This is a genomic window from Brasilonema bromeliae SPC951, assembly GCF_012912135.1.
In the GTDB taxonomy this organism is placed as follows: domain Bacteria; phylum Cyanobacteriota; class Cyanobacteriia; order Cyanobacteriales; family Nostocaceae; genus Brasilonema; species Brasilonema bromeliae.
Genome location: NZ_QMEB01000009.1, coordinates 1 through 49332 on the forward strand (window position 1 = coordinate 1; position 49332 = coordinate 49332).

A 49332-nucleotide genomic window follows, 5' to 3' on the forward strand; every position below is an offset into this window, starting at 1 on the left:
ACAGAGCGGGAATGCATAACTGTGGGCTGCTGCCTCAATATAATTATTGGGAGGCAGAGCCTCCTTTGATAGCATTCCCATGCTGAGCATGGGAACGAGAGGAACGAGAGGAACTACAGAAAAAGTGAATAACCTCAAGCCAGTAGCGGCTACATGTTCAGTAGAACAAAAACTGGAGCAAATCAAAGATGAGTTTCAATCTGACAGCTCATTCATACGTATCACCTCACCCCGCCCTGACGGGCACCCCTCTCCTTACCAAGGAGAGGGGCGAGGATAACAACAAAACTTTCCAAGAAAATTTAGAAGCTTTAGACTTGGAACCAATTGCCCAAAGATTGATGTATCCTGAACACGGTTTAGGATGGAGTTGTGAAGAAGTAGAGCAGGCGATCGCCCACTACAAAATGTTTCTCAATTTGCTCTACCTCTACCCCAATAGCGCAATTGTCCCTACCCGCGAAATTGATATTGTCTGGCATTACCACATTCTCGACACTCGCAAGTATGCTTTTGATTGTGAATGGTTATTTGGTTACTTTGTACATCACAATCCCAACTTTGATTTTGGCAGTGAGCCAGACAGACTAGCTTTAGAAAGGGCGTTTTTTGACACCAAAACATTGTTTGCAGAACATTTTGGCATCAGCTTAAATAAACTACAGCAAGCAAGTGCGTGTGCAGATTTGTAACCACGCTTACACCTCACCCCGCATTTGAGTATCGCAAACGCTCCCCTCTCCAAAACATCGGAGAGGGGCAGGGGGTGAGGTTCTTTTGTAATGACTGCATTACCTATCCTCAATAGCTTGGAGCAAGGTTCTCATTTCTCTTGCTTCCGGTATCATTTTCAAGCTCTCAAAACTAAGGGCGGCTTCTTGCGCCCAGGTGCGAGCTTGTTCCAAATTTCCTTGTCGCTGCAACAAGTAAGCAAAGGAACGCTGGTGAAAGGCGATAGAATGCTTATCTTTGTTACACTCCGCCACAGGGAAACCCTGCTCCAAAATTTGTTGAGCGACTTCTAAATTTCCTTCCTCAATTGCGACATCAGCTAACCAGTTTTGGATGGCAATCTCCGCCCGCTCCCATCCTATATCCTTTGCTTGTTTCAGTGCTCGTTGGTAAAGTTTCTTGGCTTGCACATAATCCTTAGTTAGGAAGAGGATTTTAGCTTGATAATAATGGGTTTGAATCTGCTGTCGCTGGCGTTCTAACTCTTCTACACCAGACTGTTTCAGCATATTTTGCTTGATTTTAATCCACTCATGTGCTAATTCAAATTTCTGTTGATGGATGCACAAAACAACCATCCTAGCTGCTAATTCCACTTGGAAGGTGATGTCTTTATGGTTCCGTAAATCCCAAGCATGTTCCAAAAGTGTGCTGGCTTCTTCCAGACATTCTGGTTGTCTTGTCAAAGTGAGTGTCCAACCTTTGTCATACAAAATCTCTGCCAGTGTTGACCAATCGCCGCGCCTTTCAGTAGCCCCTTGCAACCAATCCGTCCACATAAGGCGGTCATCCCAATACCCACGCACATGAGCATATCCTTTGATTTGTCTCCATAAAGTTAGGATATCTTCATATCTTTCCTTTTCCCTTTCCCTGCACCATTTCATGACCTCCTGAAGATTCTCCCACTCCAAATCTATATGACTGTATTCGGGATACCATTTCTTTTCATCTATATTTCCGTATTTCTGCGAGAAGTCGAGATACCACTCAACCCAGCGCGATCGCACTTTCTCCTCAAATTCTAGATTGGCTGTGAGTTCAGCACGCGCATACTCACGAGTCAGCGGGTGTAACCTATACCTTGCGTCCTGCTGGCGAACTAGCGAAAGTTGTTGCAGTTTGGCTAATCCATCACCAGTATTCATCGAGTCTTCCTCAGCAATTTCAGCAATGGTTTCTCTCTCAACTGGTTCGGGGAATAGCGATAGCGTCATGAGTATTCGGTGGGACGGTTTTCCTCGCATACGTTCCACAGAAGCCTCGAAACAGAAGCGAGCCACATCACCTGTAGCACTTTGTAATTTTGTCAGCACATCTTGGAGCGAATATCCTGCCGCTAACTGACCAACAGTATAAACTATTGCTGCTGGGATGGCGTGGGTATTCTGGCACAGTACTTTTGCATCAATTGGCTGTAACTCGACTCCTTTTTCTTCGGCTTGGTGTGTGATTAGGCTTAGAGCATCTTCTTCGTGTAGCGATTCCAAACGGATTGGTACAAACAAAGCTTGTTCGCGTGTCGTCAGGATAACTTTAACTGTACGTGGTAAATCATACACAAAGCTTAATAATTCCTGTTTATCTTCGATAGTTTCCAAATTGTCCACAATTAGCAAAGTTCGCTGGCGCTTGAGGCTATCTCGAATCAAATCAAGCTGATCGTCTGGCGACCTGTAGCTAATTTCAGGGCGTTCTAGGGTATGGGCGATCGTCCGGTAAATGTCTCGTAAACTACGTTCGCGCTTGAGGCGAGGCAAAATCCGCAAAGCTTTGAGATACTGCTGTTTAGCTGATGTAAAAATAATTGCCTCAAAAGTCGGTACGGTCATTCCCTCAAAGGACTGCACTACTGAACCTGGCTGACTAGCTTCGAGACAACGATGTGCAGTTTCTAGGACTAGTGTTGTCTTTCCTACACCCCCAACACCATCAACACTGATTAAATGAGCCGAATGCTCAGAGGAAAGCAGCTCCAACAAGCGAGCTAATTCCTGACGGCGACCGATAAAAGTGGTACATTCTCGCTTGGGTAAGTTTTCGTAGATAGGCGGTGATGCAGTTCCGGTGTTTGTTACTGGCTTGATTATAACTTTGGGAGAAACTGTACTCTCACCCTGCAGTTCTTTAGGAGTTTTTGCGGGAACAGTTGACTCTGAAGTCTTTTGTGTTACACCTTGTTGTAATTGCTCAGTGAGAAAAATTCGCAGTCGGTTCTCCTTACCTCGACTGCTACCACTAACTTTAAATTTGTTGTACACCTGTCCCATTCGCTTCAAACAGGCTCCCTCAGATGTATTTAGCTTCTTAGCGATGTCGTAATAATTCAGTTCCTCGCCATAGCGAAGCAGAAAAACTTCCTCCTGGTCTTTGGACAGTTCATAGTTACGAGCCATCTGCGCTAAAAAGTCGCGTGGGAGCATTCTGCCTTTCCTCATATCATCCGTATACTCAGATTTTGCACCTAGCCCTAGCGATTAGAAATCGCGGCTATACAAACCAAGTCCGCCTGCGCGGACTAACAGAAAATCAGCGGTTTCAAACCCGCGTAGGCGGGTTTTGTCTGTGTAGCCGCGACTTCCAGTCGCTTGGTGCAAGATGTAAGTATACCCAGTTTACTTATTCCGAAGTTTCCGGAGAAATACAGAGGCTCATTTGAAATTCTTATAAATCAGGTAGTTGTCAGAACAAAATTTATAGTGTAATTTCTTAGATTATAGTTTCAGAGGTTACATATTTTTTAAGAGTTTTTCCTACCCTCAGAATTAAATTTCCAGTCACAGCAACGGTCACCAGTTCCAAATTTAGGAGGACATCATGAAAAGATTGTTGTTAACAGTACTAGGCTTGTTCACGTTTATTGTATGTACTGCACTGACGATACAACTATCCAAAGCAGCTCCAGCAACTGCAGGGTGGTCCGATTATACGACAGCAACAGCAGGAGCTTATTGCCTAGCGAAACACCCTTATCTAACGAGTTACTCAGGCACGACGTTCACACCAGACGGCTTTGAGATTGCTACAGCTCCTGGACTCGTCGGCGCTGTTCGTCGTAATTTTGTATATGACAGAAGCTCAAGCACGACGGATCAAGGAAATGGGCAGACCTGCGCTCAGGCTTGCGGGGAATTTGGAAAATTTTACTCCCCTTCTTACAAAGGAAAATCTTTGACACAAAAGGTTGGTCAAACAACAATTGCAAGTGGTCTAGGAGACATTGCTTCATTGGCTGTCCAAGACAAGGATTTTTATTTGGATAAAACAGTAGTTGCGGGCATATGGGCGAGACCGAGTACCTATCAGGAAGCTGATGTTGCTCAGGCAGATTTCTGTTGCTGCCAAATCAGTAACTGATTAGTTTTATCGTAGTAATACCAATTCAAAAAATGATTGCTACACATGTAGGTTGGGTTGAGGCACGAAACCCAACGCCTACAATGCCTGTAAATGTTGGGTTTCGCTCCGCTCTAACGGACACTTTCTTCAACGGGGGGAACCCCCGCACAGAAGTGTCCTCCCCAACCTACACATCTGTCGCATTCTGTCCTCAAATTGGTATAAGTTTGGTTGTTTTGTGGCGATCTGCGCTCCGCGCAGCAGCGTTTGCGCAGCGCCCCCTTAGGGGCTAGCGATCGCTCAAGGGGTACTACACTCCCGCAGGGAACCGTCCAAAGGGCATTAGCGCAAAGCTTCTGTAAATTCATCTGCGTCCATCGGCGTGCATCTGCGGTTAAATAGTTATTTTTTTAGACTTTTGCAACAAGTCTAGTCAACTCGCACCAGGAGAAAGTGATGCCAGAAGAGCAGACTTTGGTTATTGACCATTTGCAGAAAGATTCTACTTTACCAGTTATGCCAAATCCGCCTCTTTTGACCAGTCAGAAATCAGGATGGAGCAGTATTCATCTAGGACATTTTCGCCAGCCAGCTTGGGAATTACCTAAATTCTCTAGCCTCCAACATATCATCAGCATTCCAATCGCGCTGCATCACACAGTAAGCGTAGAATTTGTTTTGGAAGGTCATCTACATAGAATCCAATATCATCCGAGCGATCGTATAGATGGCTGCGTTGAAATATTCCCTGCAGGTCCATGTTCTAAAATCTCCTGGGATAAAGAGATTGACTTTACTCATTTCTATCTTGAGCCTACATTTGTTTCTCAAGTAGCTCATGAAGCAATCGATCCGGATCATGTTGAGCTTCTGTTTGAACCGAAGAAAGTCGATTTACTAGTTTATCAGATTTGTCTAGCACTCAAAGCAGATTTAGATGTTGATGGAAGTGGAAACGGCTTCTATGCAGATTCGATGGCAACTGCACTATCGGCACACTTGCTACGCCACTACGCAACCCGTAAACATACTTTGCAAGAGTATGAAGATGGTCTACCCAAACACAAATTACAACAAGCTTTTGACTATATCAATGAGCATTTAGGTGAGGATTTATTATTGACAGAAATTGCTGCCCAATTGCATATGAGCCAGTACTATTTCTGTCGTCTGTTCAAACAGTCTACGGGAATGACTCCCCATCGATACTTGATTCAACAGCGGGTAGAACGGGCAAAGCAGTTGTTGAGGCAACCAGAACTAACGGTTACGGATGTGGCGATGGCGTGCGGATTTGCAAATCAGAGTCATCTTGCCAAGCACTTTCGCCAACATACAGGGGTGACACCCAAACAATTTCGCAAGATGTAGCAAGATTGTGTTCAAAATAGCAATAAAATATTCGACTTCAATTGGCAATGTTAGCTAAGGTTATCTCATTATTTTTCCTTTCCCATTACTAGAGCAAGTAGGCTTATAGATAACCTGACACACGGTATTAACACTTAAAAATGACTGATGAATTAGGGTGCGTCATTCCTTTTCCAAAGCACTATCAGAGGAAAGAAGATGATTGATAGCTGGGCGAATGCACCAAACGGTAGCATCAGAAGTTATGGCGAGATGACGCTCTCAATTTCAGGCGATAAGCCGGAGGCTTGACGCTACGCGTATCGCATGAGAAAAATCTCAGGCGGGGAAATTTTCGGTGGTAGCGCGTGGAGTCGTTAAGCAGGTGTTTTGCAGGGCGATCGCTCTTTCTAAATTTAGGTAGTCCTGGGCAGAAATCGGGGTAGCAAAGCATTGGCTCAGGTGAAGGAAAGTATTGCGATAGGTCGGTTGTGAAATAGCAGCCGTAGAAAATCTTTAAAAAAAGCCTAAAGAAGCCTTTAGAGGCTCAGGTTGCAGATGGGAATTGTTTACCTTTCAATAAGGTAGTTAAAGTATGAAAAGAATTCGCGCAGTTTTTGTCTTTTTAGTGGTTTTAGTTGCAGGTTTGAGAAGAAAACGAGTAGCCGTGCAGAAACTTATGTTAAGGCTAAAACTCAATAAGGGCAGGCACTTCATTAGAGGCTTTACAGTTATTACAGCTACGCTGCTGCTGATAGGGTTACTATTGACAACCGAATCGGTTTTAGCTTTCAAGCCAAATGAAAAGGGACACCTCGGTATTACGTCTGATGCAGTAAGACCTATTGAAAGAGTTGTGGGTGGTGTGAGACTCAGGTTTTCTCCACAAGCTTTAGAAGAGATTCGCAAAGCCAATGAATCTACTGACGACCTGAGCAGTGGCGATTTCTTTAGATCCGAAAAGCATTTTGACAATGAGGAATTTTTCGCTGGAACAACGCGCTTATTGGAGCTTAAAGGTTACATCATTAGTCAAATTACAAGTTTTTCACCTAATGGCAAAAATGCGCGAACTGCTCTGGGCGGCGCGTTGCATACAATTCAGGATTTTTATGCTCATACCAACTGGGTAGAGTTAGGTCACACCAGTATCGACACTCAGCTTGGTCGTACTACGATTCCAAAACCCCCTATAACCACTCCAACATCTCCCGCAAATGACCAAAGTACCCTTCTCCCTGGTCTTACTGTACTAACTTCTGGCTACTTTGTCACGCCGCCATATTGCAGTGCACCTCCAGGTAAAACTCGTCATGGTGTATCTGGCTTGTGTACTAATGGTCTCAATAAGGATGAACCGGGCAGACCTGGGTATCCTCAAGCACGCGGACTAGCAGTTATAGCTAGCCAAGACTTTATTAATCAAATTCTCGACACCCCAGGTGTTGCAGGTAATGACAGGGCGATTAGAACCCTAATGGGAATTTAGAAGCACCTTGTAGAGTTCTGCTTTCAAGGATGTCCATACCTTATAAGGTTCGGTACAAGAGATAACAAAGTTTTGGTTTCTTCGGGAGTCACTGTCACCCTTGTAGGAGAAGACTTTCACCTCTATCCCAAGATCAGCTATGAAATTTTCGCTTGTTCGATTCCTTAGCGTTTTTATCCTAAGTTATTTATTGGTTTAGAAACGAGTTACACATGTGGTTTGCCCTGCACCACGACTAAAAATATACATACTTCAGGCAATAACTATGGAATCTCTTCAACAACTCCGTTTCGCTGATGTCATACATTCCATTCTAGAAGGAACCTCAGAGACGAAACTTATTGAAGCTAGCAGAGTTGCATTCGGCGATCGCATTGAGTTAAACCGGCTCAATGATTTAGTTCAACAATGGAAAATAGGAGATTTTTCAGCGTTACCCGAAATTACGATTCTCCCTGGTAATAATTTAAATGGGGCACGAGGAGCATATTCTGCTCAAACTAATACCATATACCTATCGCAGGAATTTATCACGAATGCGAGTAATCCGGCAGATGTTAACGATGTTTTGCTAGAAGAAGTTGGGCACTTCATCGACAGTGTTATCAATCCGGTTGATGCACCAGGGGATGAGGGGGAAATTTTTGCAAACCTGATTCAAGGGAAAACTCTGACTAGCCAGCAACTTGAGAATCTCAGAAATCAAAACGATGCCATCACGATTCAGATAAATGGACAAGTGCTGCAAGCAGAAGCAGCTGATACCAAGCCAGAGGATAATTTAGGGATTATTGCCACAGCTATCAAACCGTACTTGGAGAAAGTCAGAAGTGCAATTGATACGTTGGTTTTGGATAACATACCTCTTTTGAATACGTTTTCACTCAAAGATTATGCGAACAAAATCATCTCGGATGAAGTTGAAAACAAACTGATTAGTGCATTTGAGAAAACAGAGAATAAATCTGTTGAAAGCATTAAACAGGCACTTTTTGATGCACTTGGTCCGAGTGGCTTGAATTTGCTGCTTGATTTGGACGCTGATGGAAAGGTTCAGTTGAGCGATATTCAAGCTCCAAAAGATGCTAACAGCCTTGAGTTCAAATTTAAGCTGGGCAAAAACTTTAACCCTGATTTACCGTTAAATAGCAATTCATTAGGGCTGAATTTAAAAGGTAACCTAACTCCAGAGCTAACTTTGGGAGTCATGCTAGGGTTTGGAGTCGATGACACATCCCTGCTTGACGGTAAACCAAGTGCTGATGCCTTTTTTGTTGATGTTGGAACAACAAACGAAATTGACGGCAAGTTGAATGTTAAGTTCACCGATAAAGAAAATAAACCACTGAGTTTTACAGGTGATTTGGGGTTTGTCAAATTAAATGCAACAGATAATGGTAGTAATCTCACGAGTAACTTCTCGATTGACATAAAAAATCCAGAAGCCGATGGAAAAGGAAGAGTCAAATCAACAGCAATACCGAGTATATCAACGGATAAACCCAAACTAGATGCCAATGCTAGCCTCAATCTGAGACTAGATACAGGATTGCTGAACGGAATTTTACCCTCGCTCAAATCAGATTTTAGTCTGTCGGGTTTGAATTATCAATCTGGCGATTCTACACAATCTACTCCAGTCGCAGAACTTAAAAACGTAACTATAGATTCAGGTTCACTGGTATCAGGCTTGTTGGGTAAAGTTCTCGAACCAGTTCAGTCAGTAACTGGAGCTTTTCAAAAGCCGATAGATATTATTACAAGCCCACTACCACTTATTAAAAAGTCGCTTGTTTATTTAGCACAAGAATTTCCTAAAGGTGGTGGATTTGATTCAGTTGATCCATTCCTCAAAGGGTTAAAAACTTTTACTGATGCTGCTACAGCAATTAATAGTTTGAAACCCAGTTCTTCAACTATCGACTTAGGTGATTACAAGCTAGATAAAAGTGGTTTTTCTACAATTAGAGAAACGGCTCCAATTATTAACCAACTCAAGGGAAATGCTCTTGTACCTCAAAGTGTTGTACCACAATTTGCCGCATTAGCTCCGACTCTTGCCTCAAGCCCAAACTCTGATAATCTTTTAAGTACTTTATTTCCCGTACTCAATAACTCATCACAATTTGTTAATTTACTACTAGGAGGTCAAGACACTAACTTATTTGAGTACACTACTCCAACCCTTGGTTTTAAGTTTGAATTAGCTCCCGAACCTATAGTTCCGGTATTTGGTCCTGTGGTGCTGAAATTTGGAGCATCAGCGGGAGCAGGAGCACAACTGACATTAGGACTAGATAGCAAAGGATTTAAAGAATATAAAGAAGAGGGATTCAAAGACCCCTCAAAGATTTTGAATGGGCTATATGTCGGTAAAGCCGAGCCTCGTAATCTCAATGGTAAAACAACAGAAAACAGTTTTGAGGTCTTTGGTGGGATAAATGCAAGGGCTGCCGTTGATGTTGGAATTGCTGAATTTGCAGCAGGTGGAGGGGTTTTTCTCACGGCTGGGCTTGAAGTCAAAGGAAGTCAAGAAGATGAAAACAAATCCTACATAAAACAACAGAGTAATCCTCTGTGTTTGTTTGACAAGACAGGAGCTTTATCACTGGTTGTATTTGCATCCCTCAGACTCAACTTTGGATTTTTTAAAGTTACAAAACGCCTGAATTTGGCAAACGTTGACCTAATTGACTATAGAGGCAAGACGTGTGGAGACGAAAAATATAAAGTACAAAATCCCCCTCTAACTTCTGAAATTCGCGCTCAATTGGCAGGACAGGGAATCATTGAGCGCGAAGGTACTGAGCAAAATGACGTAATAACTTTAGAAGGAACAGAACTATTTCTCGTTAACGCACCCAAAAAACTTAAAGATAGCAATACTGTCGTTAACGGTAAGGTCAATTTACTCGGATTAGATTCCAAACCTCAAGAATATACTGATGTTCAACTTATTGTCATCAACGGGGGTAAGGGAAATGATCGCATCGAATTTAAAGACCAAGAGGAAACAAACTTACCAATTGTGAACGTTCAACAAAGTAAAGATATTGTTGCCAGCGGACAATTAGACGGCGGAGAAGGGGACGATACACTGATTGGAGGACGTGGCGATGATTACCTTACAGGAGGTTCTGGACAAGATACCCTCAATGGTGGAACAGGTGGACGGAATACAGCAGTATACTCTAACGCGCCGGAAGGGAAAGGGGTTAAGGTTGATTTAGTTCAAAACTTTGCATTGGATGATGGCTTCGGTACAACCGATACTTTAATTAATATCCAAAACATTGAAGGTTCAAGCGGCAATGACATTTTAATTGGACGTGCTTCTGGTGATCCAAAAGACAACAACTTTGGTAGTTTACTTGATGGTGGTGCTGGTAATGACACCTTAATTGGAGGTGAGGGTGAAGATGTTTTGTTAGGGGGTGCGGGAGCGGATTTTATCGATGGCAAAGGAGGCTTGGATACTACAACTTACCTAGATTCCACTGCTCCGGTTTATGTCAATCTGTCTAGCGGTAGGGTTCGCATCACATCGCCAATCAATCTCGGAACATCAATCCAACTCAACGCAAATGCAGGTGTAGGTGGGGATGCTGAGGGTGACAAAATTTTCAATGTCGAGAATGTTCAAGGCTCTGTTTACGACGATATTTTAGTCGCCAATGGTAAAGACTCTCGCGTTGATGGGTTATTGGGTAATGACATAATCATTGCTGCACCAGAAGCTCAAATCCTTGATGGTGGTCCTGGAATCGATTGGGTAACATATCAACTGTCGGACTCTGGCGTTAACGTTAGCCTCAAAAGTGGATTAGGCAAAGCTCTCACCATAACTCAGCCTAATATATTACCAGGTTTTCCACCAATTGAAATTGAAATAGGCAGTGGTGGCTACGGTAAAGACGATACACTTGAATTTGCTAAAGATGCCAATAATAATGTAATAAAAGACCAAAGCTCGTTTGAAAACCTCGAAGGCTCGAACTTTGACGACATCTTAGAGGGCGATCTACAAGACAATATTTTGCGAGGATTGGCAGGGAACGATAAAATTTCGGGTGGTGATGGTAATGATACCCTTATTGGTGGTGCAGGCGCAGATGTATTGGATGGCGGAAATGGTATTGACTGGGCTGATTACAGCGAATCATTTGCGGGCGTAATTGTAAATTTAAAAACTAACTCTGGTTTAGGTGGCGATGCTCAAGGAGACACATTTGCCCGCTTGTCACCAACAATATCAACTATTGAGAACTTATTAGGTTCCAAGTTTAGCGATACATTGACAGGCGACGATGGGAACAATGAGATAAAACCGGGCTATGGGCAGGATACGGTTTATGGTGAAGGAGGAAACGATCGCCTGTCCATCAACTATTCCAATTCAGTTGATTTCTTTGAGCCAGGTAGCGGTGTTACAGGTGGATATTATCCTGCTACCAATCCTAGCTATTCCTATAGCTCAAGTGGCATAACATATAATCCTGGCAGTGTTGGCAGTGTTGAAAATGGTTTCATCTCTAGAAGAACCAGCGATGGTGCAAAAGTACTAGATAGCGTCGCATTTTTCGGGATTGAAAATCTGACGCTGATTGGTACATCCTTTGCAGATAGCATTTTTAGTGCTTCCGGTAATGATTTCTTGAATATGGGTGATGGAGACGACATTATCACTAGTGGACAAGGAAGCGATCGCGTTTTTGCTGGTAGTGGTAATGATATTGTAGTGTCGCAGAATGACCTTTTTGGACGAATTGGTGGAATTATCGATAATGCCAAAGCAGTAATTGAGTTAGACGGTGGCGCTGGAATTGATACGTTATCAGTCAACCTATCAGGCAAAAAGGATTCAATCTCTCTATTTAGTTTTAGTTCAACCCAAGAAAATCCTTATCAATCGTTTTCTATAGCGGATGGAACAGTTTCAATTAAGAACTTTGAAATTTTCAAAGACATCATTACAGGCAATGGTGATGATTTCCTGACGCAACTTGGTCGCGTTGATAATATCTTTGCAACTGGTGGCGGTAACGATACAGTCGATGCTGGATTAGGGTTTGATAATGTTGATGGTGGCGATTTGAACGACTTGTTGTATATCAACTACTCTCTTAGCGATACAGGAAGTGGTATGAGTATGACTGTCGATCCACTCAAGCTGGTTGGCAGTGCTTCTAGAACAAAAGGCGGTACCAGCAGTGAGTTATTAGACAAGATTAACTTCAGCAATTTTGAGCGGTTTAATATTACAGGCACCAGCAAAGCCGATACTATTATGGGTGGCGATGGCGCAGATATACTGCGCGGTTCGGGTGGTGATGATACCCTCATTGGAAATCGAGGTAATGACCAGCTGTTTGGTGGCGATGGCAATGACATTTTACAAGGTACTAACTATATTAGCTACCTCATCGGCGGTGGGGGAGAGTTTAAAAATTATGATTATCCAAAGGATATAGATACCTTAACTGGAGGAACGGGTGCAGATACCTTCGTTCTAGGTAACAGTCCTTATGACAAATACTATTTTGGTAATCTTTTCCAAGATTACGCAATTATCTCTGACTTCAAATCTAGCGAAGGTGACAAAATTACACTATCTGGTAGTGATGATCAATATACATTTGAGGTCAATGCGGGTAGCACTTCTATTCTTCGCACTTATGAGTCATACGGACCAGATCTAATTGCGGTTGTGCAAGGAGTGACTGACCTTGAGAAGAATGCAAATTATATTACTTACTTACCGCCACCACCACCAGTAGTTAAATAATTTTCTAGCAGTATTACTTCGCAAGTTGCTTTCCTTAATTTGTATCAAAAGGGAAGCAATTACAAGACTTACATCGCTTCATTCCCCAACTACAAGACTAAAACCATGACTTTTAACATTACTTCCTTAGATTCTCAATTTCTCAAACAGTTGCTTGGCGATACCACAGGGCTAAGTAATTTCACAACTACACTCACAGGCGATCGCGCTGCATTTGGCAAATTTCAAGATGACCCTTTTAACTTAAAATCTGGGGTAGTTCTCAGCACTGGTAAAGCTTCAGAATTAGCAGGTAGAAATATTTCTGATGGTGGCTTGTCTCCAGGTACAAATGTCAAACTGAAGTTTGAGAAACTCGATGGAACAACAGGTAGTCCTAGTAATGCAAAAACAGCTATCTACCGTGCAGATTTGTCTGAGTTAGGATTTGACTTAAAATCTTTGACAATCGATGATGGTGGTGTAATTGGTGGTAGCGATGGTCGCTTTACTGGGTTTGATTTAGATGGAATTAAACTCAGCAATACTAAGATTACTAACGCTGCAGATATTCAAACCTTACCAAGTTTGAATGTCTTTGATTTTAGTCCAGCAAACACTATTTTTACACCAGGTAATCAGCGTCCACCTAGCGATGCTACCAACCCAGATTTATTTGGCACTATTAACGGCACTATTAATAATAGTGTTGCAAATTTAGCTAATTTTGATGGTGTTTCTAGTACTGGCAATGACGCGAATGGTTTTGTTAGTTTAGGAAATCTCGGTAAAGTCGGTTTTAACTTTAAATCAACAGTTACTTCACAACTGCCACTTTATCTATATATTGGTGAAGTTGGTGATAATGGGGAGGTTGCAGCCGGAAAAATTAGCGTTTCTAACCGACCTATTAGCGGGCTAAGTGACCTGAGTACAGACTTTGGAACTCCTGGTGAAGCAGATGATTCCACCACGCTTCAGATTGATTTTGATGTAGATAGCACTAGTAGAAAACTATTTTTTGAATATGTTTTTGGTTCAGAAGAATTTGCAGAATTTGCAGGTCAATTTAATGATAGTTTTAGCCTACAACTTAATGGCTTGAACCTTGCTAAACTCAGTAATAATAATACAGTTACAATTAATAACTTAGCACAAAATCCTTTTGACCGCAGCAATCCCGATTTTATCTACAATCCTGCTAATACCGGACCCGCTAGCGACTCAACCCGCTTAGATGGATACACTAAAACAATTATATTTAGTGGCGATTTAATTCCCAATGCCCGCAATAGTCTCACTATAAATGTTAAAGACAACCGCGATGGTTTATTAGATTCTGCCGTTTTCCTCAAAGGTGGAACTCTTGGTGTAACTCCACCTGATGGCAGCAACAACACACCAAGTGGCAACAACACACCAAGTGGCAACAACACACTAAGCAGCAACAACACACCAAGTGGCAATAACACGCCAGGTAGCAACAACACATCAAGTGGCAACAATACACTAGGTGGTAGACTCAAAAACGAGGGTGGCACAATATTTATTCCCGGCTCTGGAAATAGTTCTCAAGTCAGTCTGGAATTTGCAACTGATAGATACACCGCTAAATTTAACAACGAACTGGGTGTGTTTGTTGTTGATAACGAGAAAGGGGAAATTAATGGTATCGCTCCCGGTGATGCAGGATATCTACAAGCTGCAATCAAGCGATCACAAGTAGTTTTCTCCGCACTTGCCAATGACCCCTCATCCAAGGCTGGGAATAATCGCATCATCAATTTTGCACCTAATACTTACCTCAGTAGCTATCTAGTTCAAAATGCCAGCACTGATGAGGTATTGGCTAACTTAGCTGCAAATAAACCAACTCCTAATGTCTTCTTCTCCACTGTTGCTGCTAATACAGATAAATTTGACCACGTACAATTCAAAAACACCAGTGATGGCGGCATTTTTATCGGCTGGGAAGACCTGATAGGTGGTGGCGATCAAGACTTTAATGAGCCATTGGTATCAGTAAAAGTAACTAATAATGCCGCTCCGTTAGGTAACAAACTTCAAGTGCAACGCGAACTGATTGATTTACGAGATATCTCAGACGCAGTAACAGCAAATTTCATTACTAACAGCGAAGCTGCTTTTGATAATCTTGTTGGTTTTTATACTATTGATGATATTACAGGACGCATTGGAAATCTGCGTCCGGAAGACGCAGGTTATGCTCAAGCAGCTTTGCAACGCAGCGTTTTTGACATCAAACGCGATGAAAATTTCAACAAGCAGTTAAATGGCAGTGCTTTGCTTGCACCATTTATTATCGCTGATGGTAGCCTAGAGCAATTCCTTAACCAAAATCCTAACAACAATCAATTAGGTGGAAACCCACTCGCCTATTTTGCCTTTTCGGGAGCTAACCCAGACAAAGTAGACCACATACGCTTGTTGGGAGATAACAAGTTTGGTTTTGAAGATATTTATGGTGGAGGCGATCGCGACTATAATGACATTGTTTTACAAGTTAATCTTAGAAGTAGTTAAGACGAGAAGTTGAGGAAATAGAGGAATCGGCAACTCGTCCAGTGCGATTGACACCACCAGAGAAATTAATAACTTCCTGCAAATCAACAGTACCTTAGACTACTCTGGTGCTAGTCCTGACTTAAACCTCTACCGACTCAGTTACACTTTCCCGCTATTTGAAGACTTCCGCGTGTCCGTCTTTCCCCAAGGCTTTGCTTCCGACTACGTGGATAGAAACAGCTTCGCCAATAACAGTGCAGGAAACTTCTCAACTTATGGCTTAGTCAATAATCAGCTACTGCTAGCAAACGATAGGGCGGGGGCGGGAGCAGCAATCAGTTGGAATCCGGGTAAAGGTTTGTTTACAATTAGGGGAGTCTATCGCGCACAGCAAGCCGGTCTTGTTAACACCAAACCTGACTTTACCAACAGTGATAAACGGGGAGGTCTATTTGATGACCCCAACCTGGGTGTGGTGGAACTAGAGTTTTCACCTTCTAAAACTTTTGCGATTCGGCTGCAATATAGTGGGGGAACGCAAGGTGGGGAAGAATATAATGTCGTGGGCGCTAATTTAGAGCTAGCCCTTGGTCAGAAAGTTGGACTCTTTGGTCGCTTCGGTTATGCATTTAACTTTCCTGGTAATATCCAACCTACCTCTTGGTCAGCAGGTATTGTATTCCCAGATTTTTTAGCTAAAGGTGCTAATCTTGGGTTTTCTGTGGGACAGCCTCTCATCTTCCAAGAAAAAGATAACCTTCTGGGCTTTTTTAACAGTACTCAAACCAACTACGAAGCATTCTACAGATTACCAATCAACAACAATATATCAGTTTCGCCGATATTGCAGGTCATAACTGACCCTGGAAACTCGCAAGCAAACACTATTTATACAGGCACTTTGCGGACAGTTTTTTCCTTTTAATACCCTCGCAAGTTGTGCAAATCTCAAGCTTCGACCGGGTACCTTGTTGATTCTACGTGTTCTGCTGTGCGGCTCGCCCGACAGATTTTACATCAACATTAAGCTGTTGAGCAATCTGCTCCACAGTCATCCCTGTTTTTAGTAACAGAGGTACAGTTACTCTCAACATTTCAACTTTTCGTTCTTCTCGACCTTCTTCTCGACCCTCAGCTTTCGCTTCCTGATAAATCCTGGTTTGCTCTAAAGTCAGTCCTAACATGGCTTCCACCTCTTCCGGGCAAAACTTACAAAAACTGATAAACGGCTAGAGCGTGCCCGCCCCTTCTACACGCTCTACTGTGCGGCTTTGCGGACAGATTCTACATCAACATTAAGCTGTTGAGCAATCTGCTCCACGCTCATCCCTGTTTTTAGTAACAGGGGCACGGTAACTTTCAACATTTCAGTTTTTTGTTCTTCTCGTCCCTCAGCTTTCGCTTCCTGATAAACCCTTGTTTGCTCTAAAGTCAGTCCCAGCATAACTTCCACTTCCTCTCTACTCAAGGTCGAAAACTTGTAAACAGCAATTGTGGTGATAATATCTATTATTTCGTTTTTCGGCAGTGCGTCCGTTTCCTCTAATTGTACCCGCTCAATTAATTGCTTTGCTTGCTCCGCCATCGCATCAGATGAAGCGATCGCCAACTGCATTAAATTGATACCTACTGGCTGCTGATTGGGTTCACCTAACTCATCAAGATAGATTCGCTGCACTTGGTCGCTATTCAAAAATATTCGATGAGTTTTTGTATCACTTGGTTCCAAACTGCGTGATGAAAAAATTACCACACAATACCAGTCATCATATTGAGACTGATTCCGGTTCAAATACATCATCGACTCAGTAAAGAACCGATGATACAGGGCTTCATCTTTCTGAAATTGTACCTCAGCAAAAAAAATAATTCTAGGTATTGCACCCTCTGGCGGTAAAAAAACCCCATCGATACGAAAGGCAGTTTCTTTCACTTCAACCGATTCAAATCGGTAGTTCTGCGCTTGTGAGGGATGGTAATCAACGAGTTCAAAGAGTAACCCAGGAAACCGCTTAAAAATTTGGTAATAAATGGAATCGCGTTTCACCAAAATATCCTTCAGAGCTAAATATATTTTTTTTGGAACAATACACTCAAATTTCCGACTAGAGATCCCCGACTTCTTAAAGAAGTCGGGGATCTTGTTTCTTCAGGAATCATTTAGATGAGAACCGCTAAAATCATCGGCTGGTGAGTGTTAGGGCGGAATTTTCAGCCTGTTCTCACCTGGAAACACAGGAATACACTACACCTTTAGGGATATTAACAATTTTCTCCTGACTGTTCACAAGCGCCAATACTAACCCAGCTACTTGAACCATCTGCCCAATGTTCTTTTTTCCAAATTGGGGCGTTGTGTTTGAGAGTATCTATCGCATAGCGACAAGCTTCAAACGCTTCGGAACGATGCGGACAACCCACAGCAACTAAAACGCTGATTTCACCAACTTGCAAGCGTCCAATACGATGATAAATAACGACGCGGTTCACAATAGACCATTTTTGACGAATATCAGCAGCAATTTGATAAAACACTCGCATTGCCATAGCTTCGTAAGCTTGATATTCTAAGGCAATCACAGGTTTACCATCTGTTTGATTACGAACCATCCCACTCATCAGCACAACTGCGCCATTTTTACAATCATCCGCTTTGCCATATACCTCCTCAATAGACAATGGCGCAAAGCTAATCGCAAAGCTATCTTCAGCTTTCGGCTGAACGGGAGAGGTAACTGAAGCTACGAGACCCAAGTTCATTTGAATGATTTCTATATGTATGGGGGATTTATTCTTTTAAGTTGAATTCTCAAAAAAGAATACCAACAATTATATAAATTTTGTTGCTCTTACGTAATTTCACTGAAAATAAAATTCTTTGTCATCCTCCTTTAGGCATATTACTATAATGAAGTGATTCAAATGGAGAATGCGATAGTAATTTAGTTGAACTATTAAGTGCAGCAAGTACCGATTTGACCTAAAGGTAAGTTCCTACTTCGAGCTACCAGTTGCAAGTAGTTTAAGTAGCCGTCATGAACTGCGTATACCAAAACACATGAAAAGATTTCTCCTTCACTCTGTGACTGCCTCCCTCCTTCCTTCTCTCCCTTCCTCACTCTCTCCCTGCACGGCAGTTTGCACCGTCAGGGGAACCCCAACGCTAGATACCTACAGAGGAAAACCCTCATCAAGTACTGGTGCGCAACGCACTACCTCCTCACTCCATCACTCCCTCCCTTCTTTTCTCCTTATTTTCAACTCAGGTATATTTGGTTTTTGAAAATTAAAAACCAAGTCTACATGGCAGTTGCAAACCAACTTACAGTAGACATTGTTCTCAAGGCGTCATTTTAAATCAGTTATCAGTGAACAGGCTGATAAAACTTATAACTGGTAACTGTTCAGTGTTCACTGTTAAAACTTCAGTTATTGAAGAATCTGGAGAACTATATATCACATCAAGGCAAGCAATCATTCAATATTATAGGAAAAGATATAATGAATTCTTTATTGTCTAACAATGAAGCAACAAGGCTTGTGGCTCTGCATCAGTATGACATTCTCGACACATCGCCAGAACAAGCATTTGACGATTTGGGATTCTTAGCCGCCCAGACTTGCCCAACACCCATTGCAGTCATAAATTTGATAGACGCTAACCGTCAGTGGTTCAAAGCTAAAGTCGGATTGGATGTAGAGGAAATGCCTGTGGATTTTGGGTTTTGTCCTCTTTGTATCCAACAACGTGATATTTTAGTCATTCCTGACACTTTGAGTGATGAACGGTTTGCCACTAATCCCGTAGTCACTTCTGCCCCTTATGTGAGATTTTATGCTGGAGTTCCTTTAATAACACCAGAAGGACACGCGATCGGGACTATATGTGTTGTTGATCGCGTACCAAGGAAAATCAGCCCTGAACAACTGGAGTCGCTAAAAGCAATTAGCCGCTTAGTGATGAGACAACTAGAGTTACGCCGAAATTTAACTGAAGTCGCTAGCATAAAAACAGAATATCAGCAAACAGAAGAGAAATTGCGTTGGAAAGAAGCACTTTTGCGCTCAATGACTGACGTCTCTCTACTAGCATTTTACGTTGTTGAACAACGTACTAGTAAGATTTTGTATGTCAATGAACTCTTTTGTGAAATTTGGGGCATTCAACACCTGAAAGAACAAATTGAATGCGGCAAATTTAAACATGAGGATGTCATGAACAAATGCGACGAATTGACAGAAGTTTCGCCTTTTATTTCCTGTCAACTAATTCCCAGTGAAACGTGCCTATGTGAAGACGAAATCTTCTTGAATGATGGTCGCATTATCAGGCAGTTTTCTAAATGTATTCTAGATGAAAATGACCAATATTTTGCACGGTTATATATTTTTGAGGATATCACAGTACGCAAACTAGCAGAACAGCAAGTTCGTGAACAAGCAGTATTACTCGATATGGCTAGGGACGCAATTATTGTACGTGATTTAAGCAGTCATAGAATTTTGCTGTGGAATAAAAGTGCCGAGAACCTTTATGGTTGGAAAGTAGAAGAAGCTCTTGGTAAAAAAACAGACGAAATTTTCTCTAACGAACCCTTGCCGCAATACTGGGAAATTTATAAAAATGTCTTGGAATCTGGCTCATGGCAAGGTGAGTTGCAAACAATCACGAAATCTGGCAAAAAAATTATTGTTGAAAGTCGTTGGACACTAATACGCGATGAGCATTTTCAACCGAAATCAATCCTTGTAGTTGATACTGATATCACAGAGAAAAAACAATTAGAAAAGCAATTTTTACGCAATCAGCGCCTGGAGAGTATAGGTACTCTCGCAAGTGGTATTGCTCACGATTTAAATAATGTGCTGTCTCCAATTTTGATGTCAGTACCAATGCTCAAAGCGAGTTGCGATGATGAGCGTAGTAGGCAAGTGCTAACCATTGTAGAAAATAATGCCAAACGCGGCGCAAATTTAGTCAAACAGGTGCTGTCATTTGCAAGGGGAACTGAAGGCGATTGGGTAAAATGCAGCCCCTCTACGGGCGATGGCAAGGGCTGTGATTATCCAAAGCGTGACTCCCATAGGGGCGGCGAAGCAGGAAATGCTTGCGCTGAACTTCCTTCAGGGAGCCAATCTTCAATTGGCTGGGCGTATACGAGCGATCGCACTGTACTTCAATTACAGCACTTGATTTTAGAAATGACCCAAGTTGTCGAACAAACTTTTCCCAAATCAATAGTCGTCCAAACTGAAATTCCCTCAAATTTATTACCTTTATATGGTGATAGCACCCAAATTCATCAAGTGTTAATGAATTTGTGTCTCAATGCGCGTGATGCGATGACGAATGGCGGAATGTTGAAAATTTATGCCAAGAATGTTTTCATTGATGAAAACTTTGCCAAAATGCATCAAGATGCTCAAGTAGGTTCTTACATTGTCCTCACAGTTTCTGACACAGGAATTGGTATTAAGCGCGAATTATTAGATAAAGTTTTTGAACCATTTTTTACAACTAAAGAGTTTGGTAAGGGAACCGGACTTGGATTGTCAACTGTCATGGGTATTATTAAAAGTCATGGTGGGTTCATTACTGTATCTAGTAGCGTCGGCGAGGGCACAAAATTTCAAGTCTACTTGCCAGCAATCAAGGCAGCTGCGACGCAGTTAACGGAAAATCAAGAAATTATACCAATAGGATATGGGGAATGGATTTTGGTTGTAGATGACGAACCTGCGATCAGAGAAATAACAAAAGTTTCTTTAGAAAAGAATAATTACAAAGCAATGACTGCTAGTGACGGCATAGAGGCAGTTGCACTTTATGCCCAGCATAAAGATAAAATTAGTGGAGCAATTATCGATATCATCATGCCAGAGATGGATGGAGTTACCACCATCAATACCTTGCACAAAATGAACCCACTGCTAGGTATCGTAGCTGTCAGTGGACTAGCAACAAGCGAACAGATGCTATTAAACAATGTCTCTGATCTCATAGCATTTTTACCTAAGCCCCATACAGCACAGGAGTTACTAAAAACTTTGCATTCGGTTATTTCTCGTTATGAGATAGGGAACAGGGAACAGGGAACAGGGAACAGGGAATAGGGAACTCTTAACAGAACCTCGTAAAATCTCACTTTTGCAAGAGGTCTATTAATCATTAGTCCAACCCCTGTTGCCTGTTTTCTCTTAATAATCACTAAAACGGCTGGCGTTTACCTTGTCCACTTGCAAAGGTCCCTGACTCCAGCCGTTTTTTGTTGAAGTCGGAAAAGATGAGGGAAAATAACAAATAGGTGATAACAAATAACTGATAATAAATATCTAATGACTAATTTGATTCTGGTTGTAGACGACGACGCTTTAACGCGGTTACAACTACGAACTTTGCTACAAAAACAAGGGTATCAAGTAGCAGAGGCAATCAATACTGAGCAAGCATTAGAATTGTATATTAAATTACAGCCAGACATGGTGCTGCTGGATGCCCTGATGCCAGTGATGAATGGCATTACCTGCTGTGAGCAATTGCAAACACTCCCTGGTGCTAAGAAAATACCAGTTTTAATGATTACTCCTTTGGACAAGTCAGCAACAGTAGAACGCGCTTTGGCTGCTGGTGCGATTGACTACATTACTAAACCAATTCAGTCGCAAGTTTTGCGTCAAAGAGTACGTCGTCTTTTGGAAGCCCGTGACGCGATGCAGAAATTGCAACAGCAAACGGAGCAAGCGCAGAGTCGGGAGGTGCAACTGGTGATGGCATTAGAAGCAGCCAGCATGATTACCTGGGACTGGGACATCCTAAATAACAAGTTGACTTGGCCGGATAACCTCAAACCGCTGTTTGGCTTGGAAAGTGCTACGTATGAAGCTTTTATTGAACGTGTTCATCCCCAAGACCGAGATTTTGTCAACCGTTCGGTGATGCAGACTCTCCAAAAAGGGACAGAATACGACATCGAATTTCGTGTTGTTTGGCACAACGGTACGATTTGTTGGGTAGCAAGTAAAGGTGTCGTTTTTCGTGATTCTTCTGGAGTCGCGGTGCGGATGACTGGAATAGGGATGGACATCAGTAAACGCAAGCAAGCGGAGGAGGCGTTAGAAGTTTATGCCAACCGACAGGCACTTGTCGCAGAACTCAGTCAAATGGCACTCGCTGGTGTAGATTTAACCACGCTCATGGACGAAACTGTTGCCCTGGTTGCTCAAAGCTTGAAAGTTGAGTATTGCAAAGTTTTGGAACTCGATAGCGATAATAACACCTTACTGCTACGGGCGGGAGTGGGTTGGGAGCCAGGGCTTGTAGGATATGCAACTGTTAGTGCTGAAATGGACTCTCAAGCTGGTTATACCCTGTCTTGCCAAGAGCCAGTTATTGTTAATGATCTGGGCACAGAAAAGAGATTCAACGGACTTCAGCTACTGCATCAGCATCAAGTCGTCAGCGGTTTATCAGTCATCATTCATGGCAAAGAGCGTCCTTTTGGCGTTTTAGGGGCACACACAACCACACAGCGTACCTTTGGCAAAGATGACATTTACTTTTTGCAAGCTGTAGCCAATATGTTGGCTACAGCTATTGAGCGTCAAAAAGTCGAAGATGCCCTCAGAGAAAGTGAGCAACGCTGGCAGTTAGCTTTGCGGGGCAATAATGATGGTATTTGGGACTGGAATGTTAAAACGAATCAAGTCTTCTTCTCGACTCGCTGGAAGGAAATGCTCGGTTACTCTGAGTATGAGATCCCCAATCATTTTGATGAATGGATGAAGCGCGTGCATCCAGATGATATGACTTCGGTAACACGAGTCATTCAAAATCACTTTGCAAGAATTACCCCTTTTTACATTAGTGAGTATCGAATCCGGTGTAAGGACGGTAGCTACAAATGGATTTTGGATCGAGGTCAAGCACTGTGGGATGATGAAGGTACAGTCGTGCGGATGGCTGGCTCCCATACAGATATTACCAAACGTAAGCTGGCAGACGAAAAACTACAAGAAAGTGAAAAGCGTTTTCAAATACTCGCTCGTGCTACGAATGATGCTGTCTGGGATTGGGATTTACTGACAAATAAGGTGTGGTGGAATAACAACGTGCAAACTCTGTTTGGTTATTCAACAGAAGAAGTCAAAAATGAAGTGACTTGGTGGCATGAGCATATACACCCAGACGATAGAGAGAGAATTGTTTCTGATATTGATGCTGTGATCAACAGCAATGAACAATTCTGGTCGAATGAATATCGCTTTCGCCGTGTAGACGGTTCTTATGCCTACATTTTTGAGCGCGGTTATGTTGTTCATGACAACACAGGCAAGTCAGTGCGAATGATTGGCGCGATGATAGACTTTTCTGAGCGCAAGCGGGTTCAAGAAGAGTTACAGCGTCAGAACTTGCGATCGCAATTGTTTGCCGATGTCACTGTAAAAATTCGTCAGTCCTTACAAATTAATGAAATTCTGCAAACCACCGTAAAAGAGGTACAAAAGCTACTGCAATCTGAGCGTGTCCTTATTTTTCGGCTACTTTCAAACGGTTCTGGAATAGTGGTGCAAGAAGCTGTCGTTCCTGGTGTACCTGCTGTTCTCGGACATAACCTGCATGATCCTTGCTTTATCGAAGATTATGTCCACAAATACCGCAATGGACGGATTAGTGCTGTTACCGATATTGAGCAAGGTAGTATCGAGCCTTGCTATATGGAATTTCTGAAAAAACTTAATGTTAGATCTAACCTGATTGTCCCTATTCTCCTAAAAAACCAACTTTGGGGGCTGCTGATTGCCCATCAGTGTACTCAACCTCGCCAATGGACGAGCTGGGAAACTGAACTTTTGCGACATCTGGCGGATCAAATAGGCATTGCTCTTGCGCAGGCTCAACTCTTGGAACAAGAAACTCGTCAACGCCAAGAACTCACCCGTTCCAATGAAGAACTGCAACAATTTGCCTTTATCGCCTCTCACGATTTGCAAGAGCCATTACGTAAGATTAAGACATTTGGCGAGCGATTAAAAGCTTCTTATGGTGACGTTTTAAGCGAACAGGGACTTGATTACTTAGAACGGATGCAAAATGCAACCCGTAGGATGCAAGCTTTGATTGAAGATTTGTTAACACTTTCGCGAGTGACTACTAGAGGGCAGCCTTTTGTCCCAGTGGATTTGACACGGGTTACGCGAGAGGTTTTATCTGATTTGGAGGTGCGGATCCAACAAACTGAGGCGTATGTGGAGGTGGGCGAATTACCTATCATTCACGCTGATCCCCTGCAGATGCGTCAACTACTACAAAACCTCATCGGCAATGCTTTGAAATTCCACCGTAAGGACGAACCACCTATTGTTAAAATCTATAGTCAGACATTAAACCATCAAGATGCTGCCCAATTGTGTCACGTTATTGTAGAAGATAATGGTATTGGTTTTGATGAAAAATATCTTGACCGCATCTTCAACGTTTTTCAACGCCTGCATGGTCGTAGCGAATATGAAGGGACTGGTATAGGTTTGGCTATCTGCCGGAAAATTGTTGAACGTCACAATGGGAGCATCTCGGCACAAAGTAGACCTGGGCAAGGATCGAAATTTTTTATCATACTTCCAATGCATCCTCCTGGATAATATGCTCTTGCTTAAAAGGGTTTATCATACCCCCAGAGGTTGTCGAGGATTTGGCAACCTATCTTCATTCATTTGTTGCAATTTAATAATGAATTAATCCTAAAACCAACGCAAAGGAGAAAATGCAGAGTGAAGGGTCGGCAAATAACCGTCACCATTTTGATGGCTGATGATGATGAGGATGATTGTATGTTAGCTCGCGAGGCGTTGGCAGAAAGTCGAGTGGCAAACGAGTTACACATCGTTAACGATGGTGAAGAATTAATGGATTATCTTTATCATCGTGGTATGTATACCCACAAAAGCAGTGCACCGCGACCACATCTAATTTTGTTAGATTTAAATATGCCCAAAAAAGATGGTCGTGAGGCGCTTAGAGAGATTAAAGCTGATCCACATTTAAGGCAAATTCCCGTTGTTATTCTGACGACTTCCAAGGCAGAAGAAGATGTTTATAGCAGTTACAATTTGGGTGCCAACTCATTTATCATCAAACCTGTCACCTTCGCGTCTTTGGTAGAAGTTATGAAAACACTAGGAAAGTACTGGTTTAACATCGTGGAACTGCCACTATAAGCAAAAGGAGGCAGAAATGAAAGAAAGTCCATTCAAAGTTCTTCTTGTTGATGACGATGAGGATGACTACGTTTTAACTCGTGATTGGTTCAGTGAATTTCAAGTCGCTTGTGGAGAATTGGAATGGAAAAATAATTATCAAGCAGCAATGGATGCCATTGTTAAGAATCAATACGATGTCTGTCTTGTAGATTATCGTTTGGGTGCCAGTAACGGACTAGATTTGTTGCGTGAAGCCATTCATCAAGGCTGCTCTTCCCCAATCATTTTACTCACAGGAAAAGGAGATAGGGAAATAGACATTGAAGCGATGAAAGCAGGTGCAGCAGATTATTTAGAAAAAAGTCAATTGACTGCTCCTTTGCTTGAACGTTCTATTCGCTACGCAGTTGAGCGCAAGCGAGCAGAACAAAAGATTCGCGAACACGCCGCACTCCTTGATGTTGCGACCGATGCCATTTTTGTACGCGATTTAAACAAGAGAATTTTATTTTGGAATAAAGCAGCCGAACAACTATATGGTTGGAAGGCAACTGAAGCAATTGGCAAGAATACATCAGAACTTTGGTATGAAAAAGATATAGTACAATTTCAAGAAGCTCTTGATAGTTTATTGAAAAATGGTTCCTGGGAGGGCGAACTACATCAAATAACAAAATTTGATAAAGAAATTATCGTTGAAAGTCGCTGGACACTCGTGCACGAGTATGATAAACAAGGACAATCAATTCTTGTTGTTAATACTAATATTACACAAAAAAAAGAATTAGAAGCACAATTTTTTCGTGCTCAGCGTTTAGAAAGTATTGGAACTTTAGCGAGCGGTATTGCTCACGATCTCAATAACGTTCTTGCACCCATTTTAATGACCGCTCAACTTTTAGAATCGCAACTGAATGATCAGCGGAGTAAACGACTGCTGCCAATATTGATATCTAATGCTAAACGAGGAGCAAATTTGGTTAAGCAAGTGCTATCATTTACTCGCGGGATTGAGGGCGATCGCACTCTCTTGCAATTAAAGCACTTAATTACAGAAATTCAGCAAATTGTTAAAGAAACGTTTCCCAAATCTATTGAAGTTTCCACTTCACAAGAGCAAACCCTTTGGACAGTTTCAGGTGATGCAACTCAATTGCATCAAGTCCTGATAAATTTGTGCGTTAATGCTCGTGACGCAATGCCTAATGGCGGTCAATTGACAATTTCGGCGGAAAATTTCATTGTTGATAAAAATTACGCCAAGATGTATATTGATGCTCAAGTCGGTTCGTATGTTGTCATTACTGTTACTGATACTGGAGTTGGTATCCCACAGGAAATTATAGACCGCATTTTTGAACCATTTTTTACAACGAAAGACCTAGGCAAAGGAACAGGACTTGGTCTTTCTACTGTACTTGGGATTGTTAAAAGCCACGGTGGTTTTGTTCATGTGTATAGTGAGGTAGGAAAAGGCACTCAATTTAAGGTGTTTTTACCAGCACAAGAAGCAATGGAAACTCCAGAAGAACAAGAGCTGGAATTACCAAACGGTAATGGAGAACTCATTTTGGTTGTGGATGATGAAGATTCAATTCGGGATGTTACGAAAACATCGCTAGAAAGCTATAATTACAAAGCAATAACTGCTAGTGATGGCATTGAGGCGATCGCCCTTTATGCAGAACATCAAAATGAAATCTCTGTGGTCTTAACAGATATGGTTATGCCTTCTATGGATGGAATAACCACAATCCGGACCTTAAAAAAAATAAATCCTGCAGTCAAGATTATTGCTGTTAGTGGACTTGCTTCTAGTGAAAAGGTGAATACAGTCAATAACATGGGTGTTAAAGCCTTTTTATCAAAACCGTATACCGCCAAGCAGTTATTACAGACTATTAGTGCTGTCAAAAGTGGGAATTAAAATAAGGGAAATCGTTAATTGTTAGTAGTGACTAACTACTAACAATTAATAAACAACATTTGCTATTCCCAATCTCCACGAAGAATAATGAGCAACCAATCTTCTGAAGTTTTAGCCGTCAACGCAGCTTTTTATCGAGCTTTTGAAAAAAAAGATATCGAGGCAATGAGTACTGTCTGGTCTCAAGGAACTGGCAGTTTTTGTGTTCATCCCGGATGGAATGTACTGCGCGGTTGGAAGGAGATTCGCTCCTCCTGGGTTAACATTTTTAAAAACACTGCTTACATCGAGATAAATACGGAGATAGTGACGACAGAAGTGCGTGATCACATCGCCTATGTTGTACTTGTAGAAAATGTTCTTCAAATCATTAACGGTCAGAGAAGACTAGAAGCACAATCAATTGCTACGAATATGTTTGAGCTTCTAGGCGGTAAGTGGTATCTTGTGCATCATCACGCCAGTCCAATTATGCGCTGAAGGAGTGATAGGGAAGATGAGGAAGAAATAATTATCTCCTAGTCTCCAATCAACTCCACTGCATCACGTCTATCCCAATTGTCTAAGTAAACTTTGACAATCTCTTCTTTAGCAGTGGGTAGTTGCTTACCAACAAAATCTGGATGAATTGGTAACTCCCGATGACCTCTATCTACCAGCACAGCTAAACGAATGATCTCTGGTCTGCCATACTCGTTTACCGCATTTAAAGCAGCACGAATTGTCCGTCCTTTATAAATGACATCATCGACGAGGACAACTGTTTTCCCTGTTAAATCAAAAGGGATATCAGTTTTTGCAGGAGTCCGCAACCCAATTTGGTCCAGGTCATCACGATAAAATGTAATATCCAAGGCTCCCGTCGCTATCGGTATACCTTCAAGTGCCTCAATTTGACGCGTCAGTAACTGGGCTAGAGGTACACCTCGGGTATAAATACCTAGCAGTACGAGTTGAGACAAATCACGCGTTTTTTCTACGATTTGAGAGGCGAGACGATTCACGGTACGACGGAGTTCTTCAGGTGAGAGAATCTCAACCACTTTGGTTTCGACAGACGCAGTCATAGACCAATACCCCTGAACAATGAGTGAGACGACTATAACAAATGGGTGATTGTGACTGGCAGCTTTGGTGGTTAGTCAAATTTTTTACTAACCACTAACTACTCACAACTAGCCATTCCCAATTCCCTATTTCCATCATGACGCTCGCTTCGCTCAAATTCAAAGTTTGCTTGTTCAAAATTCAAAAAAAAATAGCCCTCACTCCCTCACTTACTCAGCAGTAGAACTATTGCAACCCCCAGCCACAGTAAAAAACAATATCGAGTGAGTTGCAAAGCTTGATAAATGCAAGTTGGGGTGATGGGATGGATGGGGTCTCCCAGCAGAGGTTTATGTTTTGCAACCCCACGATACCAATTTGTACCTCCCACCTGCACGCCTAAAATAGCAGCATAGGCGCACTCACTCCAGCCAGAGTTAGGACTAGGATCACAAACAGCATCCCGACGGCAAATTCGCCAAACATATAAGGGTTTCCCCGACAGAAGTGCCAGAGTTATCACAGTTAACCGACAAGGAATCCAAGTCAAACAATCTTCTAACCGCGCACTGAACCATCCTAAATATGTATAAGGTTTTTCTCGATAACCCACCATTGAATCAAGAGTGCTGCTGGCTTTATATGCCAAAGCCAGGGGAGTTGGACCGATAACTGGGATAAATGCACCAATAATGGCATAAAAAAGAGGAGCCATAACTCCATCAGTCGCATTTTCTGTTACTGTTTCTAGAACGGCTCGTAAAATTTCTAGTTCTGTTAAGTTTTGTGTATCTCGTCCTACGTAATGACTTAAAGCAGAACGGGCATCTAGAATATGTCCTGCTGTTAATGGTTGTAAAACTGTTTCGGCTGCTACTCTCAAACTTTTAAAAGCAAAACAGCTAGCTAAGAGAATACTTTCTAACGCGACTCCCAAAAACGGATGCAGTAACCTAGCACTTTGAATAAGTAGGTAGCCTATAAACCCGCTACCAATTATTAGGATAATGCCTAACGCAATTCCCGCAAGGCGCTGTGTCAGGGAATTATGACAATATGTGATACTAAATTTGGTCAAGCGAGAAATTGTCCACCCCATGACTCGTACTGGATGAGGCCAACCCCACGGATCGCCAATGAAGTAATCTAAAGTAGCAGCAATAATTAAAACAACAGCTGATGTCATTAGTCAAAAGTCAAAAGTCAAGAGTTAACGGTCAAGAGTCAAGAGTCTAATGACTAATGACTAATGACTAAACAATAAAATTTGCTTCTTCCCCAAGAGAAGCTTGCCAACTACGAGCGTCGTAATAAAGATCTGCCAAGGTAATACTGTACAAAGCTTCTTTGAGTTTTTGGTGCAGTCTTTGCCAAAGAGTAAATGTGACCCAATCTTCTGCTTGTGTTCGAGAAGCTTGGTGATGGGGTAAAGGTTCAATAGTTTCTCCAACTGCTTCTAAAACTTCTCCTAAAGAGATTTTTGCAGGTTCTCGAGCTAGCTGGTATCCACCGATGCTACCACGCATTGATTTTACTAATCCAGCACGACGCATTTCTATAAGCAGTTTTTCTAAATAAGGCGCTGGGATATGTTGACGAGAGGCTATTGCCTTAGTGGAAACAGGACCATACCCAGGCTGTAAACTCAAATCGAGCAACGCTTTCACACTGTAGTGTCCTCTAGTTGTTAGTTTCATTTTGATAAGCTTTGTCCTTTGTCTTTTGTAATGACTAATGACAAGTGCTAATGACTAAGAATCAGTTTTGCTTATCATTCTGTGTGCCAGTGATCAAATTTTGTAAGTAGACAACTTTTTTAGCTATGCTTTATAAAACTTAAACAAATACAGGGTAGTCGTCACCACCAAGCTAGAACTGTAAAGTATGAATTATCCTGTACGATCCATTAGGGGGCTTAAAACAGTGAACAGTGAACAGTGAACAGTGAACAGTTATCAGGATTTGGTGACGGGGATTTAGACCGCGACTGAAACATACCACTTAAATAAGTGGGAGACTTTAGCTCTCTCTCAAAAGTGGGCCGCAATTGCTGATAACTGATAAGTGATAACTGGTTGAAATAAGGATACTCCACTGGAATATTTTCTCTACGGTTCAATCGAGGACTTGTTTCCTCTTACTTTATCCTTTATTTGGTCATTGACAAACATACAAACTATAGTTATCACCATTGCCTATCTTCTTTAGAATATATTGTATTGGTAATGTTGGTCATTCAGTCAAAATTTTGCTCTCTGAGTGTAATATACTTGGCGATAGCACCACCAGAAAAAATAAAGAATAGCGCTCGCATTAGCATAACCTCAGCTAAAATAAAATCGATTCACTGTATTTGACCATTCGTTTTTGAATTAAGTTGATGGCTAAACAGAAAAAAATTGAACCCCTAGTTGGTGAAGATCTGCTCAAGAAAGTCAAAGAGCTAGAAAACCTAAGCAAAGAAGAAAAAGCTAAACACTGTGGCTACTACACCGTAACCAAAAACGGTATAGAGCGCGTCAACATGATGAAATTCTTAAATGCTCTTATTGATGCTGAGGGCATTCAGTTAGACAGCGCTCCCAGTGCAAATGGTCGAGGTGGACGCAGTGCAAGCTATAGAATTAGCGTGCAGTCGAACGGTAACTTGTTGATAGGTTCTGCCTATACCAAACAAATGAATCTCAAACCAGGAGATGAGTTTATCATTACTTTAGGCAAAAAGCACATTCGTTTGAGACAAGTAGACTCAGACGAGAGAGAAGAGGCTGAGCTAGCAGAAGTTGCTGTGTAAATAGTTATTAGTCGTTAGTCAAAAGTCATTAGACTGCAAAGCTGTTGACTAATGACCCTTACGGCGAACCCCAGTTCCCTGCGGCGGGAGACCCGCCTACAGGACTGGACTCACTTTTGACTGTTGGCTTATTGACTTATGCTCACACCTGTTTTGCGAGTCATTGGTAAGTAGTGGCGAAGTGCTCTGCGCGTTACAGCGACGTTGCAGGTTAATCCAATTTGCTCTCTTTCTAGTAAACCTAAAATACGCTCTTGGTTATCTCGATCAACCACTGGTAAGTGATGCAAACCTTTAAGAGCCATGCGGTCTAAAGCTTCGGCTAGAGGTTCATCTTGTAATGCATAAAGAATATCAGTGGTACAGATATCCATGAGTGTTTGATTGGCTGTGTTAGCCTGGATTTCACTTGAGGAAATTGGATATTTTTCCCAAAGGCGAAGAGTTCGGTTGATATCTTCTAAAGAGACGATACCGACTAATTGCCCTGCTTCATTAATAACTAAAGCACTCTGGCAGAGATCACCACTCATTTCCAAAGCTGCTTCTATCACATTCATCGTTAGTAGCAGCTTTTTGGGAGAAGAATACATGGCATCTTGTACCAAGATTTGGTGCAAAATTTCTGCTTGCTCGTCTTTCAACTCAGGAAGACCAATTTGTTGTAGGTTGGAATTAGAATTAGAAGTTGGTTTGATTCGTTCTACAAGCCAAACACTCAAACCCACTGCTGCCATTAACGGTAAAACAATGCGATAGTCTCGCGTTAATTCAAAAAGCAACAAAATTGCTGTTAATGGAGCTCTAACACTTGCAGCGAGAACTGCTGCCATCCCCACCATTGCGTAAGCTGGGGGAGCTGCCATATACTGTGTGACTGGAGGTACTAGGCTTGCTAAAATTTTTGCATAAGCTGATCCAAAAGAAGCACCTAAAAACATCGCTGGTGCAAATACACCGCCAACAAAACCACTACCAGCACTAACAGCCGTCATCAACAGCTTCACCACCAGCAGCACCAGCAACAACTGTAAAGAAAACTTCACATCCTGAAGCATAGCTTCTATAGTGCCGTAACCGATGCCCAAAATTTGAGGAAACTGTAAAGCAACAATGCCAACAATGGTTCCACCAATAATTGGATGAATGGGTTCGCGTATGTTACCTAGCCATCGCAAATAAGGTATTTTCCCATGAAAGCAGGCTTTTGCCAAAGCAATGAGTTGGGTATAAGCTAGAGAAACTAAACTGGCTCCTAAACCTAAGCCGAGATAAAGCGGTAATTCCAGAAGACTGCGGACTTGGTAAACGGGTAGGGCAAAGGCAGGCTGTGCACCCAAACCAATTTGAGCAACTAATGCCGCAACGACCGCTGCAAGCAGCACGACACTCACGGCAGAAGTGGCAAATGATGTTGCGCCTAACACCACCTCTAAAGCAAAGAAAACTCCGGCGATGGGCGCATTAAATCCTGCAGCTAAACCAGCAGCAGCACCAGCAGCCAAAAGCAACCGCTGTCGTTCTTGAGATACTTGTAAAACAACAGACAGCAGCATACCAAAACTTGCGCCAATTTCTACACTTGGTCCCTCTGGTCCTAGAGAAGCACCACTTCCTAAAGACACTGATGCTGCCAGCATCTTTGTTACTGGTCGTAATTGTCCCTTGATCTCTCCTCCTTGGGATGCGGCGATCAGAGTTGACAGTCCAGGACCAAAGTCTTGGGTGCGCCAGCGCATCAATCCGATAATGAGTCCACCAAGGATGGGAACACACGCTAAAGTCCAAGCGCCCCAAGCACCAATGACACCCATAAAATTTTCCAGTGTCAAGCGATGAATCAGCTCGATTAAATAGTGAAAGGTCACCACACCCATTCCACCACCACCGCCTATAAGGACTGCTAAAAGCAGCACAAGGGTTTCTGGGGATGGTTGAAAACGGTTAAGCAGATGAGTCAGACGGGCAGAAAAAGTGGTAAAAGCAGGTTGTTCTACCACCTTCCTTAGTTCAGTTGAAGGCAGAAGAGTCATTGAGTGGAGAAGTAAATCTAATAAAAAATTTAAATTTTTCTGTCTTACATTTCATTGTGAGTGATCATTTAGCAACAAGACAAGTCCATTGCATATGTTAGTTTTACAAAGCTTTAGTAAATTAATTCCTGTTGCTGGCAATTTGTGTAAGGACAATGCTTAAATGGGAAAGAATTGAAGGTGAATGGTTATTTGCAGCGCTCATCTAGAGTAGTGAGGAGTAAATTGAAGGTTAAAGAGTGTAGACGCCCTATGACGATGAGACAGCGCTCTATGGAGGGGAGCCACTGTTCGACTAGGGTTTCCTGGCAGTCGGTGCAAGTGGCGTTTTCTGGTGCCTTGGCGAGTGTGTATCTCTTTGAGAGACGCTTGGCGTTGGCGTAAGCACAAAACGTACGAATCGGGCATTGCAAGAACCTGTCCTTTTGGGACTTACAAAGCAACGTGCCCGCAAGACGATAGAGATACCCAATAGCCGTAAGGCGTGGCGTCAGCCATAGGGCTTGCCACAGACTACGATAAATTATGAACTAAAGCAAAAGTGCATATACACCTTGAGGGTGACTTCCTACAGGGTGGTATGAACTATAAAGTGAATTATGGAGTCATTGATCCTTTATCCTTTTTTGGCCATTCTCAGAAAAATCTAGCTATACTCGTGTTGCAACCATTTTGCCATGCTGGTAGCACAAGCTTTTGCTTGTCTAAATTATGGATATTGTATGCGTGCTTTCTGGCTAATGTCAGAGCAGACCAAGTAATCTACACGCATTTTGAGCATAGATTCTCGACATGGTATTTAAAAGAGCAAGTAAGTGGACTAGACGGACGAGGTAGATGAATACACACACCTTTGATAATCATTATGTGACTTGCCCAATTTGCCAAAAAAATACTAAGCCCAAGCTAGTAAAGACGTGTATGGGATTGTATACCTGTCCGTATTGCCAGGAAAGGCTAGTAGTCTGTCAAAGCGGTCATTATGTCCGCGACCCGTTTGCCTACAAACAGATAATGATATCGTCGGTGCTCCGTCGCCAAAGCCGACCTTTAGCTAGGATTCTCAGGGATTTTACCATCCTCAAGCGCCCTGTAGTTGCTCTGGTTATAGGAGGTGCTATTCTGTTGAGTGTCATTGGTATGACACAGCAAGCCTCAGACCAGAATTCTCCAAGGTTGCCAAAAACAGAGAAGCAACGTTAGAAATTGGCCTTCGCTTAATTCAAAGTATGCCCTATGTTCACAGAACACGCACTCGCGTTTGGGTAGGAACTTTACAAAATTCCCAATTCAAAAAAAATTTTTGAATGTCTCATGGTGAATGCGTGAATGTTTCAGCAGCGAGTGGTAAACCAGTACTGCACAAGGGAAGGCAGCATGCCCTTGGAGATTCCAGAGGCAGTGCTTGGGGGTTCCCCCTAAGTCTGCCTCTTGAAGCTTCAACAGACCTTCTTTTACCTTTATAGCACCTGCCGTTCCGTTGTAGCACAGCTGCGTGGTCTCCCCGGAAAGCAGCGTGTCCCTTTGGGACTTATACTCTGGCGTGCGCTTTACGCTTACGTAGATCCCTACAACCGAGGAAACCTCCAACACTGATTCACATGCAAGGTCTCTACATGTTGCTGTGTATGTGATTCAAACCAGAAGCTTTATATTATCTTGTCTTTTCCAATATTATTTAGTATTTTTTGTAACTAGTGACCAACCGGAAGCTTTTTTCACCTTTATCGACTCCAGTTTGAGATCTTGGAGTGCAGTTTCATCAAGCAGAAAGTAAGGTTGTTTGTCAGATTTCCAATAATTCTTTAGTTCATTAGAGGAAGCGGGAACAATAGTGCGATCGCTATAAAAATCCAGTGATGGACGATGATCACGAAAAGATGTGTAAATCTTCGTTACTGGTGGGTTGACCTGCTGGATCATTTGTGCTACTGGTTTGACTGGATAAGCTTCCCCCAGTTCCCAAACCCAGTCATTGGATTTCATTAACAGCAGTAGTGAAACATAACTGCCCCAAAATAGAATCTTGAGGAATTGACTGTCACCTCGCTCTGCCAAAATAGCAGCCATTGCCATTGTGATCGCGACTGCTCCAAAAACCAGCTGCAAGTCTGATTGTGCTGTACCCCCTAAACCATAGTAAATACTGACTCCAGTTCCCACTATAGATATTAATACTAAAGATAAAACCAAATACCGAGGATAAGATGATAGTATTGGCATATTTTCAATTTCCGCAAGCTTAGCACCACAAGCTAAGGCTATGCCTGGGTAGATTGGAAACACGTACCAAGGAAGTTTAGTTTCCATCAAGGAAATAGCGATGAGATAAACACCACACCACACTAGTACAAGTTTCGCCCAGCTCAAGTTGCGATTTTCCCAAGTGGAGCGCAAACTAGAAGGTAAAAAAATGAGCCAGGGCCATCCGTACTTGAAGATTTCGAGTAAATAATACCATAGCGGTTGAGAATGGCCCTCAACAGATTTCCACACACGGCTCAGGGATTGATCCATCATGCCGGTTTTGGTAAATTTGTCGCCATAGTATACGAACTGGGCACCATACCAAAAAGTGACAGGTAGAATGCCAAGTAGAATTCCTGTCCACATGTATCGACTGGTGAGTAGTCGCGGTGTGTCCCAAAAGAGAAAAACAAACGCGATCGCCCCCAACAAAAAACCTAATATACCTTTAGTTAGACAAATTAACCCAAAACCGATTCCAACACCAAGGCAGTAGCGTAAGTTGCGGCGCGATCGCAGCGAACACAGTATCATAACCATGAAAAAACTCACCACTGCCCCATCCAACATTGCTAACCGCCCATGACGTACCACTGGTAGCATTGTCAGGTAAGTCAAGGCGCTATAAATAGCTGCCCAACGTTGGTGAAATATTTCTCGTCCAATGTAATACAGTAAAGGCACTGACATCGCTGTCAGCAGTGCTCCCGGTAGGCGTGATGTCCACTCATTAACTCCTCCTAAGGAGTAAGCCCAAGCAATTAGCAAGTGCATCAGCGGTGGCTTATTATGATATGGCTCACCTCCAAGCGTTGGGTAAAGCCAATGCATTGAACCAGCTGGGGCACGCCATATTTCGCGTGCAACTTGTGCGACAGTACCTTCATCCCAATCTCGCAGCGGCAATTCTCCCAAATTTATGGTGTAAAGTAAAACTGCTGCCAAAAGCAGCACTATCACCCATACCCAATCAATCCATTTGTCTACCGTGCGATACTGCTTCTCCAGACGACCCCAAATAAAGCTTCCTTCTTGCATGTTCGGTGGATATTTATTGTGCTTGCTGGTTCGATTAAACTCCAGACGCTTTGGAGTCTTGAATGTTGCCACTTGTTACCACAAGTGTTCTGAAACAATCCCTTCTTCTTTAAATTAACTTATATTTTCTCGTAAACACATAACATTTCTTACAAATTTTTCCTCTTTTTTTCATTTTATTTCATACTTTTTATTTGGAGAAAAGTGCTACAACTATTACTAATCAAAATACCCAACTCGTTTTTTCGGGAGAAGATTTATGAATCTACCTGTTGTTGTAGATATTGCTCTTGGCTTAATTTTTATTTACTTGATTTTGAGCTTACTGACTTCGGAAATTCAGGAATTAATTTCCACCTTTTTACAATGGAGAGCAAAACATTTAAAAAAATCAATTCAATTGCTTGTAGCAGGTGGTAGCGAAACTCAACAGTCAGATATTGACGATGCCACAGTTTTAGTACATAAACTTTATCAAGATCCCTTAATTAACACACTGAATCAACAAGGTCAAGAAATAGTTGAAAAGGAATTGCAGGAATTGAATCAACTTAGGGTTGATCCAAAAACATTAAAAGGAAAACAAAGCGCTCCTTCCTACATTCCTTCTGAAACATTTGCAATTACATTATTAGAAGCTTTAAGAATTCCAGAGTTAATTAATTATGTTAAAAATCCCTCTGATACGAAAACAAACTTGCACATGATATTATCCTCTTACAAAGAACTGAAAACAGCTATTAACGACAAGGGTAGTGATAGCTATCAAACCATTCAAAATATTTACGGAGACATTAGTGAAAATAACGAATTTAAAAAGCTTGTTCAGGGTTTACCTGAGTACGTACCTAATAATCTCATCACGAGTCTTAGTCTTCTAGCTCAGCGGAGTAGGATAAAAATTGGTGACATTAAAGAGGAGATGAATCAGTTTCAAAGAGAGGTTGAAACATGGTTTGACCGTTCTATGGATCGGGCAAGCGGTGTTTATAAGCGTAATGCCAAAGGAGTGGCTATTTTAATTGGCATATCAGTTGCTATATTAACCAACACTGATACATTTTTCCTCTTGAAAAGACTGTCGCAAGATTCGGCTGTACGCTCTGCCATTACTCAAAGCGCAATTCAACAAAAGGATTTTATTAATGACCAAAATGCCAGAAGTCAATTTCAGGAACTTATAGAAAATGCTTCTGTACCTATTGGATGGCAAAACATCAGTCAACAATTTGAGCCATTAAAGACGAGTCGGGGGAATAGTGCTCAAATTTTTGCACTCAGAATTTGGCTAGTTTTGAAAATTCTTTTTGGTTGGATTGTAAGTGGTTTAGCTATTGCTATGGGTGCGCCTTTTTGGTTTGATATTCTCAATAAAGTTATCAACGTACGTAATTCCGGACCAAGACCTGTTACATATACTAAGGATCAACCGCCTGAGAAATAGCATTTCCGTTCAATTAAAAAATAAAAATTATTTGCAATTTCCACTCTTGGTCTTGACGAAAAATCTCAATTTGCCGAATAAACTCTCGGAAGTAAAACCGTCGCTCTGCTTCAGACAAGTCTAACCAAAATTGTGGAATTGAAACAGCTTGGGCGACAGAACGCAAATTAACAGGTGGTAAAGTTGCTAGTTTTGCTTGAAGTGTAGATATTTCTGTGCGGAGTTTATACGCCCTTAACTGAGCAGTTTCCGCATCCAAAACTCCAGTTTCTAACAAAGAGGGTAGCTGATTGAGTATTTCTTGCTGACGAGAAATGCCTTCAGTTAAACTATTTTTGACTGCATCTAACTGAGGAAAATTCATCCCCGCCACAGCAAGGGGTAAATCACGACAAACTGCTTGAATTGTCTGTTCTAAAATTTCTTGGTAGGGAAGGGCGCGACACTTGGGATTTTTGGGACAGCTAATAGGACGTAAATAAAGATATTCTTTCTTTTGGTTCCGCATAGTCACACGAGTGACTGTCATATGAGACTGACACTCTTGACAGACAACCAACCCAGCCAGAGAACGCGGTGCGCTAGCTGTGCGACGAGGTAAACGACTGTTGCGGCGTAACAGTCTATCAACCTGGGCGGCTTCTTCTTTGGTAATAATAGGAGCATGAGTATTGGAGATAATTTCTCCATTTTGATAAGCTGTATCACCTCGATAAACTGGATTTGTCAACCAACGGCGTCCGGTGGTGACAGAAATTTTCTTGCTGTATTTTTTCGCGAGATAACGTACTGCTCCCCGCAGAGAACCATAAAGTAAGAAATGTTCAAAAAAATCTTTGACAACTGGTGAAGTGGTACGGTCAATGATGTATTTTGCTTTACCTCTGCGGTAACCGTAGGGTACTCTACCGGGTGGTGGTGCAGCATCCAGACGGTTGCGGGCGTGTCCTTGGCGAATGCGGCGACTACGTTGTTGACGCTGAATTTCGTAGAGTAATTTCAGCAATTGGGCGCGGGGGTTAGGATTTTGTTGAGAAGAATTATAGTCTTGCTCAACAGCAATGAGTGTTATTTTCATTGCTTCAAGTTCCGCAAGGCGCGAACTGACTTCTTCTAGAGAATCTCCCAATTCTTCTAAGCGGCGGATAAGGAGACAATCAGGCGGTTCTGTTTTGCAGTCGTTGAATAATTGTTGTAGTTGAGAGCGTTTTCCTAAGTCTTGGTAAATAAAATCTAACTCCCATCCCCAGGTTGTGGGATCAGGAGTTGGTTCTAGTATAGGGTCAGTGTAGATGTAGGCGAAGATTTTCATGAGGCGATGTGCTACTTTCCCTAACTTAGATCTTGCACCTTGATCTGAGTACGCCTTGAACTCAAGTTCAAGGCTTATAGGCAAAGTCCGTTAAAACGGACTGGGTAAGTGTTTGAGTCCGTTTTAACGGACTTGAGCTTTGAGCCAAGAAATTTATTTCTTGGCGGACAAAAACTATGGTGCAAGATCCTATCTAATGAAAATCGTAACCGTTCAGGAGGGATAGTATAGCAATCCTATATGAGTTGTGAGAATTATCGAACCGCCTTAGCGAAGCGTGTCCGAAGGACATAGACGCCAAGAACGCCAAGAAAGAGAAGAGAAAATCTTATGAATAATTTAGGACTGCTATAGAACCTTTAGTGTAGAATGCTTTACGTTTTGTAGGGGAATTGTGAACTGACAAAAACGTAGATACATTTGCGCAGCGCCCCCTTAGGGGCTAGCGGCTTGTCGCCAGATATAGTTATTTACTCAACACAAAATACGGCAAAATCATTTACTACTTGCTCCACGAGACTCATCTCTTGATTGTGCAGCACGCTTTCTTTTTCTTTCCTTTTCTTCTTGGTCTTTTTGTATCTCGTATGCAGCAGCTAGCTCACCATCTACTCCAAAATACTCCTCAGTTTTATCTGATATTTCTTTGATGACTGCAAACGAGGAATTTTCTGATAAGGGCATACCCGGCTGAGATACGACACGATTACTTATTTCTATTGATGATGAAATTCCATCGACAACATCATCGACCAACTTAACTGTTTTTGTAAGAAATCCACTTGTAAGCGATGTTGCTATCATCAGACTTGCTTGCAAATTTTTCCCAGTCTTAACAGCTTCATTGAAAAGTTCTCCACATACATCTACAGCCTTATCTAAAAGTTCTTTAGCTTGCTCAATCCGAGGTGCAAAATCACCAGCTTCTACTTGTTTAGTCTCATTCTCCGATACCGTTGTTGATTGTGTGGATGAATTTCCACCTTTAACTGTTGAATCAGTCGTCTGATTAGTATTCTGTTTTTTCTCTGAATAGTGCTGGAGAGGTTCAAAACCCCAACTGTCATTAATTTCAACGAGACAATCAGCAGTATATTTAATTTCAGTTTTGGCTTGCTCGCATAGGCTTTCTATTTCAGCTAACAGTGAGGCTAATTCATCTGTGGAACATTCAAAAAGCTTATTTGCTAACTCATTGATACCTTCTAATGTTTCGCTTGACTTAGCAGTATGCGTTTGGAATTGCTCGATATCATCAGTGAGAGTCATATTTTTAGCCCCAACGTGAGCGGACATCTTCAAGTGCATCTGTAGCAGAGCGTAGTTCCCTGTCTATTTCTCCTAAATTATCCATAAGCCCTGAAAATTTTCTACTTAACTCAGTTGCAGTTGTTTCAGGAAGCGTTTTAGATGATGAATTAATTTCCTCAAGCTGGTCTACAATTCTACTAATCATTGTGCGGAATTCTTCAATATCGGATGAAAGGGTCATGTAATTATCTCCAGTTTTTTTTTCAAAAAATTTTATTTTTTGGTGTGAAGATTAGCCCAAAGAGTCTCAGATATTTTGACTTTTGAGCCAATAGGCATTTTTATGAGAGGAGTATTCACAAACTTTGCACCACTATAACCACTCAAGTAAGCTCTACCTTTAGCATCTTTGGGTATATCGCCTGCAATTGCATCTTCTAATATGCGATAGCTAGCATCTGGACTCACCCGAAAAACGACTTTTTCTTCACATTGATCTGTCACTTGTTTAGTTATAACTTCGGTAGTTGGTCTTTGGGTACAGTAAATAATATGAATTCCAAATTTACGACCTTTACGAGCATACTCTTTCAGTCGCTTTTCAATAGTGTCTCGCAGTTTACTGGAAACATCTGCAATGTCAGCGGCTTCGTCAATAATCCAGAGTGTACGGTCAATTTCAACTCCTTCCTCTTGCAATTCTTTAAGGTTTTCGACTCCATACTCCTGCATTAACTGCAAGCGTCTTTCGTACTCTTGCTGATGAATTTTCTCTACTAAATTTGGACAATTCTCTGGAGTTGTCTCAATCTCAACATTAACTCCCATATGATTTAACCATTGAAAGTCAACTCCACCGAAATCAGCAATGTAAATCCTACGTTTTGGGTTAACGTATAAAAATTGAAAGATAATCCATTTCAGAAAATTGCTTTTTCCAGCGCCAGACACCCCAGCTACTAGGCGATGGGGAATTTCACTCCAGCTAGATGTTACAGGATTATTTTCATCATCTAAACCAACTATATATTCGTCTTTTGTCATCAGGTGTTTATAGTTGTTGAAGATTTCCTCAGCAGTGCTGTTACGCAAGCGAGTTGTCGCCATACCCGGAACTGGAGTATTCCCAGGAATGACAAGGCGGAAGAATCCACTAATTTCTTCCAGTGTTGCAAGACGGTGTAATGGTTTTAAGTCTTTTATTTGTGCAAGAGGTAACCTCCGTGAATTATTTGAAGATTGAGTTATTGCTGAAGCGCCAGTCCGGATAATTGCGCCTCCAGATGAAGGTAAAGTTGGATGACTAAAATTTGCGGAATTAAAAGAGTTTGAGTAAAGATTTGTCGAACCATCACCCAACTCATTGCTTAGCTTGGGCTTAATAGGTTGTCTGATGTACTTCTCTCCAAAATCACCTTCCCAACCTTTGCGTTCAACAGCAGTAGAAATATCTATATTTTCAGTTGCGCTCAAGGTTTCTAAAAACTTTTGCTCGTCTTTATCCCGACTGACAATTTCAATATAATCTTGTTCTCCAGAACTATTAGATTTGGTTGCACTCTGTACTAATGTCATTAAAACAGTACGAATATTGCTGCGGGTTTCTGCCAGTGCTTTGATATTGTATTTGAATAAATTTCTATTTACATATAATTCTTGATATTGTTTGTAAGTTTTTAAGGCTGTATCTAGAAAAGCATCCTTGCTCTTACTTGTGAGCAGTTGCAGTTGAGCTACCATTTGACTAAGAGCATTAACCCACGTTTCCCTATCCTCGGAACTTTGACAGACTTGAATAGTAATTTCTAGTAAGAATTTTTCTTTTAATCTATGGAGAACATCACAGACAGCTAACATGTTGTTATCTTTGTTAGCTTCAAAGAAGTAAGGTAGATAGTAGCCTTGCAAATTGAATATTTCTGGCTTGATGACTTCTCCTTGAAATATCTTATCAAAATCTTCCTGATACAGCCTTTCGTCCGCAATCTTTCTATCAATTTCTCTAATCGTCATAGTTTTTACATCAAAATCTTCCAATTGAAATCCAAAATATAGTCCTGTCAGGATATGATTTGATTTCATGTCAAGTAATTTTTGATGCGGTTTCAGAAGTGATACAGTTACATCTCTTATCTCTTCTTGATAATCTTGGAGAAATTCTGAAAGAATTGTGACTTGTTGCTCAACGTTATAAAAATAAATTCTGCTAATACACCGAACTGCTTCTACTTGTTCTCGTAAGTTATTTTGTGTATCAAGTAGAAGTGAACCTTTAATAGCCTCTATCAAAAATGGAACTGAGAGTTCACCTAATTCTTCTAATTTATTCCAGTCTCTTAAGATAATCGCTGCTTTAGCCTTGATAGTATCATTCAAGCAAGACCACGATGAGCCTACTTCATTAATTGGTTCAGCAGCAAGTCGCCGTAAGTCAATATCACTATTATCTAAAAAAGGAATCAAAATATCTGATAATGTTCTTTGTGTGCCAGCATCCTGATATTTTCGATATTGTCTATCTCTGAGAAGTAAGTTGGCTAAATCCAAAGCAACTTCTACAACAAACTGCTGTAATGTGGAAGCTGAACGAGCGATAAACTCAACACCTACAACACCGAGTCTAGCTAGAATTCTCTCAACAACATCCAGATAAGATGAAGGAATTGTCTGCAACAGTCGTAACAGATGTCTTTTAGGTGTATAAACCCAAAAATCAATGTATTCTTTAGAGATTGACCTATTATTAAGACGATTTAGACTTTCACTAATAATTTGACTTTGAATATCCTCGGCTGACTTCGGAAGAAATCTTCCTGTAATCATCGCAGAGTAACCTATTTGCTGAATTGCCCAAGCCGCTGATAAACGAATCAAATCGCTACCCGATTTAGCTTCCTGACACAACTTTTCAAGTATCCTGACACTATGGCGCTTGTAGTCTTCTGGATCAGCTAGCAGAGAGATTTCCTCAAGAGGTTCGTCAAGTCCCTGGATATAGTCGAGAGTTGCAAGTTGGGCTTTGATTTGCGGGTTAGTAATATAACCAAAACTTTGAAGCCCCATAGCCAAGATGAATTCATCTTGGTAGTTCAACAACTCTTCGATCGCCCTTAGCGGTACATTTTGTCTTTGGGCTGTTTCCAAAAATAGCTGGATTTTCTCCCCATCGTCACGACATTGGGCGAGGTTGTCAAAAAAGTCTTTGCCAAATTGGACGGGGGTGAACTTACTTACACTAGCGCCTTGTCCCCCTAGTTGGATTTCTGAGAGATTGTCCATAACTTCGGATGATAAAGATGACATCCGTGAAATTGTTTATTTTTTTACTTTTCTATTGTAAGCGGTTTAATATTTAAAGTATAAATAGCAACTTAAGTATTCTTTATTTTTCTTCAGGTTACAGCTACTACCTCGTTCCCAGTCAGAGACTGGGAATGACCCATTGGGAGGCTCTGCCTCCCTTACTTGCGGCAGAGCCGCCCTAAGCGCATTTCCAGGTAGAACCTGGAAACGAGATTTTAGAACGTGGAATAAAGGCTTGAGCTTTAAGTTGACACGTATGGGCTAGCCTTTGCCCCTAATCTGTAGTTTATTTACTTGAAAAGCGCTGTAATATAACCTCTGCTCAATCACCTACTGGTTTTTACTATGCCGCGTAGAAGTGCTGAGGCTTGTCGCTAGATATTGCCCAATACTTGAGAACAAAATAGGCGATGCGGAAGTTGCTTTAAAGGCGATCGCCCTTCAATACGCTTCGGATAAAGATCACAACGCCTGCGGCGATCGCCTTAAAAAGGGGGTAAATAGATAAAATAGCCCCCCTCGTACTTCTCCACTTTTCCACCTCACTGCTGACTGAGTTCAACAATATTCCCATCAGGATCTTTGGTGAAAAGGGCTGGGCGTCCGGAGGCGCTGGGTTGAATGAAGCAGTTGTTATTTTGGAGTTGTTGTTTGGCTGCGTCTAAGTCAGCAACTGAGAATGCAACGTGGGGATTGCGCCCCCATTTTTCGTTTTGATCTTCAGTGGGGACTCCCTGGGCAGCTATCAGGTGAATTTGATGATTCCCAACTTGATACCAAGCGCCAGCATATTTCAGAGAGCGCTCTACTTTGGGCAATCCTAGCACCTTTGTATAGAAATGTTCGGCTCGTTCTAGATCCGTGACAAGAATGGCTGTGTGAAGACACTGAGTAATCTGCATTGGTCTTGGTAGGTTGAGAGTTTTAAGTACGTCAACATTGAAAAACGTAAAATAGAGTCTTGGCGATTACTTCGCTACCCTTCGGGAAGCCGCTTCGCGTCTACACTTCGTTTCGCTCGTAATGACATTTTACGTTTAATTAGGTTGAGAGTTTTATTATGGAGCGAGCTGAGTTGAGAGAAGTAAGGGACAGGGGGACAAGGAGGATAAGCTCAGATCTTGCACGATAACTTTCGTCCGCCAAGAAATAAATTTCTTGGCTCAAAGTTCAAGTCCGTTAAAACGGACTGGGTAAGTTTTTGAGTCCGTTTTAACGGACTTGGGTTATTAGCCTTGAACTTGAGTTCAAGGCATACTATCGGTGAGGTGCAAGATCTCAGTAAGGGGAATTTTACTCTCTCTGACTTGCTCACTCCCTCATCTTCCCATCTTCTCCTATGACTCTGTGCCTCCTGTATTAGGAATAAGCCTGCCTATAGGAGACGTTGCGACTTCTTGAGAAGATGTGCTTTGAGCCACAGCAACAGGTATTTCATCTACTGATTGAGTTTTCGCTGCTAAATAATCTGTCCGCAGCTTGTCTAGCATTTGTTCTCGTTTGTCATACAACCGCTTGAGAGAACAAGGCTGACATTGGTTGAGGGCGTAAGCTGTGACTAACGGTAATGCAATTGTGCTGTCGGTATAACAAACTATTGTGCTAGGTAATTCATTTGGATCAATTTTACCCCAACTGACAGCTTCCGAGGGTGTGGCTCCGGATAACCCACCAGTATCTGGACGGGCATCGGTAAATTGGACAAAGTAATCGTGTCCTCGTTCTTCTAGCCCTAAGACTTCGTGAATCTGCGGTTGTGTTTGTAGCAAAAAGTTTTTAGGACTGCCACCACCAATAATCACAGCTGCACTTTTGCCTCCTGTTTCTCTTGCACTATAGGCAATGGCTGCTGTCTCGTTTACATCAATAGAAGGATCTAAGATCAGCGGAGATCCTTCCAATGACAATGCGGCAACGTTCATACCAATAGAACTATCACCTGGGGAGGATGTGTAAATCGGTACTCCACACTCATAAGCTGTCGCTAGTAGACAGGAATGCTTAACCCCCAATTGCTTTTCTACCTCTCGGACATACTTGCCTAGTAAATTATGAAATTCAGCAGTTCCCATCCGTTTTTGGAATGGTTCTGCTTGCAAAATTTTACGGATGAAAGCGTCTGTTTCCAACAGGACATCGTAGCCAAAGATAATGTCATAAATGCGGATAGTACCTTCCTGGCGCAGCTTCACATCATTTAAAAATGGATTACCAGCAAAGAGTTCAAAACCTAGCCCATAGTGCATATCATGATAAAGATTAGCACCAGTACTAATGATCCAATCAATAAATCCGTTGCGGATAAGCGGTGCTAGCGCAGAAACCCCGAATCCTGCTGGTGTCATCGCACCAGAAAGGCTAACTCCTACCGTTACATCTTCTTTGAACACATCTCGACTCAGGAGATGACATATCTCCCGCAATCGTGCTGAATTGTATGCTGTGAAGTAATTATCAATCAAATCGACGACCCCGATATCAGTTGGTATCGGTGTAGGTGCGATTTTTTTTCCCAGCTGTTTTGACATTTGTGGTAGTCCCCGAACAAAGAATTAATAATTGTACCTATTCATGGTGAGTAAGCGCGCTGCGGGAGGATCTCCAACGCCAGAACAAGCGTGAGGGAAACCCTCCTATGTCCTGCGGACACGCTACGCTATCAGTACTGGCTCCTCCGCAGGCGACGGGCGTTCCCAGAGGGTCAAAATCTGAATCAACAAACAGCATACAATCTTAGCTTTGAGTTATTTCTTGCACCACCCGCAAGTAGCAATTGTAGGCATTTTGCCCAAAACACACGAATATAATTTGTTCGAGAGAGTTATTGCTGTGTAAAAATTTGTTAACTTCATTGACAGCAATTTTAGTAGCACGTTCTAGTGGAAAACAATATGCGCCTGTGCTAATGGCTGGAAAAGCAATAGTTTTTATTCCGTTTTGTACTGCTAATGCTAGACTATTGCGATAACATTGTGCCAACAACTCATCTTCTCCAGAATTTCCACCTTCCCACACCGGACCAACGGTGTGAATCACCCACTTTGCTGGAAGATGATAACCTTTAGTTATCTTTGCTTGACCAGTATCACACCCCTGTAACTTGCGACACTCTGACAAAAGTTCTGGTCCGGCTACACTATGTATCGCGCCATCAACACCACTACCTCCTAGTAAGGAATTATTGGCAGCATTCACAATAGCATCTACCTGTAGCTGGGTAATATCCCCTTGGATAACGGAAACTCTATTTTCCATAATTGATACCAAGCAAGTTGCGTTTAAAAACCTCACCTCCAGCCCCTCTCCTTAGTAAGGAAAGGGGTGCCCGTGAGGGCGGGGTGAGGTGTAAGTGATGAATACAAGGCGCGTATGAGGCACAGTTGCTGCAAATGAAGTGTTCTGGTTCATCTTATTCTTCTAGAGCAGATCTGGTAAGGTTTCTAGAGGAATATGCTGCATTTTTTACCAATTTCTTATATTTTTTATCATTTATTTAACATTTAAATAAACGAATTTTTGATAAAGCCTTGTAGTAATGATACTAAACTGAACGCCAGCGCTATGCAAACCGACGAAACTTGGACAACCTCCGATGTAAGTGCCGTTGGGGAAAATTCCTCCCTTACGTCAGAACAGTACCGTAAAAAGATGCAGCGACGCAAAGAAGTTCAGGAGGTGCGAATGAAGAATGCGTCTAACGAAAAAGGGTTAATTATTGTTAATACTGGTAATGGCAAGGGGAAAACCACTGCAGCATTAGGTATGGTGTTGCGTGCGCTTGGTCATGGGTATAAGGTTGCTATCATCCAATTTATTAAAGGAGCGTGGGAACCTTCTGAAAAAAGAGTTTTTAGTATTTGGCAAGATGATTTGTTAGAATTTCACGCTTTGGGCGAAGGCTTTACTTGGGATACTCAAGATCGCGATCGCGACATCGAAAAAGCGATCGCCGCTTGGCAAAAATCATTAGAATATATCCGCAATCCACAGTTCAAACTGGTGCTGTTGGATGAAATTAATATTGCTCTTAAACTTGGTTACTTACAAGTTGAGGAAGTTTTAGCTGGGCTAGATCAAAAGCCACCTAACAATCATGTTATTCTCACAGGCAGAGGTGCACCTACAGCATTGATTTCACGCGCTGACTTAGTAACGGAAATGACTTTAGTCAAACATCCCTTCCGAGATCAGGGTATTAAGGCACAACCAGGAATTGAGTATTAAGAAGTGCTAAGTAAGGAGTTAGGAGTTGTATTCTTACCTCCTGACTCCTCACTGTTGAACATTCGCCTGACACATTTGTAAAACCTGGCGATCGCTACTACTGATGTTATTTAGCTGATAATAATCTTGCAATGTTACTGAGTGAGCATAAGTGCTGGATTCATCATCCATCACCCGAGGTAATGTATTGTTTGCTGCTACTTGAGTTGGGCTTTTGTCACCTGGGTAACCATTCACTGTCATTGCCAACTCTCCAGAGGAACGGAGTGTGCCATTAAAACAACTAAACTCAGAGCTTGGCATATATAACGCACCTGTCACTTTGCTCTGGTGCTTTTCAAATATGATATACCCTTGCCCCAGTTGACCAGACTTGGGTGACTGACCGTAGAGGTAAACGCCATCTTGTTGAGGGAACTTGGCTGCTATGGGCGTAACACTGGCAGTTTTGGTGGGTGTTTGGGGTTGTGCAATTGCGACTGTGGTTGTAGGAACTGCTTCCAAATCATTTGATTTCGTTATATCAGTTGGAACGGTCACCGATTTTGCCAGTACTCTACGCAGTCGGGTTTGTTTGTCCCTAGTCATGTCTGAAGCTGGATTGGGGTTCTGCTGCAACCAAGTGTAAGTGGGTAACTGAGAATCTTCAGCCAATTCCGCAGATTGATCAATATATGCAAGCTGATTACTCATTACTGGTTTAGGGCGATTAACAACCAAGCCAACCAACACAAGTCCGCCAATAATGGGGATTCCTAATAAACTGGGGGAAAGAAACTTTTTGATATTGTTTACCACCGGATTCCTCCTGTGAAAAAAATCTCTTGATTTTCTGGAACTTACCTACAAACGTACCGAAGTATTGATGTGTAAAGGCTCCGTCAATGGTTTGATTTATCTTGTCTCGAAAAAATCTTTGCCACAAAATAAATTCTTGCTTGTATTTTTCGGGAGTTATTTTGAGCCATAATCTTAACTTACCATTGTTTGCGCTATTGTTGCCTCATTCATTAGATTTACTCAATTGCATGATTTTTGAAATGAAAAACTTAAAATGAAATGCTAATTTTTCGGACTTTTCTTTTTTTTATTATTTAATTTCAAAAACAATTGACACGTTCTTGGTATAATCATCTGTCTAATGTATGAACTATCTGAACAAGGAAAACTACACAAGTAATTCTCTTGATTCCAGATATCATTCAAAAATTTTGGCAAAAATGACAACGAGAGTAGACGAAAGCGGGAGTCAAACAACTGGGGGTGTAAGGGTGTAAGGGGGACTCACCAGTTCCCTCTGGGGATAGGGGGAGAG

34 protein-coding genes are annotated in these 49332 nt (G+C 41.9%); 17 read left to right on the forward strand and 17 right to left on the reverse strand.

Annotated features, from left to right (window positions below; all coding sequences use genetic code 11):
* Nucleotides 1–188 precede the first annotated feature (188 nt).
* A complete protein-coding gene (locus DP116_RS02210) occupies nt 189–692 on the forward strand; it encodes a glycine-rich domain-containing protein (RefSeq protein ID WP_169153616.1) in 504 nt (167 codons plus the stop codon).
* A gap of 99 nt (nt 693–791) precedes the next feature.
* Here the strand turns inward: DP116_RS02210 and DP116_RS02215 are convergent, their stop codons facing one another.
* On the reverse strand, nt 792–3155 hold the full coding sequence (locus DP116_RS02215; RefSeq protein WP_169153617.1) for an AAA family ATPase: 2364 nt from the start codon (nt 3153–3155) through the stop codon (nt 792–794).
* A gap of 394 nt (nt 3156–3549) precedes the next feature.
* Between DP116_RS02215 and DP116_RS02220 the strand changes: the two genes are divergently transcribed.
* From DP116_RS02220 to DP116_RS02245, 6 genes are all read left to right on the forward strand, one after another.
* Nucleotides 3550–4089, forward strand: coding sequence for a hypothetical protein (locus tag DP116_RS02220; protein ID WP_169153618.1), 540 nt, complete (start codon nt 3550–3552; stop codon nt 4087–4089).
* 438 nt (nt 4090–4527) lie between these two features.
* Nucleotides 4528–5442 (forward strand): AraC family transcriptional regulator, encoded by a 915-nt coding sequence (locus tag DP116_RS02225; RefSeq protein WP_169153619.1) that lies wholly within the window; start codon nt 4528–4530, stop codon nt 5440–5442.
* Nucleotides 5443–6016: 574 nt separating this feature from the next.
* Nucleotides 6017–6910: a hypothetical protein gene (locus tag DP116_RS02230; protein WP_169153620.1), complete on the forward strand. Its 894-nt coding sequence runs from the start codon at nt 6017–6019 to the stop codon at nt 6908–6910.
* A gap of 265 nt (nt 6911–7175) precedes the next feature.
* Entirely contained in the window at nt 7176–12695 is a 5520-nt protein-coding gene (locus DP116_RS02235) for a calcium-binding protein (RefSeq protein ID WP_169153621.1), read from the forward strand.
* A gap of 105 nt (nt 12696–12800) precedes the next feature.
* Nucleotides 12801–15218, forward strand: a complete 2418-nt coding sequence (locus DP116_RS02240) for a choice-of-anchor L domain-containing protein (RefSeq protein WP_169153622.1) — start codon at nt 12801–12803, stop codon at nt 15216–15218.
* Between the two features lie 172 nt (nt 15219–15390).
* A complete protein-coding gene (locus DP116_RS02245; protein ID WP_339381566.1) occupies nt 15391–16125 on the forward strand; it encodes a carbohydrate porin in 735 nt (244 codons plus the stop codon).
* 52 nt (nt 16126–16177) lie between these two features.
* Here the strand turns inward: DP116_RS02245 and DP116_RS02250 are convergent, their stop codons facing one another.
* From DP116_RS02250 to DP116_RS02260, 3 genes are all read right to left on the reverse strand, one after another.
* A complete protein-coding gene (locus DP116_RS02250) occupies nt 16178–16384 on the reverse strand; it encodes a hypothetical protein (protein ID WP_169153623.1) in 207 nt (68 codons plus the stop codon).
* A gap of 74 nt (nt 16385–16458) precedes the next feature.
* Nucleotides 16459–17247, reverse strand: coding sequence for an Rpn family recombination-promoting nuclease/putative transposase (locus tag DP116_RS02255; RefSeq protein ID WP_169153624.1), 789 nt, complete (start codon nt 17245–17247; stop codon nt 16459–16461).
* A gap of 215 nt (nt 17248–17462) precedes the next feature.
* A complete protein-coding gene (locus tag DP116_RS02260) occupies nt 17463–17960 on the reverse strand; it encodes a molybdenum cofactor biosynthesis protein MoaE (RefSeq protein ID WP_169153625.1) in 498 nt (165 codons plus the stop codon).
* 741 nt (nt 17961–18701) lie between these two features.
* On the opposite strand from DP116_RS02260, the gene DP116_RS28920 reads away from it, so the two are divergent.
* From DP116_RS28920 to DP116_RS02290, 5 genes are all read left to right on the forward strand, one after another.
* Entirely contained in the window at nt 18702–21314 is a 2613-nt protein-coding gene (locus DP116_RS28920) for a hybrid sensor histidine kinase/response regulator (protein WP_246275445.1), read from the forward strand.
* 222 nt (nt 21315–21536) lie between these two features.
* Nucleotides 21537–24839: a PAS domain-containing protein gene (locus DP116_RS02275; protein WP_169153626.1), complete on the forward strand. Its 3303-nt coding sequence runs from the start codon at nt 21537–21539 to the stop codon at nt 24837–24839.
* 129 nt (nt 24840–24968) lie between these two features.
* On the forward strand, nt 24969–25415 hold the full coding sequence (locus DP116_RS02280) for a response regulator (protein ID WP_339381567.1): 447 nt from the start codon (nt 24969–24971) through the stop codon (nt 25413–25415).
* Nucleotides 25416–25431: 16 nt separating this feature from the next.
* The gene (locus tag DP116_RS02285; protein ID WP_169153627.1) at nt 25432–27324 is read left to right on the forward strand and encodes a hybrid sensor histidine kinase/response regulator; all 1893 of its coding nucleotides are present in this window, start codon (nt 25432–25434) and stop codon (nt 27322–27324) included.
* An 87-nt stretch (nt 27325–27411) separates the two neighbouring features.
* Nucleotides 27412–27804 carry a nuclear transport factor 2 family protein gene (locus tag DP116_RS02290; RefSeq protein ID WP_169153628.1) on the forward strand — a complete coding sequence of 131 codons (393 nt, stop codon included), beginning with the start codon at nt 27412–27414 and terminating at the stop codon, nt 27802–27804.
* 38 nt (nt 27805–27842) lie between these two features.
* On the opposite strand, the gene pyrR is transcribed toward DP116_RS02290, so the two are convergent.
* The 3 genes from pyrR to DP116_RS02305 form a co-directional block, all read right to left on the reverse strand.
* Complete coding sequence (gene pyrR / locus DP116_RS02295) at nt 27843–28391, reverse strand: bifunctional pyr operon transcriptional regulator/uracil phosphoribosyltransferase PyrR (protein ID WP_169153629.1); 549 nt, start codon at nt 28389–28391, stop codon at nt 27843–27845.
* A gap of 206 nt (nt 28392–28597) precedes the next feature.
* Nucleotides 28598–29557, reverse strand: coding sequence for an adenosylcobinamide-phosphate synthase CbiB (cbiB, locus tag DP116_RS02300; RefSeq protein WP_169153630.1), 960 nt, complete (start codon nt 29555–29557; stop codon nt 28598–28600).
* A gap of 67 nt (nt 29558–29624) precedes the next feature.
* Complete coding sequence (locus DP116_RS02305) at nt 29625–30068, reverse strand: Rrf2 family transcriptional regulator (RefSeq protein ID WP_169153631.1); 444 nt, start codon at nt 30066–30068, stop codon at nt 29625–29627.
* A 683-nt stretch (nt 30069–30751) separates the two neighbouring features.
* On the opposite strand from DP116_RS02305, the gene DP116_RS02310 reads away from it, so the two are divergent.
* Nucleotides 30752–31165 (forward strand): AbrB family transcriptional regulator, encoded by a 414-nt coding sequence (locus tag DP116_RS02310; RefSeq protein ID WP_048867778.1) that lies wholly within the window; start codon nt 30752–30754, stop codon nt 31163–31165.
* 128 nt (nt 31166–31293) lie between these two features.
* Here the strand turns inward: DP116_RS02310 and DP116_RS02315 are convergent, their stop codons facing one another.
* The gene (locus DP116_RS02315) at nt 31294–33198 is read right to left on the reverse strand and encodes a chloride channel protein (protein ID WP_169153632.1); all 1905 of its coding nucleotides are present in this window, start codon (nt 33196–33198) and stop codon (nt 31294–31296) included.
* An 837-nt stretch (nt 33199–34035) separates the two neighbouring features.
* Here DP116_RS02315 and DP116_RS02320 point away from each other — a divergent pair.
* Nucleotides 34036–34401: a hypothetical protein gene (locus DP116_RS02320; RefSeq protein WP_169153633.1), complete on the forward strand. Its 366-nt coding sequence runs from the start codon at nt 34036–34038 to the stop codon at nt 34399–34401.
* A gap of 471 nt (nt 34402–34872) precedes the next feature.
* On the opposite strand, the gene DP116_RS02325 is transcribed toward DP116_RS02320, so the two are convergent.
* On the reverse strand, nt 34873–36483 hold the full coding sequence (locus tag DP116_RS02325; RefSeq protein WP_169153647.1) for an ArnT family glycosyltransferase: 1611 nt from the start codon (nt 36481–36483) through the stop codon (nt 34873–34875).
* Between the two features lie 259 nt (nt 36484–36742).
* On the opposite strand from DP116_RS02325, the gene DP116_RS02330 reads away from it, so the two are divergent.
* Nucleotides 36743–37927, forward strand: a complete 1185-nt coding sequence (locus DP116_RS02330) for a hypothetical protein (protein WP_169153634.1) — start codon at nt 36743–36745, stop codon at nt 37925–37927.
* Between the two features lie 13 nt (nt 37928–37940).
* Here the strand turns inward: DP116_RS02330 and DP116_RS02335 are convergent, their stop codons facing one another.
* From DP116_RS02335 to DP116_RS02350, 4 genes are all read right to left on the reverse strand, one after another.
* A complete protein-coding gene (locus DP116_RS02335) occupies nt 37941–39239 on the reverse strand; it encodes a recombinase family protein (protein ID WP_169153635.1) in 1299 nt (432 codons plus the stop codon).
* 495 nt (nt 39240–39734) lie between these two features.
* A complete protein-coding gene (locus DP116_RS02340) occupies nt 39735–40508 on the reverse strand; it encodes a hypothetical protein (RefSeq protein ID WP_169153636.1) in 774 nt (257 codons plus the stop codon).
* Nucleotides 40509–40512: 4 nt separating this feature from the next.
* Nucleotides 40513–40731 carry a hypothetical protein gene (locus DP116_RS02345; RefSeq protein WP_169153637.1) on the reverse strand — a complete coding sequence of 73 codons (219 nt, stop codon included), beginning with the start codon at nt 40729–40731 and terminating at the stop codon, nt 40513–40515.
* A 32-nt stretch (nt 40732–40763) separates the two neighbouring features.
* Nucleotides 40764–43793, reverse strand: a complete 3030-nt coding sequence (locus DP116_RS02350; RefSeq protein WP_169153638.1) for an FtsK/SpoIIIE domain-containing protein — start codon at nt 43791–43793, stop codon at nt 40764–40766.
* Between the two features lie 358 nt (nt 43794–44151).
* Between DP116_RS02350 and DP116_RS02355 the strand changes: the two genes are divergently transcribed.
* Nucleotides 44152–44301, forward strand: coding sequence for a hypothetical protein (locus tag DP116_RS02355; RefSeq protein ID WP_169153639.1), 150 nt, complete (start codon nt 44152–44154; stop codon nt 44299–44301).
* A gap of 34 nt (nt 44302–44335) precedes the next feature.
* Here DP116_RS02355 and DP116_RS02360 read toward each other — a convergent pair whose 3' ends face one another.
* The 3 genes from DP116_RS02360 to DP116_RS02370 form a co-directional block, all read right to left on the reverse strand.
* A complete protein-coding gene (locus tag DP116_RS02360; RefSeq protein WP_169153640.1) occupies nt 44336–44695 on the reverse strand; it encodes a VOC family protein in 360 nt (119 codons plus the stop codon).
* Nucleotides 44696–45130: 435 nt separating this feature from the next.
* Entirely contained in the window at nt 45131–46321 is a 1191-nt protein-coding gene (locus DP116_RS02365) for a homospermidine biosynthesis protein (protein WP_169153641.1), read from the reverse strand.
* 205 nt (nt 46322–46526) lie between these two features.
* On the reverse strand, nt 46527–47048 hold the full coding sequence (locus tag DP116_RS02370) for an O-acetyl-ADP-ribose deacetylase (RefSeq protein WP_169153642.1): 522 nt from the start codon (nt 47046–47048) through the stop codon (nt 46527–46529).
* Between the two features lie 306 nt (nt 47049–47354).
* Here DP116_RS02370 and cobO point away from each other — a divergent pair, with 306 nt between their 5' ends.
* The gene (cobO, locus tag DP116_RS02375; RefSeq protein WP_169153643.1) at nt 47355–48017 is read left to right on the forward strand and encodes a cob(I)yrinic acid a,c-diamide adenosyltransferase; all 663 of its coding nucleotides are present in this window, start codon (nt 47355–47357) and stop codon (nt 48015–48017) included.
* A gap of 48 nt (nt 48018–48065) precedes the next feature.
* Here the strand turns inward: cobO and DP116_RS02380 are convergent, their stop codons facing one another.
* The gene (locus DP116_RS02380) at nt 48066–48815 is read right to left on the reverse strand and encodes a hypothetical protein (protein ID WP_169153644.1); all 750 of its coding nucleotides are present in this window, start codon (nt 48813–48815) and stop codon (nt 48066–48068) included.
* Between the last annotated feature and the right edge of the window lie 517 nt (nt 48816–49332).

Bases quoted from the DNA above. Each gene is read 5' to 3' on its own strand.
- DP116_RS02210 (WP_169153616.1), top strand. From the start codon at position 189: ATGAGTTTCAATCTGACAGCTCATTCATACGTATCACCTCACCCCGCC.
- DP116_RS02215 (WP_169153617.1), bottom strand. From the start codon at position 3,155: ATGCTCCCACGCGACTTTTTAGCGCAGATGGCTCGTAACTATGAACTG.
- DP116_RS02220 (WP_169153618.1), top strand. From the start codon at position 3,550: ATGAAAAGATTGTTGTTAACAGTACTAGGCTTGTTCACGTTTATTGTA.
- DP116_RS02225 (WP_169153619.1), top strand. From the start codon at position 4,528: ATGCCAGAAGAGCAGACTTTGGTTATTGACCATTTGCAGAAAGATTCT.
- DP116_RS02230 (WP_169153620.1), top strand. From the start codon at position 6,017: ATGAAAAGAATTCGCGCAGTTTTTGTCTTTTTAGTGGTTTTAGTTGCA.
- DP116_RS02235 (WP_169153621.1), top strand. From the start codon at position 7,176: ATGGAATCTCTTCAACAACTCCGTTTCGCTGATGTCATACATTCCATT.
- DP116_RS02240 (WP_169153622.1), top strand. From the start codon at position 12,801: ATGACTTTTAACATTACTTCCTTAGATTCTCAATTTCTCAAACAGTTG.
- DP116_RS02250 (WP_169153623.1), bottom strand. From the start codon at position 16,384: ATGTTAGGACTGACTTTAGAGCAAACCAGGATTTATCAGGAAGCGAAA.
- DP116_RS02260 (WP_169153625.1), bottom strand. From the start codon at position 17,960: ATGAACTTGGGTCTCGTAGCTTCAGTTACCTCTCCCGTTCAGCCGAAA.
- DP116_RS28920 (WP_246275445.1), top strand. From the start codon at position 18,702: ATGAATTCTTTATTGTCTAACAATGAAGCAACAAGGCTTGTGGCTCTG.
- DP116_RS02275 (WP_169153626.1), top strand. From the start codon at position 21,537: ATGACTAATTTGATTCTGGTTGTAGACGACGACGCTTTAACGCGGTTA.
- DP116_RS02285 (WP_169153627.1), top strand. From the start codon at position 25,432: ATGAAAGAAAGTCCATTCAAAGTTCTTCTTGTTGATGACGATGAGGAT.
- DP116_RS02290 (WP_169153628.1), top strand. From the start codon at position 27,412: ATGAGCAACCAATCTTCTGAAGTTTTAGCCGTCAACGCAGCTTTTTAT.
- pyrR (WP_169153629.1), bottom strand. From the start codon at position 28,391: ATGACTGCGTCTGTCGAAACCAAAGTGGTTGAGATTCTCTCACCTGAA.
- cbiB (WP_169153630.1), bottom strand. From the start codon at position 29,557: ATGACATCAGCTGTTGTTTTAATTATTGCTGCTACTTTAGATTACTTC.
- DP116_RS02305 (WP_169153631.1), bottom strand. From the start codon at position 30,068: ATGAAACTAACAACTAGAGGACACTACAGTGTGAAAGCGTTGCTCGAT.
- DP116_RS02310 (WP_048867778.1), top strand. From the start codon at position 30,752: ATGGCTAAACAGAAAAAAATTGAACCCCTAGTTGGTGAAGATCTGCTC.
- DP116_RS02315 (WP_169153632.1), bottom strand. From the start codon at position 33,198: ATGACTCTTCTGCCTTCAACTGAACTAAGGAAGGTGGTAGAACAACCT.
- DP116_RS02320 (WP_169153633.1), top strand. From the start codon at position 34,036: ATGAATACACACACCTTTGATAATCATTATGTGACTTGCCCAATTTGC.
- DP116_RS02325 (WP_169153647.1), bottom strand. From the start codon at position 36,483: ATGCAAGAAGGAAGCTTTATTTGGGGTCGTCTGGAGAAGCAGTATCGC.
- DP116_RS02330 (WP_169153634.1), top strand. From the start codon at position 36,743: ATGAATCTACCTGTTGTTGTAGATATTGCTCTTGGCTTAATTTTTATT.
- DP116_RS02335 (WP_169153635.1), bottom strand. From the start codon at position 39,239: ATGAAAATCTTCGCCTACATCTACACTGACCCTATACTAGAACCAACT.
- DP116_RS02340 (WP_169153636.1), bottom strand. From the start codon at position 40,508: ATGACTCTCACTGATGATATCGAGCAATTCCAAACGCATACTGCTAAG.
- DP116_RS02345 (WP_169153637.1), bottom strand. From the start codon at position 40,731: ATGACCCTTTCATCCGATATTGAAGAATTCCGCACAATGATTAGTAGA.
- DP116_RS02350 (WP_169153638.1), bottom strand. From the start codon at position 43,793: ATGTCATCTTTATCATCCGAAGTTATGGACAATCTCTCAGAAATCCAA.
- DP116_RS02360 (WP_169153640.1), bottom strand. From the start codon at position 44,695: ATGCAGATTACTCAGTGTCTTCACACAGCCATTCTTGTCACGGATCTA.
- DP116_RS02365 (WP_169153641.1), bottom strand. From the start codon at position 46,321: ATGTCAAAACAGCTGGGAAAAAAAATCGCACCTACACCGATACCAACT.
- DP116_RS02370 (WP_169153642.1), bottom strand. From the start codon at position 47,048: ATGGAAAATAGAGTTTCCGTTATCCAAGGGGATATTACCCAGCTACAG.
- cobO (WP_169153643.1), top strand. From the start codon at position 47,355: ATGCAAACCGACGAAACTTGGACAACCTCCGATGTAAGTGCCGTTGGG.